The organism is Pseudomonas sp. BNK-15, assembly GCF_047456105.1.
GTDB lineage: Bacteria > Pseudomonadota > Gammaproteobacteria > Pseudomonadales > Pseudomonadaceae > Aquipseudomonas > Aquipseudomonas putida_E.
In genome coordinates, this window is the sequence record NZ_CP179898.1 from 5,480,732 (window position 1) to 5,532,306 (window position 51,575).

The 51,575-nt window shown below is 59.3% G+C and carries 71 protein-coding genes and 1 pseudogene (1 of these 72 cut by a window edge); 16 read left to right on the plus strand and 56 right to left on the minus strand.

Annotation, left to right across the window (positions count from 1 at the left end; all coding sequences use genetic code 11):
* A protein-coding gene (locus ACMGF5_RS25145) for a hypothetical protein (RefSeq protein WP_237858842.1) crosses the window boundary here: on the minus strand, nt 1-252 show its 5' portion. 210 nt of this gene lie to the left of the window's left edge; the window shows 252 of its 462 coding nt (coding positions 1-252); the start codon lies at nt 250-252; the stop codon falls past the left edge of the window.
* A gap of 79 nt (nt 253-331) precedes the next feature.
* Here ACMGF5_RS25145 and ACMGF5_RS25150 point away from each other — a divergent pair.
* Nucleotides 332-2,265: pseudogene (locus ACMGF5_RS25150) on the plus strand (DNA cytosine methyltransferase).
* On the opposite strand, the gene ACMGF5_RS25155 reads toward ACMGF5_RS25150, so the two are convergent.
* Nucleotides 2,262-2,444, minus strand: coding sequence for a hypothetical protein (locus ACMGF5_RS25155; RefSeq protein ID WP_237858844.1), 183 nt, complete (start codon nt 2,442-2,444; stop codon nt 2,262-2,264). The pseudogene ACMGF5_RS25150 and the gene ACMGF5_RS25155 sit on opposite strands and share 4 nt — an antisense overlap.
* A 67-nt stretch (nt 2,445-2,511) precedes the next feature.
* On the opposite strand from ACMGF5_RS25155, the gene ACMGF5_RS25160 reads away from it, so the two are divergent.
* From ACMGF5_RS25160 to ACMGF5_RS25170, 3 genes are all read left to right on the plus strand, one after another.
* On the plus strand, nt 2,512-2,949 hold the full coding sequence (locus ACMGF5_RS25160; RefSeq protein WP_237858846.1) for a hypothetical protein: 438 nt from the start codon (nt 2,512-2,514) through the stop codon (nt 2,947-2,949).
* Between the two features lie 99 nt (nt 2,950-3,048).
* Nucleotides 3,049-3,471: a hypothetical protein gene (locus ACMGF5_RS25165; RefSeq protein WP_237858848.1), complete on the plus strand. Its 423-nt coding sequence runs from the start codon at nt 3,049-3,051 to the stop codon at nt 3,469-3,471.
* 777 nt (nt 3,472-4,248) lie between these two features.
* A complete protein-coding gene (locus ACMGF5_RS25170; RefSeq protein ID WP_119687349.1) occupies nt 4,249-4,800 on the plus strand; it encodes a hypothetical protein in 552 nt (183 codons plus the stop codon).
* A gap of 676 nt (nt 4,801-5,476) precedes the next feature.
* Here ACMGF5_RS25170 and ACMGF5_RS25175 read toward each other — a convergent pair.
* The 7 genes from ACMGF5_RS25175 to ACMGF5_RS25205 all read right to left on the minus strand — a co-directional run bounded on the left by ACMGF5_RS25175 (nt 5,477) and on the right by ACMGF5_RS25205 (nt 9,431).
* A complete protein-coding gene (locus ACMGF5_RS25175) occupies nt 5,477-5,989 on the minus strand; it encodes a DUF2199 domain-containing protein (RefSeq protein ID WP_174142504.1) in 513 nt (170 codons plus the stop codon).
* Nucleotides 5,990-7,051: 1,062 nt separating this feature from the next.
* A complete protein-coding gene (locus ACMGF5_RS25180; RefSeq protein WP_414157395.1) occupies nt 7,052-7,357 on the minus strand; it encodes a hypothetical protein in 306 nt (101 codons plus the stop codon).
* On the minus strand, nt 7,354-7,647 hold the full coding sequence (locus ACMGF5_RS25185) for a hypothetical protein (RefSeq protein ID WP_119687352.1): 294 nt from the start codon (nt 7,645-7,647) through the stop codon (nt 7,354-7,356). Before ACMGF5_RS25185 ends, ACMGF5_RS25180 begins: the two co-directional genes overlap by 4 nt.
* 84 nt (nt 7,648-7,731) lie before the next feature.
* Nucleotides 7,732-8,073, minus strand: a complete 342-nt coding sequence (locus ACMGF5_RS25190) for a superinfection immunity protein (RefSeq protein ID WP_119687353.1) — start codon at nt 8,071-8,073, stop codon at nt 7,732-7,734.
* 82 nt (nt 8,074-8,155) lie between these two features.
* Nucleotides 8,156-8,689 (minus strand): DUF2514 domain-containing protein, encoded by a 534-nt coding sequence (locus ACMGF5_RS25195; RefSeq protein WP_414157396.1) that lies wholly within the window; start codon nt 8,687-8,689, stop codon nt 8,156-8,158.
* A complete protein-coding gene (locus tag ACMGF5_RS25200; protein WP_414157397.1) occupies nt 8,674-8,991 on the minus strand; it encodes a DUF6527 family protein in 318 nt (105 codons plus the stop codon). Before ACMGF5_RS25200 ends, ACMGF5_RS25195 begins: the two co-directional genes overlap by 16 nt.
* Nucleotides 8,988-9,431, minus strand: a complete 444-nt coding sequence (locus ACMGF5_RS25205) for a structural protein P5 (RefSeq protein WP_414157398.1) — start codon at nt 9,429-9,431, stop codon at nt 8,988-8,990. The genes ACMGF5_RS25200 and ACMGF5_RS25205 overlap by 4 nt, the downstream gene beginning before the upstream one ends.
* A 175-nt stretch (nt 9,432-9,606) precedes the next feature.
* Between ACMGF5_RS25205 and ACMGF5_RS25210 the strand changes: the two genes are divergently transcribed.
* Nucleotides 9,607-9,918, plus strand: a complete 312-nt coding sequence (locus ACMGF5_RS25210) for a hypothetical protein (protein WP_414157399.1) — start codon at nt 9,607-9,609, stop codon at nt 9,916-9,918.
* Between the two features lie 32 nt (nt 9,919-9,950).
* Here ACMGF5_RS25210 and ACMGF5_RS25215 read toward each other — a convergent pair whose 3' ends face one another.
* The 12 genes from ACMGF5_RS25215 to ACMGF5_RS25270 all read right to left on the minus strand — a co-directional run bounded on the left by ACMGF5_RS25215 (nt 9,951) and on the right by ACMGF5_RS25270 (nt 20,081).
* Nucleotides 9,951-10,232 carry a tail fiber assembly protein gene (locus ACMGF5_RS25215; RefSeq protein WP_196914386.1) on the minus strand — a complete coding sequence of 94 codons (282 nt, stop codon included), beginning with the start codon at nt 10,230-10,232 and terminating at the stop codon, nt 9,951-9,953.
* Entirely contained in the window at nt 10,225-10,596 is a 372-nt protein-coding gene (locus ACMGF5_RS25220; protein WP_231386176.1) for a hypothetical protein, read from the minus strand. The genes ACMGF5_RS25215 and ACMGF5_RS25220 overlap by 8 nt, the downstream gene beginning before the upstream one ends.
* Nucleotides 10,597-10,607: 11 nt before the next feature.
* Nucleotides 10,608-11,969: a pyocin knob domain-containing protein gene (locus ACMGF5_RS25225; RefSeq protein WP_414157400.1), complete on the minus strand. Its 1,362-nt coding sequence runs from the start codon at nt 11,967-11,969 to the stop codon at nt 10,608-10,610.
* Nucleotides 11,970-11,981: 12 nt separating this feature from the next.
* A complete protein-coding gene (locus ACMGF5_RS25230; RefSeq protein ID WP_414157401.1) occupies nt 11,982-12,689 on the minus strand; it encodes a hypothetical protein in 708 nt (235 codons plus the stop codon).
* Nucleotides 12,689-12,940: a hypothetical protein gene (locus tag ACMGF5_RS25235; RefSeq protein WP_196914384.1), complete on the minus strand. Its 252-nt coding sequence runs from the start codon at nt 12,938-12,940 to the stop codon at nt 12,689-12,691. The genes ACMGF5_RS25230 and ACMGF5_RS25235 overlap by 1 nt, the downstream gene beginning before the upstream one ends.
* Before the next feature lie 47 nt (nt 12,941-12,987).
* Nucleotides 12,988-16,905, minus strand: a complete 3,918-nt coding sequence (locus tag ACMGF5_RS25240; RefSeq protein WP_414157402.1) for a DUF1983 domain-containing protein — start codon at nt 16,903-16,905, stop codon at nt 12,988-12,990.
* A 54-nt stretch (nt 16,906-16,959) separates the two neighbouring features.
* Complete coding sequence (locus tag ACMGF5_RS25245) at nt 16,960-17,310, minus strand: hypothetical protein (protein WP_174142161.1); 351 nt, start codon at nt 17,308-17,310, stop codon at nt 16,960-16,962.
* A 64-nt stretch (nt 17,311-17,374) separates the two neighbouring features.
* Complete coding sequence (locus tag ACMGF5_RS25250; protein ID WP_174142162.1) at nt 17,375-17,977, minus strand: tail assembly protein; 603 nt, start codon at nt 17,975-17,977, stop codon at nt 17,375-17,377.
* Between the two features lie 57 nt (nt 17,978-18,034).
* Nucleotides 18,035-18,391 carry a hypothetical protein gene (locus ACMGF5_RS25255; protein ID WP_174142163.1) on the minus strand — a complete coding sequence of 119 codons (357 nt, stop codon included), beginning with the start codon at nt 18,389-18,391 and terminating at the stop codon, nt 18,035-18,037.
* Between the two features lie 91 nt (nt 18,392-18,482).
* Nucleotides 18,483-18,839 carry a VOC family protein gene (locus ACMGF5_RS25260; protein WP_414157403.1) on the minus strand — a complete coding sequence of 119 codons (357 nt, stop codon included), beginning with the start codon at nt 18,837-18,839 and terminating at the stop codon, nt 18,483-18,485.
* A gap of 93 nt (nt 18,840-18,932) precedes the next feature.
* On the minus strand, nt 18,933-19,361 hold the full coding sequence (locus tag ACMGF5_RS25265) for a hypothetical protein (RefSeq protein ID WP_414157404.1): 429 nt from the start codon (nt 19,359-19,361) through the stop codon (nt 18,933-18,935).
* A 435-nt stretch (nt 19,362-19,796) separates the two neighbouring features.
* Complete coding sequence (locus tag ACMGF5_RS25270; RefSeq protein ID WP_414157405.1) at nt 19,797-20,081, minus strand: hypothetical protein; 285 nt, start codon at nt 20,079-20,081, stop codon at nt 19,797-19,799.
* Between the two features lie 24 nt (nt 20,082-20,105).
* On the opposite strand from ACMGF5_RS25270, the gene ACMGF5_RS25275 reads away from it, so the two are divergent.
* The gene (locus ACMGF5_RS25275) at nt 20,106-20,987 is read left to right on the plus strand and encodes a S1 family peptidase (RefSeq protein ID WP_414157406.1); all 882 of its coding nucleotides are present in this window, start codon (nt 20,106-20,108) and stop codon (nt 20,985-20,987) included.
* A 27-nt stretch (nt 20,988-21,014) separates the two neighbouring features.
* On the opposite strand, the gene ACMGF5_RS25280 is transcribed toward ACMGF5_RS25275, so the two are convergent.
* The 33 genes from ACMGF5_RS25280 to ACMGF5_RS25440 all read right to left on the minus strand — a co-directional run bounded on the left by ACMGF5_RS25280 (nt 21,015) and on the right by ACMGF5_RS25440 (nt 43,542).
* Nucleotides 21,015-21,770 carry a C40 family peptidase gene (locus ACMGF5_RS25280; protein ID WP_414157407.1) on the minus strand — a complete coding sequence of 252 codons (756 nt, stop codon included), beginning with the start codon at nt 21,768-21,770 and terminating at the stop codon, nt 21,015-21,017.
* Nucleotides 21,771-21,772: 2 nt separating this feature from the next.
* On the minus strand, nt 21,773-22,522 hold the full coding sequence (locus tag ACMGF5_RS25285; RefSeq protein WP_414157408.1) for a phage minor tail protein L: 750 nt from the start codon (nt 22,520-22,522) through the stop codon (nt 21,773-21,775).
* Nucleotides 22,519-22,857 carry a phage tail protein gene (locus ACMGF5_RS25290; RefSeq protein ID WP_012315754.1) on the minus strand — a complete coding sequence of 113 codons (339 nt, stop codon included), beginning with the start codon at nt 22,855-22,857 and terminating at the stop codon, nt 22,519-22,521. The genes ACMGF5_RS25285 and ACMGF5_RS25290 overlap by 4 nt, the downstream gene beginning before the upstream one ends.
* Entirely contained in the window at nt 22,857-26,123 is a 3,267-nt protein-coding gene (locus ACMGF5_RS25295) for a phage tail tape measure protein (protein ID WP_414157409.1), read from the minus strand. Before ACMGF5_RS25295 ends, ACMGF5_RS25290 begins: the two co-directional genes overlap by 1 nt.
* 44 nt (nt 26,124-26,167) lie before the next feature.
* On the minus strand, nt 26,168-26,401 hold the full coding sequence (locus ACMGF5_RS25300; protein WP_012315756.1) for a hypothetical protein: 234 nt from the start codon (nt 26,399-26,401) through the stop codon (nt 26,168-26,170).
* Nucleotides 26,398-26,742: a hypothetical protein gene (locus tag ACMGF5_RS25305; RefSeq protein ID WP_012315757.1), complete on the minus strand. Its 345-nt coding sequence runs from the start codon at nt 26,740-26,742 to the stop codon at nt 26,398-26,400. Before ACMGF5_RS25305 ends, ACMGF5_RS25300 begins: the two co-directional genes overlap by 4 nt.
* Before the next feature lie 40 nt (nt 26,743-26,782).
* Nucleotides 26,783-27,283: a hypothetical protein gene (locus ACMGF5_RS25310; RefSeq protein WP_174142173.1), complete on the minus strand. Its 501-nt coding sequence runs from the start codon at nt 27,281-27,283 to the stop codon at nt 26,783-26,785.
* 55 nt (nt 27,284-27,338) lie between these two features.
* On the minus strand, nt 27,339-27,725 hold the full coding sequence (locus tag ACMGF5_RS25315) for a DUF3168 domain-containing protein (protein WP_414157410.1): 387 nt from the start codon (nt 27,723-27,725) through the stop codon (nt 27,339-27,341).
* Nucleotides 27,718-28,218: an HK97-gp10 family putative phage morphogenesis protein gene (locus tag ACMGF5_RS25320; RefSeq protein ID WP_414157411.1), complete on the minus strand. Its 501-nt coding sequence runs from the start codon at nt 28,216-28,218 to the stop codon at nt 27,718-27,720. The genes ACMGF5_RS25315 and ACMGF5_RS25320 overlap by 8 nt, the downstream gene beginning before the upstream one ends.
* 3 nt (nt 28,219-28,221) lie before the next feature.
* A complete protein-coding gene (locus ACMGF5_RS25325) occupies nt 28,222-28,404 on the minus strand; it encodes a hypothetical protein (RefSeq protein ID WP_196914369.1) in 183 nt (60 codons plus the stop codon).
* 8 nt (nt 28,405-28,412) lie between these two features.
* On the minus strand, nt 28,413-28,739 hold the full coding sequence (locus tag ACMGF5_RS25330) for a head-tail adaptor protein (protein WP_174142177.1): 327 nt from the start codon (nt 28,737-28,739) through the stop codon (nt 28,413-28,415).
* Nucleotides 28,736-29,077, minus strand: coding sequence for a head-tail connector protein (locus tag ACMGF5_RS25335; RefSeq protein ID WP_196914368.1), 342 nt, complete (start codon nt 29,075-29,077; stop codon nt 28,736-28,738). Before ACMGF5_RS25335 ends, ACMGF5_RS25330 begins: the two co-directional genes overlap by 4 nt.
* A 4-nt stretch (nt 29,078-29,081) precedes the next feature.
* Nucleotides 29,082-29,618 (minus strand): hypothetical protein, encoded by a 537-nt coding sequence (locus ACMGF5_RS25340; RefSeq protein WP_414157412.1) that lies wholly within the window; start codon nt 29,616-29,618, stop codon nt 29,082-29,084.
* 48 nt (nt 29,619-29,666) lie between these two features.
* Nucleotides 29,667-30,848, minus strand: coding sequence for a phage major capsid protein (locus tag ACMGF5_RS25345; protein WP_414157413.1), 1,182 nt, complete (start codon nt 30,846-30,848; stop codon nt 29,667-29,669).
* 2 nt (nt 30,849-30,850) lie between these two features.
* Nucleotides 30,851-31,708 (minus strand): head maturation protease, ClpP-related, encoded by an 858-nt coding sequence (locus tag ACMGF5_RS25350; protein ID WP_414157414.1) that lies wholly within the window; start codon nt 31,706-31,708, stop codon nt 30,851-30,853.
* Nucleotides 31,709-31,711: 3 nt separating this feature from the next.
* On the minus strand, nt 31,712-33,025 hold the full coding sequence (locus ACMGF5_RS25355) for a phage portal protein (RefSeq protein WP_174142182.1): 1,314 nt from the start codon (nt 33,023-33,025) through the stop codon (nt 31,712-31,714).
* Nucleotides 33,026-33,175: 150 nt separating this feature from the next.
* Nucleotides 33,176-34,855: a terminase large subunit gene (locus ACMGF5_RS25360; protein WP_174142183.1), complete on the minus strand. Its 1,680-nt coding sequence runs from the start codon at nt 34,853-34,855 to the stop codon at nt 33,176-33,178.
* Nucleotides 34,856-34,858: 3 nt separating this feature from the next.
* Nucleotides 34,859-35,359: a terminase small subunit gene (locus ACMGF5_RS25365; RefSeq protein ID WP_414157415.1), complete on the minus strand. Its 501-nt coding sequence runs from the start codon at nt 35,357-35,359 to the stop codon at nt 34,859-34,861.
* 158 nt (nt 35,360-35,517) lie between these two features.
* Complete coding sequence (locus tag ACMGF5_RS25370) at nt 35,518-35,856, minus strand: HNH endonuclease (RefSeq protein ID WP_414157416.1); 339 nt, start codon at nt 35,854-35,856, stop codon at nt 35,518-35,520.
* Nucleotides 35,856-36,173, minus strand: a complete 318-nt coding sequence (locus ACMGF5_RS25375; RefSeq protein WP_414157417.1) for a hypothetical protein — start codon at nt 36,171-36,173, stop codon at nt 35,856-35,858. The genes ACMGF5_RS25370 and ACMGF5_RS25375 overlap by 1 nt, the downstream gene beginning before the upstream one ends.
* On the minus strand, nt 36,173-36,544 hold the full coding sequence (locus ACMGF5_RS25380; protein WP_225777328.1) for a chemotaxis protein: 372 nt from the start codon (nt 36,542-36,544) through the stop codon (nt 36,173-36,175). Before ACMGF5_RS25380 ends, ACMGF5_RS25375 begins: the two co-directional genes overlap by 1 nt.
* A 59-nt stretch (nt 36,545-36,603) precedes the next feature.
* Nucleotides 36,604-36,933 carry a hypothetical protein gene (locus tag ACMGF5_RS25385; protein ID WP_414157418.1) on the minus strand — a complete coding sequence of 110 codons (330 nt, stop codon included), beginning with the start codon at nt 36,931-36,933 and terminating at the stop codon, nt 36,604-36,606.
* Nucleotides 36,934-37,089: 156 nt separating this feature from the next.
* Nucleotides 37,090-37,776, minus strand: a complete 687-nt coding sequence (locus ACMGF5_RS25390) for a hypothetical protein (RefSeq protein WP_414157419.1) — start codon at nt 37,774-37,776, stop codon at nt 37,090-37,092.
* 12 nt (nt 37,777-37,788) lie between these two features.
* Nucleotides 37,789-38,106 carry a hypothetical protein gene (locus ACMGF5_RS25395; RefSeq protein ID WP_414157420.1) on the minus strand — a complete coding sequence of 106 codons (318 nt, stop codon included), beginning with the start codon at nt 38,104-38,106 and terminating at the stop codon, nt 37,789-37,791.
* Nucleotides 38,103-38,351: a hypothetical protein gene (locus tag ACMGF5_RS25400; protein WP_414157421.1), complete on the minus strand. Its 249-nt coding sequence runs from the start codon at nt 38,349-38,351 to the stop codon at nt 38,103-38,105. Before ACMGF5_RS25400 ends, ACMGF5_RS25395 begins: the two co-directional genes overlap by 4 nt.
* Complete coding sequence (locus ACMGF5_RS25405) at nt 38,348-39,637, minus strand: tyrosine-type recombinase/integrase (protein ID WP_414157422.1); 1,290 nt, start codon at nt 39,635-39,637, stop codon at nt 38,348-38,350. Before ACMGF5_RS25405 ends, ACMGF5_RS25400 begins: the two co-directional genes overlap by 4 nt.
* The gene (locus ACMGF5_RS25410) at nt 39,634-40,062 is read right to left on the minus strand and encodes a VRR-NUC domain-containing protein (protein WP_414157423.1); all 429 of its coding nucleotides are present in this window, start codon (nt 40,060-40,062) and stop codon (nt 39,634-39,636) included. Before ACMGF5_RS25410 ends, ACMGF5_RS25405 begins: the two co-directional genes overlap by 4 nt.
* The gene (locus tag ACMGF5_RS25415) at nt 40,059-40,307 is read right to left on the minus strand and encodes a hypothetical protein (protein WP_198756192.1); all 249 of its coding nucleotides are present in this window, start codon (nt 40,305-40,307) and stop codon (nt 40,059-40,061) included. Before ACMGF5_RS25415 ends, ACMGF5_RS25410 begins: the two co-directional genes overlap by 4 nt.
* The gene (locus ACMGF5_RS25420) at nt 40,304-40,603 is read right to left on the minus strand and encodes a DUF1364 domain-containing protein (RefSeq protein ID WP_151325774.1); all 300 of its coding nucleotides are present in this window, start codon (nt 40,601-40,603) and stop codon (nt 40,304-40,306) included. Before ACMGF5_RS25420 ends, ACMGF5_RS25415 begins: the two co-directional genes overlap by 4 nt.
* Nucleotides 40,585-40,803, minus strand: a complete 219-nt coding sequence (locus ACMGF5_RS25425) for a hypothetical protein (protein ID WP_414157424.1) — start codon at nt 40,801-40,803, stop codon at nt 40,585-40,587. The genes ACMGF5_RS25420 and ACMGF5_RS25425 overlap by 19 nt, the downstream gene beginning before the upstream one ends.
* Nucleotides 40,800-42,182 carry a replicative DNA helicase gene (gene dnaB / locus ACMGF5_RS25430; protein WP_414157425.1) on the minus strand — a complete coding sequence of 461 codons (1,383 nt, stop codon included), beginning with the start codon at nt 42,180-42,182 and terminating at the stop codon, nt 40,800-40,802. Before dnaB ends, ACMGF5_RS25425 begins: the two co-directional genes overlap by 4 nt.
* Complete coding sequence (locus tag ACMGF5_RS25435; RefSeq protein ID WP_414157426.1) at nt 42,175-42,921, minus strand: replication protein; 747 nt, start codon at nt 42,919-42,921, stop codon at nt 42,175-42,177. The genes dnaB and ACMGF5_RS25435 overlap by 8 nt, the downstream gene beginning before the upstream one ends.
* A gap of 348 nt (nt 42,922-43,269) precedes the next feature.
* Nucleotides 43,270-43,542 carry a hypothetical protein gene (locus tag ACMGF5_RS25440; RefSeq protein ID WP_369991282.1) on the minus strand — a complete coding sequence of 91 codons (273 nt, stop codon included), beginning with the start codon at nt 43,540-43,542 and terminating at the stop codon, nt 43,270-43,272.
* Between the two features lie 113 nt (nt 43,543-43,655).
* Between ACMGF5_RS25440 and ACMGF5_RS25445 the strand changes: the two genes are divergently transcribed.
* The 3 genes from ACMGF5_RS25445 (at nt 43,656) to ACMGF5_RS25455 (ending at nt 45,800) form a co-directional block, all read left to right on the plus strand.
* Nucleotides 43,656-44,498: a helix-turn-helix transcriptional regulator gene (locus tag ACMGF5_RS25445; RefSeq protein WP_414157427.1), complete on the plus strand. Its 843-nt coding sequence runs from the start codon at nt 43,656-43,658 to the stop codon at nt 44,496-44,498.
* A 118-nt stretch (nt 44,499-44,616) separates the two neighbouring features.
* Nucleotides 44,617-45,276, plus strand: coding sequence for a hypothetical protein (locus ACMGF5_RS25450; RefSeq protein ID WP_414157428.1), 660 nt, complete (start codon nt 44,617-44,619; stop codon nt 45,274-45,276).
* 2 nt (nt 45,277-45,278) lie between these two features.
* Nucleotides 45,279-45,800 carry a type II toxin-antitoxin system VapC family toxin gene (locus tag ACMGF5_RS25455; protein WP_414157429.1) on the plus strand — a complete coding sequence of 174 codons (522 nt, stop codon included), beginning with the start codon at nt 45,279-45,281 and terminating at the stop codon, nt 45,798-45,800.
* Nucleotides 45,801-45,836: 36 nt separating this feature from the next.
* Here the strand turns inward: ACMGF5_RS25455 and ACMGF5_RS25460 are convergent, their stop codons facing one another.
* The gene (locus tag ACMGF5_RS25460; RefSeq protein WP_414157430.1) at nt 45,837-46,160 is read right to left on the minus strand and encodes a DUF1654 domain-containing protein; all 324 of its coding nucleotides are present in this window, start codon (nt 46,158-46,160) and stop codon (nt 45,837-45,839) included.
* 569 nt (nt 46,161-46,729) lie between these two features.
* Here ACMGF5_RS25460 and ACMGF5_RS25465 point away from each other — a divergent pair.
* From ACMGF5_RS25465 to yejK, 6 genes are all read left to right on the plus strand, one after another.
* Nucleotides 46,730-47,404, plus strand: a complete 675-nt coding sequence (locus ACMGF5_RS25465; protein WP_414157431.1) for a polysaccharide lyase family 7 protein — start codon at nt 46,730-46,732, stop codon at nt 47,402-47,404.
* Between the two features lie 44 nt (nt 47,405-47,448).
* Nucleotides 47,449-47,832 (plus strand): response regulator transcription factor, encoded by a 384-nt coding sequence (locus ACMGF5_RS25470; protein WP_414157432.1) that lies wholly within the window; start codon nt 47,449-47,451, stop codon nt 47,830-47,832.
* 18 nt (nt 47,833-47,850) lie between these two features.
* Complete coding sequence (locus tag ACMGF5_RS25475) at nt 47,851-48,120, plus strand: hypothetical protein (RefSeq protein WP_237858061.1); 270 nt, start codon at nt 47,851-47,853, stop codon at nt 48,118-48,120.
* Nucleotides 48,117-48,665 carry a hypothetical protein gene (locus ACMGF5_RS25480; RefSeq protein WP_414157433.1) on the plus strand — a complete coding sequence of 183 codons (549 nt, stop codon included), beginning with the start codon at nt 48,117-48,119 and terminating at the stop codon, nt 48,663-48,665. The genes ACMGF5_RS25475 and ACMGF5_RS25480 overlap by 4 nt, the downstream gene beginning before the upstream one ends.
* An 81-nt stretch (nt 48,666-48,746) precedes the next feature.
* Nucleotides 48,747-49,214, plus strand: coding sequence for a hypothetical protein (locus tag ACMGF5_RS25485; RefSeq protein ID WP_414157434.1), 468 nt, complete (start codon nt 48,747-48,749; stop codon nt 49,212-49,214).
* A gap of 185 nt (nt 49,215-49,399) precedes the next feature.
* Complete coding sequence (gene yejK / locus ACMGF5_RS25490; protein ID WP_414157435.1) at nt 49,400-50,410, plus strand: nucleoid-associated protein YejK; 1,011 nt, start codon at nt 49,400-49,402, stop codon at nt 50,408-50,410.
* Between the two features lie 113 nt (nt 50,411-50,523).
* Here yejK and ACMGF5_RS25495 read toward each other — a convergent pair whose 3' ends face one another.
* Complete coding sequence (locus ACMGF5_RS25495; RefSeq protein WP_414157436.1) at nt 50,524-50,754, minus strand: hypothetical protein; 231 nt, start codon at nt 50,752-50,754, stop codon at nt 50,524-50,526.
* A 312-nt stretch (nt 50,755-51,066) separates the two neighbouring features.
* On the opposite strand from ACMGF5_RS25495, the gene ACMGF5_RS25500 reads away from it, so the two are divergent.
* Complete coding sequence (locus ACMGF5_RS25500; RefSeq protein ID WP_414157437.1) at nt 51,067-51,459, plus strand: hypothetical protein; 393 nt, start codon at nt 51,067-51,069, stop codon at nt 51,457-51,459.
* Nucleotides 51,460-51,575: the final 116 nt, after the last annotated feature.

A 51,575-nucleotide genomic window follows, 5' to 3' on the forward strand; every position in this document is an offset into this window, starting at 1 on the left:
GGCAAAAAATAAGCAGGTGGTCATGGCATTGACGAAGAAATTTAGCCTGTACCAATGACCTGGAATTAGTTCTAGTGGTCCCATGGCAAATAGTGCAATTCCGAGCGGCATGGAAAGCGTGACCAATGACGTAGATGGCTCTCCGTACCGCAGGAAAACTATCCAAATCGCGAGCCCTGCGAATGATGCAGTTCGTGTTTTCGTCGCCGCTAATCGTGAGCCAAACGCTCTGACTGGTTCCCACAGCCCCATCACAGCTCTCCCTGCCTAGTAAGCGTCAAAGCATAACACTCCTATTCAACGAATCACGCCACCCCGGCGAGGACCGCCCATGTCTTCATTCCAGAAAAAGAACCATCTCGACTTCAAAACCCAGTACGGCCTTGGCTTCGATCCGCAAGACGACGAGATCGTGGTGGACTTCGTCTGCGGTGGCGGCGGTGCCGGTACCGGGTTGGAAATGGGCCTGGGCCGCCCGGTGACGGTTGCCAAGAACCACAGCTCTGCGGCCATCAGCATGCACACCGCCAACCACCCGGCTGCGCGCCACTTCACCACCGACGTCTTCGACGGCGACCCGGATGAGGAATGCCAGGGCCGCCCGGTTGGCTGGTTCCACATAAGTCCGGACTGCACGCACTACAACCAGGCTGCCGGCGGGCAGCCGCGCAAGCGTGAGATCCGCAACCTGTCGTGGATCGGCCTGAAGTGGGCAGGCAAGAAGAAGCCCCGGGTCATCAGCCTCGAGAATGTGAAGCAGATTTTGCAGTGGGGCCCGCTGATGGCGAAGCGCGACAAGGCCACTGGCCGGGTGATGAAGCTGGACGGCACCGTGGCTGCCGTTGGCGAGCGTGTACCGGTGCAGCAGCAGTTCCTGGTGCCAGACCCGAAACGCTGCGGCATCACCTGGCGCCGTTTCGTGCATCTGCTCGAAGGCATGGGCTACCAGGTGGAGTGGCGCATCATCAAGGCCTGCGACTTCGGCGCGCCGACCAGCCGCGAGCGCCTCTTCATGATCGCCCGCTGCGATGGCCAGCCTATCGTGTGGCCAGAGCCGACCCACGCCAAGAACCCCGCCAAGGGTCAGCAGAAGTGGCGCACCGCCGCCGACTGCATTGACTGGAACGTACCGAGCAAGAGCATCTTCGGCCGCAAGAAGGAATTGGCTGCAGCAACTCTGCGTCGGGTGGCCAAGAGCATGAAGAAGTTCGTGTTGGACAACCCGCAGCCCTTCATCGTCCCGATCTCGAACTGGTCGGGCGAGCTGGCCCAGTCGGCGCACGAGCCACTTCGCACGATGACCTCCTGGCCGCGCGGCGGATCCTTCGCCATGGCGAGCCCGGTGATTCTTCCAGCAACACATCAGGGCACAGACCGAGTGAATAACCCGGGCGATCCCCTGCCAACAGTAACTGCTGCCAACCGTGGCGAGCTGATGATAGCCAGCCCTGTGATGGTCGGGGCCGGCGGCCCGATGTATGCCGGTAAGCCAGTAGCAGCTGACCAGCTAATGGGTACCCTGATGACCCAGAGCCACCGTGCGCTGGCATCGGGGCATCTGGTCAAGTTCAGGTTCAATAGCGAGGGAGCAGCTATCACCGGTCCGGTACCGACCATCACGAGCGGCGGCAACTACAAGAGGCCTGCGGGTGCAGCCCATGCCATTGGCGTGCGCACAGCCTTCATTGAACAAGCCACGGCGGATTCAACACCACACCAGCCAAGGGCGCAGACGAGCCGTCTGACCACGGTCACCAACACAGGCAGCCAGCAGCGACTGGTAACTGCCAGCCTCGCCACACTGCGTCGAAATTGCGTGGGCAGGGCCGTGGATGAACCAGTACCGATGATGACCGCCGCCACGCCCTACTCGAGTACAAGCTATCGCCGGAGCACGAGGAAGGCGCCCTGCGCGTCGCCGCGTTCCTGATCAGCTACTACGGCACGGAGAACATCAGCGCCTGCGACTCACCAGCGCCGACAGTCACCACCAAGGATCGCCTGGGCCTGGTCACCGTGTTCGTGAAGGGCACCCCCTATGTGATCGTCGACATCTGCCTGCGCATGCTGCAGCCGCACGAGCTCTATCGCGCGCAGGGCTTCCCGTCCAGCTACATCATCGACAAGGGCGCCGACGGCAAGTCGTTCACCAAGACCGAGCAGGTGCACATGTGCGGCAACAGCGTCAGCCCGCCGCCGATGGCCGCCCTGGCCCGCGCGAATGACCTCTGGCGTGCCACTGAGCGACGAGCGGTAGCAGCCTAATCTTCGATCAGCCGGAACTGCATTTCCACTGGGCCGCCGGGTGCACGGGCCTCATTCACCGAAACATGCTTAGCCCCACAGTGCTGGCAGTAGAAAGCCTGACTGTCTAACTCCCCATCGTAATCCAGCTCGGCGTCCGTTTCTTTCTCACATTTCTGGCAGATGAAATTTGTAGTCATCTCCAACCCTCCTCAACCCGCGACAATTTTAGCGTAGCCCGGCTTTGCCAGGCTCCGAGGTATCCCCATGCCCGCAGAAAACCGATCCAGCAACACAGAGATGGTCAGCGTGCCGCGTAGCCTTATCCAGTCAGCATCCCGCGAGCCGAGCGGTGAAGTCATTAACGTATCCCGCCGTCACGCGCTCGAAACGCTGCGCGAACTTCTGTCCAAGCCAGCCCCGCAGCCCCCCGAGCCAATAGCCTGGATGGTTGGTACTGCCATCTGGTGGACCAAAGAAGAGGCAGAGAGGGATCCGGCGGCGACCGGGTTGCCAATGATTCCGTTCGGACCACTCACGGGCGCAGTCGAACAGTACCCGGGCGAGCCCGTGGTGCTGCCGGCCTGCAAGGCCAAGCTGAGCATGGGCCATGACTGGGATCAGGGCTACGCAGATGGATGGCGCGCAGGCCTCGACGAAATCGCCAAGCTCGGTCCGCTCTACACTCACGCCGCTCTTGGCTAGGTTGAGCGGCTGCGGAAAGAGGTTAAGCGACTGCGAGCTGAGCTGATCGGTCGTAATGCTCAGCGGCCGTCGGATGTGCTGTCCATGCGGAAGGACGATATGGAAGGAATCTACCTACTGGTCAGCCAAGACAAGACTGGCAAGCGACTGAGGATCGTCCTGGAAGCGAATGGCGTGAGGAACAGCCTGGGCCTGCTGCTGGACCGAATAATCCGATACACGAGCCAGCGCCTCTCACCGTTCTTCATCGTCAACGAGCACGGCAAGCGCATGAGCTGGCCCATGCTGCGCAACCGGTGGGCGGAAGCTCGCGAGGCTGCCAGGGTGAAAGCTGAAATGGAAAAGAAGCCGGACTTGGCTAATCGAATTTCCCAGTTCCAGTTCCGCGATATCCGACCGAAAGCGGCATCGGAAATCAACGATCTGAGCGATGCAAGCGTGCTGCTGGGCCACTCGAAAGAAGGGATCACCGAGCGCGTTTACCGCCGCGTCGGCGCCATTGCCAAGCCCTCGAAAGGCTGAAGTTTCGGAACTCCATGCCTTTTGTTTCGGAACTCTTGGCTTTTTTGACCCATAAAGAAAAACCCCGCAGACGTTAATCTGCGGGGCTTTCGAATGTGGAGGCCGAGGTCGGAATCGAACCGGCGTAGACGGATTTGCAATCCGATCTAAGAATTGCCGTTTCATGCGGACTGTATCGAAAAATCAGTTCCAAAACGAAACTGGATTTGCTCGCCTACAACCCGCATTCTAAAAGGGTCGTCGTTTCAGTTTTGGAACCGTTTTTTGGCCATCTTCCCGCCACCCTACAGTAATGGAGTAGCGCAAAAAGCAGACAACAAGCCGCGCTTGATCCGGTATAGGGTCGGCACTGATTGGAAGCCTCCTCGGTCTCTACTGCCAACATCACCATGCAGTTTTTAAGGGGTGTTGGGTGGTGGTAAAGGATTGATTTCATTGGGCTAAACACCCCTCCGCCCCCCTCAATCTCCATCATTGGTATCCCCTGGTCCCCATGGCTAAATATCCGCTATCGACCCAGGCTGTGTGAAAACCCAAACGGGTCTCTGAAGATCGCGAGCGTACGTGAAATCTGAAATGGCTTGGTTATTCAGCTAACCCAGATTTCGCGCAGGAGCGCGAAATTCTGGTCATTTTCTAACCAGCCGGATCGCGCCAAGCGTTTTCACACAGCCTGGACCCAAAGCAGACACTTGGATCTTGCGGCTGTTTAGCGGCCCATCGCCGGGAAGCGCGGCTCTAGGTGTACAATCCAATGCCCTAGTTCAGGAGAAACCGATGCTGTTTACCATCGCCCCAGAGGAGTGCCAACGCATCGGACAGAAGCTGGCATTGAAACTCGACATCACGAATGACCTTCCCGCGCGCGTCTTCCTTCAGCCAAACCTAGATTATTGGTTCTTTGAACGGTCGCTTCTTTCTGACTTGGGCCTGCTCGAAAGTCTGTTGATCGAGAGCCATCGGCAATTCTCAAGTGGAATGGGAGTTCTGTTTTCATGGGGTACCCCTGATTGCACAGGCAGGCTGTTCGATGGTAGCTCCACAGAGGAGAGTGTGTTTGAGCTTCAGCGCCAATCATTCCGCCCACCAAACACGCCGCTGGAACTGCCGCACTTGGTATTCAGCCCGACCCATGAATGGCTTGCCTATGAAAGTGCTTTCGAAGAGTGGGGCGTGTTGGCAATGGACCGCTCCCTGATAAACACTGAATTTGCAGGGTATCTTAATCGTGAATTCATCAGCATCGGGGAAGCGTGGAGGCTCAGCAAGCTGGAGGACTTCAATGGTATATTGGCTAGGGCTTTCCTCCGCAATTACGCCTGCGTTTGAGGATTGATCAGTAATCTACCGGCATTATTCGCTGGGAAACCAACGCCGTGAGTTGCCCACTTCAAAGGGCTGCTATGGGTCCAGGCTGTGTGAAAACGCTTGGCGCGATCCGGCTGGTTAGAAAATGACCAGAATTTCGCGCTCCTGCGCGAAATCTGGGTTAGCTGAATAACCAAGCCATTTCAGATTTCACGTACGCTCGCGATCTTCAGAGACCCGTTTGGGTTTTCACACAGCCTGGGTCGAAAGTAGCCGGTCGCGACTGACCGCAATCGACCCGAAGCAGTCCTTCAAAGAGGATAACTGACAGCCGCAAACCGCCGCTACAGAGCACTCAGCAGAGGTCATTACCAAATCATGATTAGATTCTCTGGCCCGTGGAGTGCCATTGCTTCAGGCCCTGTCCAGGCGTCAGGGTGCACATTGACATGGAGAATACCTCTATCTAAGACCAATACAATAACGTCGGCCTCTTCGTCTGCACGTATTTCTTTAAGCGCACAGCCAATGAGATCGGAAAAGATTAGACCTTCAAACCGACAAGGGTTATATATAGACAACACGGCGCCGCCCACAAAAAACTAGCTGGAGGTAGTCATCGACTTTTAGAGCATCACTGACTAATAGATACGACAATGCGGGCAACCATTCCTTGATGGGGGAACCGGGCGTCTGCTTAACCATGAAGCGCCGCCTCGACAATGCTCTGGACTCGGGCCATCGTTATACCGGTGTATTGCTCTACAGAAAGGGGGTGAACTGTATGATCAAATAAGATAAGTGGACGCTCACCCAAAGGCATAGTTTGAACTTGAATTTCAAGACCCAACGTTGACGGCTCGTAGGGCAAATCGCTCTGCAGCCACCCGCAGTACGGCGGTTCGGCTTCCCTGCCATCACGTTCCCAAAGCTCACACATTCGAAGAAAATTGCTTTCGCTCAATGAGATCCATGCCAACCAGGCAAATGGACCGACACCGTCGGTTACAGGGATGAGAATACGTCCTAGGACGAAGAAATGCTCGCCATCAATCACGCATTGATCAGATGACAATTCGCCTCGTTCATCTCGCTCCGTCTCTGGAATTGAGTACCAAAGGTCTGGCGCGCTCGGGCCAAAGCACATCGGCAACTCATCGTGCGGCTTGCCGCAGGTGTTACATATAAAACCGCTCACAGTGACTTCCATGTTTGTAGAGAGCCTAACGGGTGAATACCGCACAAGAGCGTTATTCAGCATGCTCGCAAGCCTACACGGCTAAACCCGGTACGTGAACGGATTTAAGTTCGGCTTTCAGCGAATAACTGTTGGTTCAAGGGCAGACGTGACCCGATGCCCCCCTTTCGCTACCAGGCGATGACTATCGGCAATCGGTGGCGGGCACTGCTCAGTCATGACTTCTCTTGGTCGACAGGTGTCCGCGATGACCGTCCGCTTGGGTCGTATGCGGACGGTCGCCAAGGGCGCTATGAGTTGAAAGCCGGTCGCAGCGAGCCATCATATAGCCACCTGTCATTCTGCGCCATCTACTGCTTCACCAGAGGCTGTGCGTTGCCAAGTCTGCCTACGGTTTTCAAGACCGTCGCATAACCGCCCGATCCCTACGGCGCCAGCGACGAAATCGATTCCAAAACAAAGACGAAACGGCACGGCTACAGGCCGCATACTGCAAGGGTCGCCATTTCAGTTTTGGAATCGATTTCGGCTCAGCCTAACGCCGATTGACTGTGACTCTCAAACAAATAGCAAAGCGCCACATTTCCTATACCATCGTAGGAATTGTGGAGCAGACGCTATGAAATCCTTCTTACGAAAGCCGGTTGTATGGAGATTGCTTTTGGCAATGGTAATGGCTGCCATTGCGATCAGGGTATCGATTTGGATCGCGGTCGTGTTGTGGCTCGTAGCCGCAATCCGTGAGCCAAAGACCTTCCTCTATCCGTTTCTGCTACCTCTAGCTGTAGGTGCTTTCTATGCGAACAAGATTGGAGCGCTGGCAGTCGGAGGCTCGTTGATAGTTTTTGCGATATACAGAATCTGGAGGATTCGCAGGCAACCCAACTCGGCTGCGCTAATTCCTCATGCTGATAAATCTGAGGGAAAAGGAGCTGCACCCCAGTAATGCAGCAGTAGTGTAAGAAACGCACCTCAGGCCGCGCACTTCGCGGCCTATGCATCGGGTGTGTCTAATATGCATTGGTGATTTTGGTCGACTTTGACCCAGTAAAACCACATAGCTTTACCGCAGTTTTAGACATCCGAAGCACCCTTCCCTGGCGTTCTGCCAACTACGATCCGTTCTGGCTCGTGCTCAACCCAACCCTCATATCCAAAAAGGCCAATGTGCCAAGCCTCCTCGTGCTCTAGCAGGGCCCAAACCCTTGCCGCCTCGGCAAGCTCGAGCATGTCGCACAGGCATCCATCATCAACTTCCCGGCGCCGGCGCGCGGCGAATGCCATCTCGCTGAGCACGGCCGCGCGCCCGTCAGGGTCCGTGACGAGGGCAAACCGGTCATCAAGCTCAGCCAGCCAGGCTCGTGGTAGTCCGCTCATCATTCAGTCCTGCACCACCACGACTGCGCATAGATCACGCCGTCGATCTCCTCCACCCCATTGATGTTCATGCCGAGCTGGGCCATGCCGTTGACCTTGGCGTCGAGCAAGCGCGGGATGATGTCCGGCCCAGGTGTCGGGTTGAACACCCACGCCTGGGTCGCGACTCGGCCCAGTACTTCGCTGTGATGATCACCAATGTGGATGTCAGCCCGCAGGGGCTTGATCTTCCTGAGGCGATCAGAGGGGATGGCCACGCCATTCTCGCGGCGTCGAACGAGGAGGAAGTACATGCCGCACCAAATACTGTATATAGATACAGCATACTAATCCGCAACTGGCCGCTGAAGCAATCGGAGGCGATGACCTGCCCCTGTTTAGCTTCCGAGGATTTTGCTTTTCTCAGACTCGTATTCTGCTGCGGTGATAAGGCCCTTCTCTTTTAGCCCGCCAAGCCTCTCAAGCTTCTGATATTTGTCTTCTCCTGGACTACTGCCATTCGAGCCAGGCACCGTTGTTATGTGCGTCGACGTGGCTGTAGCTGACCAAATTAGAGCGGCCAGCCATCCGATTACTGTCCACCCCAAGAAAAGATTAAGAAGAAAAACTGCTCCAGTGCTGGGATGCCTCCGGCTCTTGGCGTTGATCGCCGGCAGGAGGTACAAGATGGCGCAAACGCCTATAGAAATAAAGGATGTGACGGTGGCAGTGGTGTTCATGCGGACCTCCTTGTGATTGCCGGAAATCTACCACTAACCCGTCAAGGCTCAAAATTGCGCCTGAAAGCCGTAGCAACCTTGGTCAACGAATGATCCGGGCTTGGCGCGTCAACGCGTCATACTCGCGCTCGCATTGCTGCCCGGCGATGCGGGCAAGGTCATAAGATTCCGCCAGCTCTCCCGCTCGCGCATCAGCCCGTATGAGCAGGTCGGAGAGCACCATTGCGGCGCGGGTGGCTGCCTGGCCTCGGGCGATAGCGGCGGTATCCGTGGCGGGGCAACTGATGGTGGCGGCGAGCTTTCCTGCTTCGTCGCGCAGCCGCTGGCCAGCAGCATCGGCGCCAGCAGCGCCAGCATCAGCAATCGTTCGTTGTTCTTGAGCATGGGCTCTAGCCTCCTCCTGCGCCTGGGCGCGTCGTTGTTCTTCGTGCCGGGCTCCGCGCTCGCCGATAACCTCAGCCAGGCGGTCGCCGCTGTCGCGTTCGGCTGTGGCCTGGGCGGCCTCGGCCCGCTCCACCGATCTGCCATGCTGGTAGACGCACCAATAGGATGCCAACAACAGCAACAGGACAATGCAGCGCAGGGGCGCGCTGTATCTGGCTACCAGTTGTTCCATGCTGCCTCCCAGTCGGGAAGGTCGACCGTCTGGCCGGCCAGTTGATGGGTGCTGTCCGCCAGGTACTGGATGCGCCCTTCGGTTACGAAGGAGTGGCAGATAGTCTCCTTGCTGCCCATCCGATACCGAGACAGAACGGACGGCGTAAAGGTCGGGGCCTCGGCGTTGCCGTTATAGCCCCAGCGCGGCCCATTGCCTGCACCCACGTTCAGGCTATGGGGGAGATTGCAGCCATTGCAGAAAAACCAGAGCGAGCCATCGTCGGCCTGACCCAGGCACCGGCCAATCGTCTTGAGCGTCATGCCAGCGCTCTCCGTACCCCTTCGTCAATGATCGCCGGCGGATATGGATTGCTGCCGTTCTCGTGGACGATGATGCTTACCACCATCCCCTTCAGCGTGGCGGGGTCCTTGATGTTGATCGGGTCGGTGGTGCGCACGCCCAGGCGCTTGGCCACGGCTGCAGCGTAGGCCTGGGTGTCGTTCTCGTTGCTCGGCGCCCAGCGGTTGATAGTCTCAAGAACGGTATCGATACCCTTCCCGCCCACGCCTGGCATACCGTCTTTGCCCCGGTAGTTGATGAGCAGCTTGCCCAAAGCGCGGATGCCGTTCTCCGGGGTGTCGAAGATGGCGAAGCGGCCACCAGGTTCCTTGCCGATCTGGCCCTGCCAGTTGTTGCGAGGGTTGAAATCGATATTGCCGGGGTTGCGGTTGCGCACGCCCCGGGGCTGGGATTGGGTCATGAGTTTTCTCCAGGCAAAAAAAAACGCCTTGCGGCGGTCTTTGGGTAGGATCTGCCACAGGGGCGGATCAGGAACCAGTCAACAAGTGACCTTCGTCAGATCTCTGGTATGAGATTGCACTCTCGATTTGGCCCCTTATCAAATACCAAACTTAATGCAACGCTGTGGAGAGTAAATGGAACAATCAACGATCCAAAAGGCAGAGCTTATGGACGCACTCAGCATGGCGATCGCGTTTTACCAAAGCGGGTTCCCGCAAGAGGGGGAGGCGTCATTCAAGAAATTTGTCGCCAAGAAGCTCCCTGACCTTAAGGAGTCAATCTGCTACAAAAGCTTAGCCCTCTTCGCCCAAGAAGAGCATGTTGGTACTTGGTCTAGCATGAAATGGAAGGAGACCGATAAGCGATGGGACAAACTGAACGAGTATGTAGAGAATTACTATCCATTTAGCGGATTCTTCACCCTTGCTGCAGCCTGCGTAATTTAATGCTGAGGGAATTTACTCCTTATCAACAATGGTCAGTCCGTTGGTGGGGCGGGCCAATCAATGATTTCGGGGTAGCCGCCCTGCTCAGGAACTCGGCTCAGCGCAACGCGGTATTTCTTCCAGAGCTTGAGACGGGCCTCTTCGTCCGTCGTCGCTTCGTCTATGTCGACCGCATCCTGCAGCGGGGCAATAGCGTCGTCTGCCACTTTGCGTAATCCGGCGATCTCTGCCTGAACTTGCTCCAGCAAAGCAGCAGCGGCAGCGGCCTCTTTCATTTCGGCCGTGACCATCATGGACCAATCAATGTCACTCATCGTCAACCACCTCGGCTTCGATTGGGTTAGGTTCGTCCTCAGCCAAAGGGGGCTCCTCGGGGGCACGGAGGCTGGGCTGCGGTAGGTCCACCGTGCCGTCATCAGTCAGGACAATCGGCTGCGGGAATCTTGTTTCCTCCGGGGCGTCAGCTCCGTGAGGAAGAATGAGGGTCAAGTGAAGCTCCCCGTTAATGCGGTCGACTTGTCCAGAGAACCATTTCGACGATATAGCCTCAGCCGGCAGGGTCGCGCCCTCCAATAGCGGACCGAAGTCGAACACGTCGCCGTTCACGTAAAGTAGATCGCCTTCGCGATCTACCATCAATTCCTCGTCCATGCGGACGGGCGACAACTTGATGATCATATGAAACACCCTCAATACCAGCGGCCGATTGCATGCCAAGTGTAAACAACATCAACACCGGATGGCACGGATGAATAAAGTTCGAACGTAAAGGTGCCATTCAAGGTGTTTGATCTATAAGGCAAGATGGTTACCCTGTAGGAGCCTGACCACACGCCTCCGCTCAAATTTACTAAGTTCGAATAAAATGGAACAGGCCACGTGACCAGGTCGCCGGCAGGGCTAATATAGACACCCCCCGCCACGGAAGTGATGCCCGAAGAGTATGTTTTCAAGCCCCAACAAATTTGAGTTCCGTCCGCAAAGCGAACATACTCGCCATTCGCATTACTACCGCGTTCAACGATTGCACCTGTCGGAACGCCACCGTTTTGCGACACTGTGCCGACGATATCGACAGTCTTTAACATGTACTGCCAAGGTTGCCAGACACCACCTACCTGTACCCGCTCATAAGTTCGGTGCGGTGTTTGAACGCTCGTGAATACCTGCTTCGCATAACCCGAGGTAGGGTGGCGGTAGTGGTGAATGTATCCTTGCGACGCCCCGGTCCCAGAGCCGAGCGGTCCGTCGTCGACCGTGGCGCCGCAGTAGTAGAAGCCCGATGCTGTGATGCTTGCAAGACTGGTTGGTGTGGGGGGCAATACACAGGTATTACCTATGCCGAAGTCGCCTACACGCAACACGCGCCCTAGGGTATTATCTAGCGTAGAAGTGGTTAGAGTTCCGCCAGCGGAAGTGCCGATAGAGGAGCTCTTGACGGTCTCTTCCCAATCGGACCACGTGCCGTTGTTGCGTCGACGGAACCAGAGACGGCTGGCGGCGTAGCCGAATACTAGTTGATGCGCAGAAGACGCCCCGTTGAAACACTGAGTGAAGCAAACAGAGCCGGACGACGCACCTACCGGCACATTCACGGTGTTACTGGCGATGTTGTAAAAGCCGGTCAACCCGCAGTCGTTCAGATCGCTGTTGGGCACTGCGACGCCCTGAGAACCGCCCAACCCAAAAGCGCCGACCAACAGCGCACGACCGGCAGTCGCATCGTTGGCGGCAGTTTGAGCGTCGACCGTAGCTAATGTGCCCAACCCCAACGTGACGCGCTGGGCAGCGGCGTTGGCGTCATCGAGTAGTGCGCGGCCCGCCGCCGTCAACGGGGCCATGGCCAGCGTGTTGGTGCCAGTGGTGTACATCATTTGATTCGCCGACCACACCAAAGCGGCAATCGCACTTAACTTGACATTGGTCGGCTGGCTAATAGTGCCGCCATAGAGTTCGTCAAAGTTGGCATTGGTTTTCTGGAACGCCGTACGGGCATCATCCCCGTCCAGGCCACTGGGGGCTGAACCAAGGGCGATAACTTGCTTGGCCATGTGGCCTCCTATTTATAATCCTGTCACATCGGCAATCAGCGAACTGCCGCCGGTGTAGTAACGGTCGTAAGACGGTGGCGCAGGCGGCACGGGGGCATACCACGGTGCCTCCATGGCCATGTACGGATATAGACTTGTCACAGTCACCCCATCCGATCTGCAATAGAGGAGATAGGTGTACCAAGCATGTAAATAGTACGGAACCTCTCCGGAGGAAGATGGGATGAAGTCAGATGTCCATCTACCCATGAACTGCGGAAAATTAACCGCATATTTTTTCCCGGCGGGATGGTTGTAGCTCGCACTGCCGGTGAACGACGGGATAACCCCCTTTACTTTGCAAAACTTGGATGCAGCATCAAAGACAAGCTCGCCAGCCGGGTTCCATATTTGCAGACCGTATAGAGATGCTGCCGGCGGCTGCTTGCGGAAAACAAAGATCTCAACCGTAACCCCCAGGGCCCTCGTCACGACAATACAACGGTTGTTGCCATTGGTTTCGATCCGCCGGACCATAAAGCCGAACTCGCTCGTGCAATGAACAAACACAAGGTCTTGCGGTGATGCCACATAGAACTGGACACCGCGCACAAACAAGCCATCGAACGGGATGTTGTCGGCGGAGGTTATTAACTGCTTACTGACCATCGCGAAGTTGACCCAGGTGTCATCAATCTGAACCAGTCCATCGGGCGTGAAGACTTGAAGACCTGCAGGCATCAGAACACTCCGACCGTTATGTATGAGGGCGACTGGTTCTTGTTAGCCTCAAAGGTCCAAGTGATCGTTTCCGCCGCCTGATTGATCGAAATGGCCGGCACAAACAAAGCCAGTGAGCCTTGAGTAGAGGACACTGGCGTCGCAGCAAAAAACGGTGTTCCCGAACTCAAACCAGGCACAGAAGCAGAGCCCGATGATGCTCCCGTGTAGACCGTTCCGAGCATCTTGGCCAGCCGGTCGGTGATATCCACGACTATGTTCCCGGCCTCATCCCAAACCTGTAAACCTGCGGTCATCGTTACCCCCACAGCCCGAGCCGAACCCGCATACGTGCGGTGTCGTAGACGGTAAGTGCTTGATTGGTGATGTTCATCCGGCCCATTCCAGGCCGAACCCCGTTTATCTCAAACTCATTCGTCACGAAGTTGATGCGGATGCCCTGAGAGCCAGCAACGTAGTTGGAACTGCGCAGCTCCCCGGTGATGATCAGGTTGATGATGTCGGCTTGGTTGATGATCGCGCTGTTCATAAACACTTGGCCGTTCTGGATGGCAAACACCGACTTCGGCGTGCCGCCGGGCTGGTGCATGACGGAGAACAGGTTGGCCAGGAAAATCACCATCGACTGCATGCCGTCTGGCGTGTTCTCCACCCCGATGCCCATCCCAGCACCGTAGTAGCGGCCGTTCACGTCGACGCCCACCTTGATGTTGCGGGTGGCCGACACGTTGCCCTCCAGATCGACCAGCGCCTCGGACGTGTCCTGCACCAAGGCCTCGGTGCTCCCTACCCGGCTGCTCAGTTGCGTTACCGAACTGCTGATCGCCTGATCGGCGTTCGCCCGGGTCTGCGCCTCGTTGACGATCGCCGACTCGCTGTCGCCAACCCGGCTGGTCAGCTGGGTGACCGAGGTGCTGATTGCCTGGTCGGCCGAAGCGCGCGTCTGCGCTTCCGTGGCGAGCCCTGCCTCAGCCTGGCCGATCCTCGATGTCGCTGAGGTCATCTGCGCCGTGAGTGCTTCGTCTGCGCTGGTCCGCGCCGTGATCTCCTGCTGGAGCTTCGACTCGTTGTCCCCGACCTTGGCCGAAACCTTGGTCACCTCAGTGGCCAGGGCCTCGTCAGCGGTCACTCGCGCATAGGCTTCCTGCTCGAACCTGGCGTTGAGGTCGTCGCCAATCTGCGCCTCGACCAAGTCGATACGCCGCGCCAGCGCCATATCGCCGCTGCTGAACGCGCTGTAGATCGAGGTGGACGTTGCCCGTACAGCCGAATCGCCAGCCTTCCAGTCGGTAGCACCGGCCATCCGCGGGTAGACCTGGGTCTCCACACCGATGATCCGGGTCGCCATAGCCGCCAGCTGGCCGTCGATCTCCTCGACGCTCGTCTCCACGGCATCCACCCGCAACGCCAGCGCCGTGACCATCTCGCCAAGGGATGCGTAGTCGCCGATGTATTCCCAATAGCCGGCATCCGTGACCGGCGTTCCGGCCGGCACGTCCTGCTTGGCCCGGTACAGCTTGCCGCCCTGCTTCACCAGGGAGCCCGCCAAGTAGGCCTGGGCCGCATCCCAGTCCGGGGCGCCGACCACGTCCGCCAGCTGAGCCTGCAGCGAGTCGATCTGATTCTGCAGGGCGATGTCGCCTGCCGTCAGCCGCTCGTTGACCGACCCAGGCCCCTCCCCGCTGATCTTCTCGATCTCACTCAGCAGGCTCTGGCCAAGGTGGGTCTCGGTGATCTTGCCGGTGATGTAGTCGAGGATCTCGTCGGCGTCGGCGCTGGACTGGCCGTAGACCCAGTCTGACCACGGTCCGATGTTGCCCGACCTATCGACCAGGCGGCCGCGGAAGTACCGCACCACAGCCGCAGCCATCCCGCTATGCAGGTAGGTCGGTGTCGGGTATGCGAACTGGCCGAGTGGGAGAGGATTCTGTCCGGTTGACTCGGACGCCATTTGGACTTCGGTATAAGCAGTATCTTCTGCACCTGCCGGAAAGCCCCAGTTGAGCCGGATGGCCATGATTTCCGGAATAGCATTCAGATAGGCCAACGCCGGAGGTGCACCCTCCTTCCCCTTCAGCTCGGTCAGTACCGAATCCCGCCACATCGACGTGATGTCGAACGAGCTGACGGCGCGCACGCGAGCCAGATAAGCGCCTGCGTAGATGCCCACCACGTCGACCGAGGTGGTGCCGGTACGCTGCAGCCGTATCCAGTTGCCGTTGTCCTTGCGCCACTCCACGTCATAGGCAACCGCGCCCTGCACAGCTGGCCAGGCGATCGTCATGGTGCTGACCGCGATTCCCTGGGAAATGGCGTAGGCAGAAGTCAGCGTTACGCTCGCTGGTGGCGGTACGACAGTGATCGGAATGACGCTGATCGGGCGCTCGTCCAGCTTGGCGCCGGTGTCGATCGCAGCGAACTTGCTCGGGTTGAACTCCAGTGCGGTGATTTCGTACTCACCTTCCTGGGTGCGGGTCGTTTTCAACACGCGGAACAGTTGAACCGCCAGGTCGTCGTAATCAATCGCCCACTGCAGCTCTGGCTCTGGCTGCACGCCGTAATCGGTGGTCACCGTCACCGCGCGCCCAGCGACCGACTGCACGGTGCGTGCCTGGGCGGTGCCGTTTGGCAGGTTCAGGATCAGACGGTCGCCGGCCTTGATCGGCGTGTCGCGATCGAGGGTGACCACCCGGCCGGCAGCGGCCGCAATCCGACCACCGTTCGGGCGGCCCGCCACCAGCTCGTCAGCCACGGGAATGACGTAGCCAGGCAGCGGGATGCGCCCCTCCATTCCAGTCTTGAAGGTGACGGTACGGTCCTGGCTATTGCTCAGCAGCGCCCACTTGCCTCGGCGCTGGGCCTCGGAGGCACGAGTGCAGCCGATGGCCGAGATTTCTACCGGACGGTCCCGGTACCGGCGCTGGAGCGCGTTGTCGGTTACCGGAATCACATCGGTGTCATAGTTGTTCGCCGGGTTGTCATAGCTGACCAAGGCCCGGCTGTAATGGGTGTTGCGCTCAGCGCCGCCATAGACGAAGTCGCCGTCGATGACGTTGGCCCGGGTGAACACGCAGTCGATGTCCTGGGCGCGCGGCATGTCCGCCTGCATGAACAGCGAGCCATGGGCCCAGTACACCATGCCCCGGTAGATGGCCGACAGGTCGCGCAGTAGGGTCCAAGCCTCAGCGCGGCCCTGCAGGTTCATGTCGCACAGATAGCGCGGCTCTTGCCCGCCAATCCCATCCGGCACCAACTGGTCGCAGTACTGGGCGATGCGGTACATCTCCCACTTGTCGACCATCCACGACTTGATGCGCTTGCCCAGGCCAAAGCGGTCCTCGACGCACAGGCCGTAGGTCACGAACGCAGGGTTGTTGGTCCAGGCCTGCTTGAAGGTGCCGTCCCACACACCAGTGTAGGTGCGAGTCGCGGGGTCGTAGTTGGTCGGCACAGGCCACAGTTTGGCCTTGCAATCCACGGTCACCGCAGGGATGTTCTGGAACTGCTGGGCGTCGAACTCGATGTAGAGGAGCGCCGTGTTCGGATAGCTGAGTTTCTGATCGATGATCTCCGTGTAGCCGGCAATGGTCATCGTGTCACCCACGGTGCCGCTGTTGGCGTTCGGGGTGATCCGGCGGACGCGCATCATCCAGCCGGTGGTTGCCTTAGGCAGATTGACCCGTACGGAGCGCTGGTAGCCGTTCGTGGTTTTACCGTCTACTGCACCCAAGTGCGCTTCAACGTACGCACCACCATCGGTGGCGATATCGATGGCGTACTCAATGCGGTAGCCGTTGGTGTTGCCACTGCTGTCCTGGCTGACCAAGCGCGGCCAGGACATGCGCACTCGCACCGCAGACAGCTGCGTGTTGCTCAGCGAGCGCGTGAACGGGCTGTCACTGCGCAGCTCAACGTTGACGGTGTTCTCGCTCTCGATCGATGGGATGCCCTGGATATATTCCTGCTCGACGCTCCCGCGGCGCCACTCCCATTTCACGCCAGGGAAATTCACGTTGCCGCTGGCGTCCATGATCGGCGTGTTGTCGAGGTAGATATCACGGTCGGTCGGTGTGCCGTCAAACTCACCTTCGCCCACCGCCAGCAGGATCTTGGCGATGTTCGTCGACTGCAGACTGTCCGGGGCCTCGACGGGGGTCTTAGGCTTGCTCTCGCCGCCTTTGGCGCCGGTGATTTCCAGGTGATCTACGGGGCCCATGCTTTCCTCCGGGCAATAAAAAACCCGCCGAAGCGGGTTGCGTGCTAACTCATTCTATGTGGGCCAAGAGTAAGTCTTAAAATATTTGGAGAACTCAAAGTCGAAAGCCGGTACCTCGAGCGGAGGTTGATTCGGAAGTGCCAATCCAAAATCGTCAAAAAAAACTTGATCGAGAATCAATGTCCTTTTGATGACTTCACAGCTGAAACGACGGTCCGCTTGTACTTCGAGGTTTTCAATTTCCAGAAGGCTGACGATTTTAAACGTGTCAGCCTCTTCATTGAGGAGGATCACGAAGCGACACTCTAGAGCTCTGTCACGCTCCAAAACGTGCCCTCTCAGAGTCCAATCGTTGAGCGCCGCGTCTACTTCAACTGAACGCCGGACGTAGAAAGCGCTTTCCAAGGCCCTATCCTGCATCACAAATTACCCCGCAAAATGCCCTTTTAGCTGCTTCAGGGCATAAATTTCAAGTCTTATCACTGGCGAGAATTGAAGCGGAGATGATCGCGCCACCCCAGCGGCGCTTACCGATGCAGATCGGAACAGGGTTGCCGCTGGCGGTCGTGTTCTTGGCGCTGCCGAAGGCATAGCTCGGGAGGTTCTCCGGTGAACCACTCATGGTAAGTCCTTGAGCCTGCGGGCTTAGCATTTGGATCACACCGCCCACGGCCATCGAGCCACCGCCCATGCCAATAGCGAGAGCTGTGGCAGCAGACCAGCCCAGTGGGTTCCACCAGGCCAAGGCCACAATCGCAATACCGATGATGGTCTGAAGTAGGCCTGCTCGCTTGCTGCCGATGATCACCGGGGCTATCCGAATATCACCACTTCCTCCGAAGCCAAGCTCCTTTTCTTCAAGGTTCCTTTCTCCACGGAAGATGGCAAATTCAAGCCCCTCCGCTTTGGAATTGGCAATGAACCGCTCGAAGCCAGGGATCTGAATACAGAGAGCTTTGATCGCTTCCGCTGGAGATCGAACGGATAGCCTGAATGACCGCCCGAATTGGCGAAGCTTTCCGTAAAGCAACACGTTGGTCATTGGTTGAAGGTCGATTGCATGGTCGGTCATTGCTTTCCTCCAGGAACAAAAAAGCCACCCGAAGGTGGCTTGAGATAAGTGCATCCTCTACTTGACACACGCCTTCACCGCGTCAGTGACCCGTTCAAGCGGCGACTGCCATGTGCGGTAGAAATGATATCGAACCGTGGATCCGCTCTTGCTTGGCTCCACATCGACCAAGTGCAGAGGCGCCTGCGCGTCTGGAGCAAGAACCGAGTAGCGATTACCGGATGACTGCAGGATTCCGCCGACGCTTGCGCCGAGAACGGTAGTGCTCTGCCAGCTATCACGAATGCATTCAGCGACGTCCTTGGCAGGCTTTTGTGATTTCAGATCCAAAAGAGCCGGATTGCTCCGAGTTTCGGAAACACTCGCACACCCCGCCAGCAACGCCAGCCCCAGAGCACCGATCAGAATTCGCATGAGTCCCTGCCTTGAAATGGGTGACTGTAGCGCGGACCTGGCCCGGCAGCCAAATGCAAAAAGCCCAGCGCGGGGCTGGGCTATATCTTCCTCAGACCGCCGCTGTCCAGACAGCAAGTTCATAACCGTCTGGGTCGACGAAATGGAATCGCTTCCCGCCTGGGAAAGAAAAAACCTCCCGGCTGATCCTGCCGCCAGCAGCCACAACCCTGCTCTCGGCGTCAGCAAGGTCGTCTGAGTACAAAATGACCAATGGCCCGCCTGGCCTGACTGGCTCACCAGTGGTGAAGCCACCGGTCAACCGACCGTCACTGAACTCGGTGTATGTTGGGCCATAGTCAACGAAGCTCCAACCGAACACCGCGCCATAGAAGTCCTTGCTGAGCTTGATGTCGCTGACGTTGAACTCAATATTGTCAATCTGGCGATCCTTCCCTCTGTTGCTCATTGCCACCTCCATGTTGGAGCTTGGAATCTAGCACAGCCAGACGGAAGGTTTGCACCAGCAGCAACAAGCCCAGCGCGGAATAGGGCTTACAAGTCACTGCTCCTGAGGAGACCAGTTGTACTTGTAGTTCAGCGGAGGTAACTCGTAATGCTCTGCCAGATACAGGCCCAGCATCTCGCCCTCCTTCGCGTAGGCTGCTGCCTTGTCAACGGTGGGGCACCAGCTCACCCAAAGGCTCTCTAGTGGGAACATCTTTTCAAATGACGCGAAGCTGAACCGCCAGCCCGCCATGTGGCCGGTAGCCTCTTTCGAACGCGCACATCGAACGAATGCTGCCAGACGACGCTTCAGGTTGTCGGACTCACCGACAGTGAGAATTCCGTTCTCATCAATCCCGACTGCACGTGTGATCGCGCGGTCAGCGCAGATGATGTAAACACCCGGCACTGCCGGTGCGCTTTGAAAATGATCCACAAGCTTCAGCCACTCAGGCTCCCAGCCATCCCAATTCTTGACCTTCATCGAACGCCTCCACTGCCATGAAGGCAAAACAATATCACAAGCGCCAGATAGCAGGATCCCGGATGCAAAAAGCCCAGCGCGGGGCTGGGCTTATAATTTCAAAGCTTCGGCTCTCGTCGTCCCCGAATGACCATCATCGCATCTGCGGTTGCCGCCGCATGCTCAAGAGCCTCAGTCAGCGCACTGGATGAGGTGTTTTTCAGTGCGCCCGGGGCAACTGAGGTGCTCAGTGCGGCTGCGAAATAACGGTCCCAAGCGTCAAGCTCACTATTAGATTTGAATCGTGTAGCCATAAAAACCTCATCGATGCATGGAGGCAACACGCTATCACCGTTTGAACGCCTTAGACAATGCACCTTCACTCCGCCCTGAGCAAGCATCCAGCGTGGATGAAATGCCAGTAACCGGCGATGGCGTCGTCGTAGTAGCGTTGCGCTAGCTGCCTGCTTGCTGAGCAGGTAGCAGAACAGCTTTTCCGCCCCAGTCATCATAGGTCTGGACTGAGGGCTCGTAAGGAGTCATGTCGACAGCGAATACAGGATGACAAACCCCGCGCGAAGTGACTTCTTTTAGAGCGCCTTTCAGATACTTTTTTGCTAGTGCACGAAAAGTATCCACCTCCGTTTCATAGTCAATAAAGTGGGCATCAACGAACACTCTACCGCGCCGATCGTAGCTCGCTTGTCTAGTAAAACCATCGACTATCAGTACGTCACTCACGCAAACCTCCAGAGGAATTTAACAATGAACGGAATCAGTAAAACAAAAAACATTCTAGACAGTACAACGGCCCTCATAGAAACGGCAAGTGAAAGCGGAAAATCTCGCGGCACAGGCTTCATGTTAGCACTACAAATGAAACATGATGAAATAGCACCACTACTGATTACAAATAAACATGTCATGGAAGGCGCCAAAGAGTTGACCGTGAAACTTTCGCTTTCCTCGCCATCAGATAGCACTCAAAAAATTGGAATAGCTAAATACACGCTTAAAAAAGGCGTGGACAGTATAATCTTCAAGCATCCTGATAGAGATATTGACCTCGCCGCCATCAACATCGCCGCCGTCCTACAGAACTTAACAGACGCGGGCTATGCAGGGCATGGGACCATGTTCTCAGAACATGACCTAGTTAGAAGCGAGGATCTGGACTCTCTTGAACAATCCGAAACCGTTGTCATGATCGGATATCCAACGGGCCTTTCTGACGAAAAACATAACCTGCCAATTGTTCGACAAGGAACCATTGCTAGCGACCCAAGAATAGACTTCGATGGACGCCGCCATTTCGTCATAGATTGTGCGTGCTTCCCCGGCTCGAGCGGTAGCCCTGTAGTTCTTAAGGAAAAACAATCCTTCAGTATCGAAAAAGGCATTGCGACCATCAGTCGTCGCCCGAACAAGCTAATAGGGGTTCTTTATGCGGGACCTACTCATACCAGCAAGGGCAAAATAGTAATCAAGGATATCCCTAGCTCGCTGGAAGACTTTGCCGAGGTAAGGCATATGATAAATCTCGGCTACGTGATTCCGGCAAAGCATATCCTAGCTTTTAAAGACATGATGAGCGCGCGGCTTGCAGGTCAAGAAGTAAGCTTCCACCGAGAGATCACAATGTTCTGACCCTAGCCAGTCTTTGGGTAAGCCGCTTCATTTCGCCTCCCAATGACGCAACACAAGCCGCGCCCGATCGAGCCAGGGCCCGCCGAACACCACGATTTCTGACGGCCGCCCCAGCAGGTGATGCAGCATGAATGGGCCTGGGCCGAAGACCTGGCCGCCCTCGTCGGGCAGTTTGGCGTCGGCGCCCAAGTAGATGCCGGCGTGGTTCGGGTGAGCCGTGCGGCCTACGGCCATGACAATCATGTCCCCGCGTTGCGGCTGGATGACCTGGTAGAAACCCGCTGCCTCATAGGCCTGCTCGTAGAGACTCGGGCCATCCGCCTGCTCCCACCATCCCTCTTCCCTGGCGTAAGCCGGGAACTCCAGGCCCCACTCGCGCTTGTACCAGTCCGCGCAGACCTGCCAGCAGTCCCAGGCACCGTGCACGAAGGGCCGGCCCAGCAGTGGGGTATGACCGGTCGGAGTGATTGTGCGCAGGTCTCCCTCGGGCCACGACAGGATGTACCAGGGCAATCCTGTTGCTTCGCACATCGCCATGTCACGCGGCGACGGCCTGCTGGTAGCGTCCGGGTGCGAGTGAACGATGCCGATGACCTGGCCCTGGTCCTCGGCTGCCGCATACTGTTCCGGCGAGATGCGGAACTCCTCGGCCGGATCGGTCGCAGTGTTGTCGCACGGTAGGTACCGCTGGGAGCGGCCCACGGCGATGATCAACCCGCAGCACTCGCGCGGATACTCTGCCGCGGCGTGCGCTTGCACGGCGGCAAGGATGTGTTTGCGCATGGTCAGCTCCGTGCGATCAGGGAAACGGCCGGAAAGCCCCCGAAGGGCAACTGGTTGCCCTGGCCAAAGCGAACTGTGCAGCCCGAGTCCAGGCAGCCATTGCACTGGTCATTGGCCGGATCGTCCGTTGGATTGCCGTCGAGATCAAAGTACGGACCGGTGTAGCCACAGTTCGGGCCACGGTAACCGGCGGTCATTGCCCAGTGGCATAGTTGGGTCATTTGCCGGCCAATGGTCTCGCCGCCAACATCGCCGGGGCTGGCAAGCTCCCAAGCGACCGTGGTGCCGTTCTCGGACACCTTCTGATCGATGTACCAGACCTCGATGGCCTCCTCACTCGGGTCAGCTTCCGGGTTACCGGCGGGGAAGTTTGCCGCGTCCAAGTAGCGCGCCATGGTGTGGCGCATGGTCAGCTTGAACTCGAGCAGGTTGTCGAAGGCCAGGCACAGCGCCGTAATCCTGCCGTTGACGTTGCCTACGGTCAGCGTGGGTCGCACTGCCGTACCGTCCGAGTTCGCTTCAATGCCATCTATCTGCATAGGCCAGGCACCGTACTCGTTGCCCTGCCACCAGATCGACTTGGCCGGAAGCTGGTCGGCGTTCGCGCCAGCGGCGGCCAACTCCTCGGACGAATGCGGGATTGCATGTCCGTGGAACCGGAGCGTGTCCGCCCCGAAGTCCGAACCGTCCAGTTCAAACAGCAGGATCTCCGCGCCCGGCTCCAGTTTCTGCAGCTGCGTGATCAAACTCATGGGTGAAACGCCCTCTCAAAGGTTGCCGTCAGCATCACCACACCTCCCGGCTTGCGCTGCTGCCGGAAGGTCTCGCAGCGGTACATGCCAAGCACGCCTTCTGGATTGGTCCAGAGGAAGGACTTGGCGCCTCGATGGCGACGTATGAACGCGATAGCCGGCGCAATCTCATCGGCCAGCCCGCCGAATGAAAGCGCCCAGCTGTCCGACTCGCCGTTCAATCCATCGCTGGATACCTGGACGTAGCCGTCGCCGAATTGCGATTTTCTGGTGCGTAGGGTGCTGTCGCCGCTGGCCTCATCGTCTGGTGTCCAGGTGAAAGTTTCGATCGCCATCAGCGTCTCCCGTTGCTGTTTCGATAGCTCATGCCGCCGGCGCGCCAAGACGCGGCAATAGCCCGCTCAGCCACACCTTGCATCTGTTGCTGGATGTTCTGCTGCAGGGCTGTGCTATCCAGCTCCATTCCATCAGAGCTCCGATCTTCCAACGTCACGGCCACCGGCACGCTGACCTGAACAACGGTAGAGCCACCACTCGTTCCGCCGACCATCTGCACGCCGAGCGAGCCATCCGCCCCGCGCGCCAGCGGCATGATTGCCTCCGGGCCGGCCTCACCCATGATTCCGGTACCGCCGCCGGCAAGTCCGAACGCGGTTGGTTTGCTGAGAATGCTGTTGGTGAAAGCGCCACCCTTAGCGAACATCTGCACACCACCACTCCATGCGCCACCTTTGGCTTGGGCTGGGCCTGACCAGTTGTCCATGTATTGCGAGCTGTAACCCGCTTGGGTCGAACCCAGCGAAGACGAGCCGCCGCCAAAGTATTTCGATGCTGCAGACACCCCTAGCCCCACCAAACCACTCAACAGCGAACTCGCGGCCTGCTGGCTTGCAATCCTGGCCATGTCCGAGATCACACTGGTGGCGAAGTCCTTGAAGTTGGCCTTGCCTGTAATGGCGAACTCGGCCACAGCATCGCGAGCAGAGTTGAAACCGGTGGTGAGCATGTCGTCGGTTGCGCCGGCCACGTTCGCCGCATCAGCCTGGATGTTGGCCCATGCGCGTTTGGCGCCGTTGCGGTAGTCGCGTTGCGCCTGCAGTCTGGCCTCGAAGCCGTCGACCTCCATCTGCAGCTCACGCACCTGGTAGTCGGCCAAGTCGGCCAGCCGCTGCTGGTAGGCGTCCTGGCTGAGGCGGCGTGACACGTCTTCCTGCTGTTCCTCCAGCTGACGGCGCGCCTCGGCATACTTCTGCCGCACCGCATTCAGCCGGTCAGCCTCTTCGCGCTGGTCGTCGCCCATGCCGACACCGGCCACGTCTGCGCTGATCGCCTCCTGGCGTGTCTGCAGCACCACTTCCATCGCCTTGCGATAGGCCTCGGCGCTGTTGCGGCGCACTTCTGCAAGCTTCCTCTCCTCCTCAGCACGCTTCTGCAAGACAGGGTCGGCGTAGGCCGTGTTGAGGTTCTTGATGCCGAGTTCCATCTCGGCCGCGGTGATCTTGCCGGCAGCCTGGGCCTTGCGCAGCCCCTGCACGCCCTCCGCCAGATCCTCGAGTCGTTTCTTCTCCGGTAGCGCGCGGTCGATGATCGCATCGAGAGCCTTGATCTCGTCATTCAGCGCCTTTGTGCGATCCTTGCTGCCTTCGGTCGCATCCTTGTTGGCCTTCTTCTGCGCCTCAATTGCACTGGCTGCCGACAGGATTGCCTGGCGGTCCGTCTCGGTGAGGTCAGCGTTCTCGGCCAGGTAACGGTTGGCGATCTTGGTCGCATCGCCATTGTCCTGCAGACCTGCGAGTTGCTTTTGCAGCGTCTCCAGGTAGGTCTGGCCCGCCGAGCTCATGCCGGCCTTCGCTGCGTTGTTCGCCTGGGTGGCCGACGTGTTTTGTTCAGTAACCCCGGTGAGCACCCGCAGCGTCTCGGCAATCAGGCCAGATCGCTGATCGGCATCGCTCACGGCGCCGGCCTGCGTGATCCACTGCTGTACGGTGGAGGCGGGCAATTGCAGACGGTTACCGACTTCCTGCAGGACAGGCGACAGTCCCTGCCCTGCCGAACGCGCTTCGTTGAGACGGTCGATCAGACCTTGGTATTCGGCCAGCTGCCGATTGTATTGGCCGCCCGAGTCACGCGCCGGCGCCGTGACCACGCTCGAACGAATGGACTGAGCGAGGTCACCGTAAGCGTCCTTGACCTTGTCGGCTGCGGTGACCTGCTCCTGCTGCCACTTGACCAACGATGCTTCCCGCTGGTCCTTGTTGAGCTTTGCGAACTCCTCCCGCAGCTGGGCCACGGGCTTGCGCAGATCCTCCAGGCTGACCCCTGCCTGATCGGCGTTGTTGCTCAGCAGGAGGAAGCTGGCCGCCGCCGTGCCGGCCAGTAACGCCAGCCCCATCGGCCCGCCCAAGATGCCGAGCAGGCCGGCACTCACGGTGCGAAGACCAGCCTGGGCGGTTACTACTGCGGCGGTGGCCGCCGCTTCGCGCTGGCGGGCTTGGGCCAGTTGAATCGACATCTGCGTCTGCACCGCCGTGCCGCGCGCGGCAGCTGCCTCGCGGGCCGCCAGGATGGTCGCGGTTTCGGCCTTACGTTGGTCGGCGAGTGCAGCCTGCAGCACGGCCTCGGCCTGGGCGATACGCGCCGCGCGGTCCGCCAGCGCGGCTTTCGCAGCCAGCCCAGACTTCGCGACATAGTTGGTCAGCGCCGCAACGCCCGCGCCAGCCATGGCCACGGCCACCAGATCGACGTTGTCGGCCAGAGTGATCAGCACACTCGACAGGCCAGCAACGGCGCCGGTCTGCTCTTCCATGCCACCCAGGAAGGTTTGGACGGCGTTGCTGATGTTCACCATCGCATCCTGCACGCTGGTGGACATATCGGCCGCTGCCTTGCGGTTCACCTCGACGGTGCTTAGCAGGCCGGTATTGATGTCATCGAGCGACAGCTTGCCCTCTACGCCCAGTTTGCGGATTTCCTCGGCGCTCTTGCCGGTGGCGGTCGCGATCGCTGTGACGATGGTGGGCATGGCGTCCTGAATGGACACCCAGCCATCGGCCTCGACTTTGCCGGTCTGCAGAGCCTTGGAATAGGCATCAAGAGCGGAACCGGCCTTGTCGGCAGCAGCCGCGTTGGTCACCAGCAGGAAGCTGAAGCTGTCGGTGATGTCGAGGGTCTGCTGGGTATTGAAACCCAGGCTGCGCATGACGTCCGCAGTGCGGATGTACAGCTCTTGCGCTTCAGCCAGCGGCCGGTAAGTTTCCTGCGCGGTGCGCAGCAGGTGCTCCTGCACCGTCTGGTACTCACCAGCGCTGCCGGCGGCGGCCCTCATGCGGTCGGACATCTGTCCGTAAGCGTCGACCTGCTTGATGATGCCGCCGATCAATCCTGCACCAGCCACGGCAGCGAAGGCGCCACGCATTAGCACACCAGCTTTCTCGGCAGCCCCTCCTGCGCTGTCGAACGCCGAGTCGACCTGAGCGAGGTTTTGATCGATCGACTGGGTAGTTCGTGCGACTACCTGGTCTGCGCTGGCCAGTTCCCGACGCAGCTGCGCCGTTGTGGCCTCGATCTGGACCAGCATCCCCTGGACTTGTTGGTCGGCCATGCAAATCTCCAAGCACATAAAACCGCCCGGAGGCGGCACGCTATCTACTGTTTGGGCCGCCCTCGCAGGAAGCTCTTCAACTTGTCCGCGACGCTTTCACGCTTCTGCGGCAAGGCCTGAGCCTGGCCATGCGCCTGCCCGCGACCCGTCCAGTCGAGCCGAGCATCGAGCGCGAGCATGATCTGCGGGATGGGGGTGTGCCACGCAGTGTCGGGCGGCCAGCCGAGCCAGCCGGTGGCCACGCCGAACAAATAGTCGACGTAGCTGCCGTTTTTCACTGCGCTGTGCTGGCCGCCTCGTCCTTTCCCCTGGCGGCCACGCTCGGCGGTACCGGGTTGAGCAGGACGGTGATGTACTCGGTCAGCAGGCCCGACACCTTGGCCACGCCGGTGTGGAAGACTTCGCCAGCGATCACTGGATGTTGTTCAGGCTTCAGATCGGCGCCGGCGATCACAATGTCAGCACAGGCAGCGATGCTCATGATCCGCATGGACTCCAACGCGGCGCGCAGACCGCCGAAGCGGGCCTCGATTCGTAGCGCCGCATCGAGCGTGGGTTTCAGGGTGTAGCTGCGGGCGCCGATCACCAGCGTGACGGTGCCGTGCAAGGCTTCGCTCATTGGATTTCTCGCAGAAAAGAACGGGCCTCAGCCCCGTTGATCACGGGACGGCCGGGCCGGCGGGGATCTCGATGATGTCGGTGTTGATTGCAAACGTCATGTTGCGGCGCACGACGTTGTCGGCCGCACCAGGGGCCACCGTGTTGTTCATCACCTTCACACCGAAATAGAAAGTGGTTGGCAGAATCGGAGTGGCCGCGTCCGGGTCGCCGTCGTTGAGCGTGACCTTAACGTTGTAGTTACCCTTGGAGCGGTCCTTGTGCGCTACCGACACGGCCTTCTGACCGGCATCGCCGCTGTCCAGGCCCACGGTCAGGGTCATGTTGCCGGCGTCAGCTGTGCCCTTGTACTTGCGCACACGGCCATCGCTCAGCGCAGTGAAGTTAACGGCGCTGAAGGTATCGCCAAACTCGCCCAAGTCTTCGATCTCACCCACCTGGACATAGGTGTCGGCTTCGTACTCGGTGAGGGTGCCTGCACCGGTCTTGCCGCCAATGGCAAGGCGGCAGCCGGCGGCTGTGTTGAGGTTGTCTTCGGCCATGGGGGATCCTCCAAAGGCACATTGGATAAAAGCCGCGGCGCGGCCGGTAAGTGATTCAGTGGGTGGTGATCACGCGGACAGTGATCGAACCCTGATAGGTGATGCCGTCGGCATCGCGCTGGGCGTCGGCTTGCTCGACCCGGACGGAAACAGCCCGACCAACTTCCAGCGGCAGGCGACGCTCGTCCAGGGCCGTGATGACCTCGCCGTTGATGCGTTTGACCTCTGCCTGGCCCACAGCATCGGACCAGACCGACAGATACAGCAGGCGCGTTTGGCGTTTGCGGCCCGAGATTGGGCTGCTGTTGACCGAAACCTCCCGGTCGATGGACACATACGGCATCTCCGCATTAAGCGGCGCGCCGTCGTAGATGGGGCAACTGACCTCCTCTTGAAGCCTGGCGAAGATGGCCTCCTGCAGGGCCAAGGATGGATCAGTCATTGCCTACCCCCTGGCTCGCTTTGCGGAGCGTGCGACGCACGGCGGCTTCGATATCAGCCATGACGTACTCCCGGTTTACCTGCATGGACGGTCGAAGCCACGGGTGCGCAGGCCTCGCCGGGATATCAGGGTGCTTGCCGAAGAAGTTTTCACCGTCGCTCTTGTTGGTTTCACGACGGTTGCGACTGCCCGCTCCCTTGCCGCCGGTGTAACCCTTGGTCCCGTACTCGATGAAGCGCAGGTAGAAGAACCGCCGATTGTCGCGCTTACCACGTATGCCGATCTGCGCGTCCAGGCCACTAGGCGAGACATATACCTTGAGCGCAGCGGCGGCAGCACCGGTGTCCTTCGGAATCAGCTGAAGCTGCGTTTCCAAGATGCGGTTGGCAGCCTTGAGCATCGCCGGCTGTAGCTCGTTGTCCATCGTTTTGTGGATGTTGCGTAACGTCCGGCGCAGCCGGATATCGCCGCGAATGCTGGACCGGCGGGCCATGGCCTACTCCTTGGCCGGGGTCGGCGACTTCACTAGCTTTTCAGTGGAAGCGGTTTCGTCTTTGATCTTCACGGCGTAGCCACGAGCGATCAGCCCTTCGCCGTACTCCTTCTTTACCTCGAAGATCTCGCCCTTCTCGCGCTCGCCAGAAGCGCCGGTCAACGGGCCCAGTGCTTGAACTTTCATGGCACACCTCATGGATTCGGTACCGATGAGCAAAGCAGCCTCATCAGGGTGTTCTCGTTATCCGGCAAAACTGCCTCGACCTGGTACGTGATCCCGCGGCGTGTCAGGCGCGATCCGGCAACGATGTCAGAGCGCGGCCTGCCGATGATCTCGGCTGCGACAACGGCATTCAGCTTTTCAGCAACTGCCGTTACTCGGCCGCTAGGAGTCCGGACTTCGCCCCACATTTGAGGACGAGCTGCAGGTAGCCACGTCACGGTGGCTCCCCCGGACTTATTGCGTTGCTCATGTCGATGGGTCACCTGGAGCAGATGACGTAACGGGCCGGCTCTCATATGCCCCACCCGACACGATGTGGGGTCAGAAGCGCCTTCGAACCTTGCGGCAATTCGGTGGCGATGGTCCCGATCACAACGTCCTCACGGTTGGCGTATATGTGGCCGAGGATCAGTAAGCATGCGGCCTTGATCTGTTTGTTGCTGACCATGGGCGAGTCGCCCGCATCTCCGGCGGCGACAGCCTCATCCAGCGCCTGCTGGTCGACATAGAAGCGACGGTTCAGATAGTCCATCGCCTGCCCTTCGGCCGCCTCGATCAGGAGCTCCAGGTATGCGTCATCGTCGTCGGGATCCCGCAGATGATGACGGGCAATGGTCAAACTGATGACCGACATACCCTCACTCCTTCAGCGGTTCGAGGGATGCCAGATTCCGCTGCACCAGCTCTTCAGCGTGCCTGCGTGGCACTGTATACGCCGGGCCGCCGCGACGGCGAAGCTCGCCTTCATCCATGTATGACCGCAACGGATAGATCTGAAGAGTCGCTGGATTAAGCTTCGCCTGATCCTCTGGTGCCAACTGATCAGCGCCGGTGCTTCTGTCGGACAAGGATGATGTGGCCTGGCTGGCGTCTTCGGATGCCGCAGCGTCAGTCGCAGCGACGCCTGGGCTGGCCCCTTGATCGCCCGTGGCGACATCCGGCACCGTACCAGCGACTGCTTGTCCTTCTGGCGGTACCAGGCCCGAGCCTTCCGCTTGGCCTGGAGCAACTGCGGAGACACCCGAATTGCCGGGGTCACCGCTAGCTGGAACGATCGCACCGCCAGGTGAGGGGGGCGAACCGGCAGCCTCAGACGGGCCGGTGCTGGTATCAACGTTCGAGACCGGATCCTTCGCATCAGTCGTGAGTGCTGGTGTTTCCTGTTTACGTGCCATTGGATTACTCCATTGGGGCGCCATTTCTGGCGCCGCGTTGCGGAAGGGTTAAGGCGTGACCAGCGGGCCAGTGACGAACGCTTCGTCGCGGTAGATCGCGAACGCCAGGCGCTCCTCGGCGCGGATCGTCGCCATGTTGTTCTCGAAGTCCTTGTCGTTCTCGGTCGAGATCAGCACTTCGATTTCCATGCGGTCGAAGATCTGTGCGCCGAGCTTGAACGCGCCGACGAGGAAGTCGTTCTGCGTCATGGCTTGAGTGGACACCACCGGGCGGTTCCAGAGTTTGGCATTGGTGCCTTCCTGCGGCTGGCCGATGATGTAGCGGCCCTCGCCGTCTTTGGTGAGCTCGATCGCTGCCCAGTCGATGGGGTTCAGCACGATGCCATCCGAGGGGAAGTCGGCCAGTTCAGCTTGCAGAAGCGCCAGGCGCAGACGGTCGATCCGTTGCTCACCCACCACAGTCAGACCGGCCTGCGGCGCATACAACTGAGCGACCGTGACGAGGCCCTGCAGGTTGGCGCCCGTGCCGTTGCCGTAGAGCAGCTGAGCCTCTTCCGCCATGTTCAGGCCGTAGCGAGCGCGACCGTCGATGTAGCTCTGCAGTGCCTTGGCATCGTCGAGCATCTGCCGACTCGCCTTGAACAGGTGGGCAATGGTGCGGACGTTCGCGGTGGTCAGGGCGAAGGTGATGTCGGAGTACGGCTTGGCGGTGTTCTCCGCGACGGTACTGGCGTTGTTGGTGAAACCAGTCTCACGGATGTACTCGATGGAGTTCGACTCCGTCTCGCCCGGCGCCACCAGGTCGCGAATAGTCAGCCGACGCTGAGGTGGTGCGACGACGCCGGCCAGGCGCTGCGCAGGAACCAGATCGCCGCCGGTTGCGGTGGTAATGGCCGCGCGCGGCACGGACACGCGGCGAGACCCGCGGAAGGACGAGTTCATGTCCTGCATTTCATCGCTGCCGATCACTAGGGCGCCAACCGACTTCTGCGGCTCATCCTGATTGCCTCGGTCACGGCTTGCGTTCACCAGCTTCTGCTCGGCCTCTCCCAGGCGGGCGTTGAGTTCGCCCTGCTTGGTCAACAGTTCGTCGACCTTGGCACGGGTTTCGGCAGTCATCTCGCCGGAGGCCTTGATCTGTTTGTCGGTCGCCTCAGCTTGGGCTTTGATCTGATCACCAATGCCCTTCAGGCTGGCATTGAGTTCTTTGACTTGGGCTTCAAAGTCCATGGTCACTTTCCTTTCAGAGAATTGAGAAGATTGGTTGCCGCGCTCAGTGAGGCGGAGAGGTCTGGCGCGACAGCGCTAGGCTTATCGGTCGGGGCAGCGTTATGCGTGCCCCCGCCGGCAGCGCGAGGCATGCCGGACTTGAAATTGGCGAAAAGTTCGCGACGCTCGGATCGAGTCATTCCCGCTTTAGCCAGGGCTACATCCATGGCCTTGAGCGCATTGGCCTGAGTGGCGTCTTCAGTCTCGCGCTCGGTGACCTCAGTGGACGACAACAGACCAGTAGCCAGACCAAGCTCCACGGCACGCTTGCCACGGATGTAGGTTTCGTCGTCCATCAGTTCGGCCATGTCCTCTGCCGGCTGGCCGCTGGTCTCGGCATAGAGGTCGGCCATAGCGGCATCGAACTCCTCCATGTCAGCGGCAATATCCCGGAGGTAATGGCGATTACCGGCGAGCCAGGTCCAGCAGTTGTGGATCATGAGGAAGGCACTGCTGGCCACCTCTCGCTTACTGCCCGCGAGGAAAACAATCGACGCAGCGCTGGCCGCCATGCCGAGCACCTTGGTGGTGACGGTATGACTGTGCTCGCGGAGACGGTGATAAATGGCGATGCCTTCAAACATGTCACCGCCTGGCGAGTTGATGTAGACGGTGACGTCACGCTCGCCGATAGCACGCAACGCGGCATCAATCCGCTTCAGGGTGACACCTTCGCCATACCAGTCTTCGCCGATCACGCCGTATACCGTGATGGTGTCCGAGGTGTTCTCAACGGCCGCCTGGATCGCGGGGTTCCATTTATCGAGCGCGCGGGGGCTCATCTCGCTGCGCAGGCCGCGAGACTGGATCTTGTGTTTCATGGATTACTCCCGTGATTTGCTGTCCGGCTCTTGCAGCCAGTTCATCAGTGCGGCCCGAGCGGCCTGACCATCGTTGTTTTGCTTGCCCAGCTGGTCCAGTGGCACCAGGTTCGACTGAACCGTGAGAACGTCGCCGCCAGGCATGTGAGGCATGTTGTCCTTGCGCCGGCCTTCGTTGCGGGTGATGAACCCGTTCTGGGCCATGGTACTCAGGTACGCTGCGCGCCCGGAGCTGTCGGCCCGCAGGAACGCCTCAAGCGAGAACTCCGAATAGAAGTTGATCCGGTCCACCGCCGTCATGCACCACTTGTTCACGCACTGCTCGATCGGCGCCGTGAAAGACATGATGCAGTAGGTGAGAAACGCGATCTGCTGCTGCTCCAGGCCGGTTCCCCAGTTGCTGCCCTTATCGGTCTTCATCACCATCCAGGGAGGGACGCCGAACCAGCGGCAGATCTCTTCGATGCTGTGACCTCTCGACTCCAGCAACTGCGCGTCGGCAGGATTGATGCCGATCATCTCCGGCTTAACGCCTTGCTCGAGCACAGGGCTCTTGCCGGCATTCAACGCCCCGGAGATCGTCTTCACGTACTCCCGAAATTCCACGCGCTGGGCCGGGTTCAGCGTCTTGTCCACCGAAAAAGCGACCGTGGGCATCATGCCGTTGCGGAATGTACTGTTGGCGGCGTCGTCTGCGGACATCGCAGAACCGAACACATCCGCGCCATATCGAATGGCGGAAAGGCCCACCCTGCCATCCAGGGTAAAAGCCGGGATGTGCAGCATGTTCTGCCGCACTATCTCTCGGCGCGCGCCCTTTCGCGGCCTGAAGAAGTACCTCAACCGACCATCATCATCGAACTCGAGGTCGACCCGGGACGGCATCAGGAAGTCCAGCGCAATGACGCGTCCTGCAGAGCGGTGGATCTCGCAGTAAGCGTTCCCCCACAGCAACATTGAGGCAACTACTGCCTGCCAGAAATGAAAGGCGGCCATGTCCTCGTTTGGACTGGTGTGCACCACGTCGTACAGCGGGAAGTCCCGGGCACTCTCGCGGCTTCCATCTGGCATTCGCTTGTAAATACTCAGCGGCAAGCCAGCCACCGAGGTCGAGATGATACGGACACAAGCCCACACGGTAGAAAGGCGCATGGCCTTATCTACGCTGACCGACTTGCCACTACTGGACTGCGCGCCGAGAAAAGCCCCCCAGAAGCCGCCATCAGACAGCTTGATGCTCTTGCCCAGCCATTCACTCATGCTGGCTGACGGCTTGGTGGCCGCCGCCCCTAACGCCTGAGAAAGGGTTTTAATCACTGGTCAGTCCTCGGCGAAGGAATCCGGCGATGCAGAAGAAACTCACCGATCCTGCCAGCAAGGCCCAGCCAGTGCCGACCAGAACCCATACCCCGGCACATGCCAGGCAGAAAGCCACCAGAGCGCAGGCGATGAAAATGTAAAGTGCGTTCATGCGATCAGTGGGTCCCGAATGCCAGCCATAAAGTTGTCCATCCCTCCGCGGCCTTCAGGATTGAGGCTGATCAGAGACACGGCGTTGAAAGTTGCCATCAGCGGGTCGATTTTTGCGGTACCCGATGCCTGCTTGGTGATCAAGAAGGCGTTAGCCGAGGGCACCCCTTTTGCGTTGCCGCAGGACCACGCCATAAGCGGCTGCCCGCAGTGCAGCAGCGTGCCCTCGGCAAGCTTGCGCTCTGTCGTCTTGATCGCACCGGTGAGCTTCCATCCCTGAGAGATACCAACGATCTTGTCTTCCTCGACACCGGCATCAGCCAAGGCATCGAGAACGGAGCCAATACCCGCTGGGTCGAGCCCGACCTTGTCCAGCAGGCCGGTCTCGTTGATGCGTTTGACGATGGCCGCGAATTGCTCAACGTCGTCGCCGATCCGCTTGACGAGAGTAAGATCGCCAATCGCCTCAAGATCCTTTAGCCGTGGGGCTTCGGACTTACGCCGCTCAAGCACTGAAGGGTGTGCCCAGGCATGGGCCCAGTGGAGCCAGCGACGGGTTCCTGCCTCTCGGCCAATAACTGCGAGACCGAGCAAGTCATCCAACCCACCGCCATCACCACCCACATCGATGACTTCGCATCGATCAAGGATTTCATCCAGGCTGAGCCAAGTGGCCGCCTGTGACTCCCAGAATTCGGCACCGACCCAGGCGTCTGACATCAGCGCCAAGCCGATTTCAATATTGAGATGCTTCGCAAGGAAGCCGCGCAACTCCGCCTCACCGTCGATCTCCGCTTGCATGAACAAACGCTCAAGCGTCGGGCGGTCGACCGAGAACCCCATGTTGGGATTCACCAGGTGGAAGTTCTCGGGCTTGCGGGCCGCGCCGCTGTCGATCATCTCCTTCGAAAATTCGTAGATGATCGGCAGGAAGCGGTTGTCGTTGATGCGACCATCACGCACGCCGCGCGCATAGTTCAGTTTCGACCGGAACACACCAGCGGGCGGCTCGTTCGATTGCGTGGTCAGCCAGATGACAAAGCCTTCGGGCCTGGACAGCAATCCACCAGTGGCCTCTCGGATCATGTCAGCCGCTTTCGGATTCTTGCCGAATAGCCAGGCCTCGTCGATCAGCACCCCGACCGCCTTCTTGCCGCCCACAACATCGCTGTCAGCGGCTACGACCTTCAGCGTGGCGCCCGTTTCCCGATGAGTAATCAGCCGAAGGTGCGGCTGCACGTGAAGTAGATCCTTCAACTCTTCGTCGTTGTTGACCATGTCCTTGGCCGGTACGAAGGCGTTGTCGGCAATCTCTTTGGTCGGTGCGAGGATGATGAACTCAGCTGACATACGCCAGTTACGGACCAGAGCCGTCAACATGATCGCGGCAGCGATGGTCGACTTACTGTTCTTTTTCGGGATGCAAAGCATGAATTCCCGAATCAGGCGCTCACCGGTCTCGCTGTTGTAGCTGCCGAACACAGCCCCTGCGAAAGCTAGCACCCACGGAGCGCAAGCACTCTCAATGGTTGGGCTACCAGGGGCATCGACAATACGAAGCCCCTTGAAAACCTCCAGGCTCTCCTGGGCCTCTTGGGGGAACAGCGGTTCGGGAATGATGGATTCGCTGGCAGCTAGGCGCCGCCACCAGTCAGGGCAGGCCGTAGTCCAGAGCATGGTTTACCCCTTGACGACGGTGAGGGGCGGCTTGCTTTGGGAGTACTTGCCCTTGCCGGCCTCTTTAGCGGCCTCCGCCTTCTGCTCTTTCTTGCCTGCCTCGGCCTTCTTCCCGTGGATGTAAGGGACGGCCGTCTGCGCAGCGTTGCGCCGATCGAAAACCTTCGCCCGGGGCTCGTTCATCAACGCGAGCAACCACACGAGCGGATCGTCAGTGGACGGCAGGCAACTCAGGAACTCCCCGTCGCCCTCGTTGATCTCGACAGGGTCTTCGGTAGCCTCATCAACCTTCGCTTTGGTTCTACGCTTTTTCGGCTCAGGGTTAACACTGAGCTCGGCTCGGCGAGCCAAAATTGCGGATGCGATCTTCGGATCATTGGCCCAACGTGAACCCGCGGCAGCAGCAGTCGAAGGCTTGCTGCCTGCGGCTTCCGCCGCTTCTTTGTTGGACGCACCCCGGGCCTTAGCGTCAACAAACTGTCGCTGTTTGTCTGTTAACACCATTAACAAAAACCTTTAGGGGGGAGAAAAATGTATACGTGGGGTCGGAGGCGGTCTAGCTAGATGAGAATCCCTAGCTTTTGCCCCCCCTACCCCTTTCGCAGCACGTCTCTGGCGTGCTTCTATGGAGCCGCGCGAGGCTTGGACGACCCGTTGACACCTCAGCCACCCAGCCCCGCCGCCTCCTCGGCCTGCTTGACGGAGTCGTGGCAAGCCTTGCAGAGGCCCTGCCAGTTGGTCTGATCCCAGAAGAGAACCATGTCTCCACGGTGAGCAACGATGTGGTCGACCACCCGGGCCGCAGTCGTACGGCCGTTTCGTTCGCAGTAGACGCAGAGCGGATGCTCTCTGAGGTACTGCTCTCGCGCCTTCTGCCATCGGTAGTCGTAGCCACGCTGGGAGCTGGTCATGCCGCTCCGCCAGCTACCGGGCGTGACGACCTTGACACGCGAACCTGCGCTCTCCTTGATGCGAGAGCCGAGCGTCTTGAGCCTGGCCATTACTGCGTCACTCGGTTCAGCGCTTCGTCAGCTTTGTCTGCGGCTTGAGTCGCGGTGGTTGCTGCCCTCGACGCCTTGGTAGCGGCGCTCTCGGCTTTGCTGGTCAGCTCATCCAGGCGCTTGTCGCGCTCGGTCATGGCTGCGTCATAGGCCTTCCGGATCTCGTCAATCTGGTTGGCCTGGGTGCTGGCCATCGCCCAATAGGCGGACTGCCAACCCAGTACTGCCCCGCCTGCCATGAGCAAAGCGGCGATCACCCAGACTTCAGCTCGACGCCACCAGCGACGAGCAATGAACTCCAATGCGCACTTGTCCATCAATTGGCACCTCCAAGCTGAGCGCGGAGACGAGAGATTTCCTCGCTCTGGGTGGTGACCTTGTCGGTTAACTGCTCGACCTGCCTGGTCAAGGCCAGAATGTTGCCCTCCAGCCGGCCGACGGAGATCGCTAGATCGTTGCGCTCCTTGGCAAACTGATCAGCGCGGGCTTCTGCCAACTTGCGAGCTTCTCGCTCGGAATCGAGCAGCTCGTTCAGACGACGGACAGTGCCAATATCAGCGTTGTCCATAGCGCGGTCCGCAGCATCCTTCGAAAGGAACTTCCGCAACCACAGAAAGCCGCCCAGCAAAACTGTGCCCGTACCGCCCAGCCAGGTGGCTGTGCCTGGGCCGAGGTCGGTCGGGTCCATCAAAGTCTCCACAAATGAAAAAGCCCCGCACATTTGCGAGGCTTCGAATTGGTTGATCGCTAATTTAGGCTTGGTGACTCTTCGACCTTGGCTGAAGGTGCGCGCGGAGCAGGTAGCTTTCCAGTCTCAATCTGCTGGTCAAGTTCATCAAGACGAGCTTGAAGGGCCTTCAGCGACTTTTCGTAGTCCCGCTGGGATTCTGCCTTTCGCTTATCCAGATACTTGATGAGATCTTCTCGCTCCAGATAGCCCGCACGCGTAATTGCGGCTTCACGACTCTCGCACGGTGGCTCAACGAACTTCCCATCTCTGAAAACTTTCCACTCCGGCTTTGTATCACTTACAGCTTCAAGATCTTGAACTGGATCTTCGATAAAATACTTCGGCATGAAAGCTCCTTGTGGTTCTTATGAACAAGGATACCACCGAATGAAAAACAAAAAGCCCAGCGCAATGGCTGGGCTTTTGTTATCACTCCTCAACACGCGCAGGAATGACAGTATGGGCATAATTTCGCTCAGTCGCTCACTAATGTCAACATACAATTACGCAGCCTCTTCCACCAACAGGCCCTCAGCTTCCAGAAGCAACCGAACTTCGGCCATCGCGTCGTCAATCAGGCCGTCAAGTTTTTCGTTGATACACTGCCTCCAACGCCGGCGAGTCGGCTCTGGCGTAGCGTCAAGGTCCCAGGTGTTCATGTCGTAGAAACTGTCCGGCAGGATGATCACGTCCTGCTCCAAAGCCTCGATGCGCTTCTTCGCGGCTTGGCCGGCGGCCACCGCAGCGTTCACTGTGGCTTCGCGACGCCACTGCGACGCATCCAACGGGATGTCCACCGATACAGTGTGGGGAGCTTTGCGGCGCGCGCCCTTCAGCTTCGGGACTGCCCAGGCGGTCACTGCCTTGTAGATGAACAGCGCCGGCGCTGGACTCGCGATGAGCGGCCTTATCAGTGTGATGGCCTGCACTTTCTTCGCCTTGTTGGTGCTGTACTTGGCTACCAGGGCATCCCAGTGCCTACCCTTGAGCATGTGGTGCAGGCGGGCCGACAGCCAGTAATCGACCTGGGTACGATCGATGCCGCCCGATCGTCCTCCCAATGACGCCAAGCAGCCGCCCTCCTCCTCTGCCGATTTGTACAGCTTCTGCCAAGCCTGGCCCTTCGCCGATCCCTTCTCGCCCGCCGCCAGAGCGGCAACTACTGCACCCGAAACGCTGCTGTAAACCATGGCCCTTTCCCCTCAATCCCCGGTGTAGTTGGTGCCTCCGGCGCCACGCCGGTTGCTTCCCTGATATGTCGCCTCAGGCCCGGATGCCTGAGGATTCTTCAACTGCTCGATCTGCCGGGTCGCGGCCTGCAGCCTCATGCTGAGCTGGGTCACCAGTTCATCCAGGGCCAGGGCCTCGCCAGTTGCAGCCGCTACCCAGCCGGAGGCATTGCAGTGGTCGCATGGCAGTTCGTGAAACAAGCGCTTGGTGACCGCTCTCCCACGGCACAAAGGGCATACATCCAATTCAATTACGGCCTTCTTGAAAGCCGGGCCGTGGCTTTTCCTCATTGGCGGGCACGCCCCTTTTTGGCCCGAAGCCAAGGTTGAGTCGCACGGCTGCGCGGTACGACAGCACTGCCAGCCACAGTCGGCTTGTCGAACTGTTCCAGGCCAAACAAGCCTCCCTCCCGCGGCGCCAAGTTCACTTCCTCGCCGAGGTCCATGCCATACCACTCATCGATGATCACCTGTCCGACGATTCGACCATTCACGCCGTAGAGGAAGGCGACGCCTCCGTGCTCGGAGATCTTCATTTCGAATCCTCGCTTATGGTGGATACCGGAAGTCCGTCGAACCCCGCGCGCTCTGCGGCCTTGGAGAGAATCCATGAATCCGTTGATCTATCACCGGTCAAGCCGTGAACCGACTCGAAACCCTTCTGGTCAAGATGCGCATGCCACTTCTCCAGCGCCTCACGCTTGCGGGCCATGACGTCGGACTGGATGTACACCTTCACGTTGTGGCCCATGGTGTGATTGATCAGCAGCTCGCCCACCAGGTGGTCAACACCCAGGTCAGCCCAACCGGTGCGGGCCAGCTTGCGCAGGTCGTGACTGGTCCATTCGCCCTGCCCCATGGTCGCGAACACCGCAGAGGCCTTCGACTCACTCATGGGCTTGCCCTGCCGCCCCGGGAACAAGAACTCACCCTCGTAACCCTGGTTGAGCTGGATCTCGCGGCAGGCCATCAGCAGTAAGCGCACCTGGTCGGTCAGGGGCAGGCGGTGCTGCACGCCGGTCTTGGTGTGTTCGGCGGGGATGAACCACTCCCGTTCGGCCAGGCTGATATGGCTCCAGCGGGCCATGCGGGTCTCGCCCAGGCGGGTACCGTGGCAGAGCATCATCAGGGCCAGCAGCCCATGCTGCGGGTTGTTGGCCAGCGTGCTCTTCATGCGGGCCATCAGCTCTTCAAGGTGCACACCCCGCAGCCGCGATGGCTTGACCGTGACCTTGGCCTTGGAGAAGTCACGAAAGCGGATGCCGGCCATGGGGTTGGTGCTGATCAGCCCGAGCTTGGCAGCCTGCCGGAAGGCCAGGGCCAGCAGCTGGAACACCAGGCGCACGTAGTCGATCGACAACGATTCTTGCAGCGGCCACATCAGCTCGCGGTCGAGCAGCGCCTTGTCGATCTGGGCCAGCGGGATCTGTCCTAGGCGCGGCACCAGATGCTGCTTGATCGCCGACGCGGCCGTGCTCTTGCGCTTGGCCGACAGGCTGCGGTCACGGGACATGCGCTCAGCGAACCAGGCCAGCAGCTCACCAGTCAGCACCCAGCTCGACAGACTCGACCCCTCGCCCGCTTCCAAGCGCAGGCGGATATCCGGCAGCGCCGCGGCCACCTTGGCAGCGCTCAGCTCAGGGTATGAGCCGATCAGGTTCCACTTGCCCTTGTGGATCAGGTACCAGGACCCGCGCTCGCGGGACCGGTGAAACCGGAAGTACAGGCCATGGTTGCCCAAGGCGCGCAGATCGCGCACTTGGCCGGCGGCCTGCCGGCGAATCTCAGCATCGCTGATTTTCACAGCGGCGGTGTTGGTCATGCTGCAACCTCCGTTTTTGGCAGGGCCATGTACGCCCTCAGGCACTCCATGGCGTCGAAATGCCCCCGGCACACAACGGCCAGGTAGCCTTGATCGTTCAGCCGGCCAATGCATACCTGCTGCTTGAGGGATACCGGCGCCGGCTTCACAGTGGCTTTGAACTCGATGAACAGGCCGAAGTACCCGCCTCGGGCCATGGTCAACTGGAGATCAGGAATTCCGGCCTTGGTGCCTTGGGCCTTGAGCCGACCTGCTTCGGCCTTGCCCCGATAGCCGCCGTTTGGCGTGTGATGCAGGTGCGCGAACACTTCTGGATAGCGAAGCTCGATTTCCTTCATCAGGGCAGCCTGCTCCTGCCCCTCGCGGTCGACGCGCTTGGCTCTCGGCTTCTTGGGTCGTACGGGTTTCATGATCACGGACTTCATTGCCCCGCCTGCCCAAGCTGGACCCGGATCTTCGCGATGCCTTCGGGCGACATGAAGGCCTGGCCGCCGAACATGATCATTTCGTGGCAAGGGATCTCCTTGGAGCACCAGCGATAGCGGCGGCCCGGAGCGTTCTTCCAGTGGCACCATTTGCGCTCAGTCTTCCAGCGGATGATTTTGGTGTTGGCTAGCAGGTCGCTGGCATAGATCGGGATCCCGCCGAACATCAGGGCTGGACTTCTCATGCAGCCACCTTCCCTTCGCTCACGAGGATATCGAGCGTTCGCACCACGCCTTCCAGATGCATGAACCGCAGCTCTTCGTGGCTGAAAGTGGTCTTGCTGCGCGAATCGACGGCGTCATGGCAGGCGCTGCACGCCCAGGCGCCCTGCAGGTCGTTCGGCTTGACGCCCACACCACAGGTACCGGCCATGCGGTAGTGCGCCAGGACGGTGGTCTCCGGGTTGCCGTTGCACACACCCGGGATGCGCACCTGGCACTCCCGGCCGCGTGCGGCCTTGGTCAGTTTCGATTGCCGCATGGGGTGTCTTCTCCGTGAAGATCGATGACGTAGTAGGTGCTTGGCCAAAGCCGCTGGCCGTGCGCCACGGCGAAAGCCATCTCGCGGTACAGGCAGATCGGCGGCTGCGCATCATGGGAAATGCCGAGGAGATCGCTGCGGCAGTACAGCGCGTAGCGGTAGTCGGCCAACTCGGGCGGCAGAAGCATTGGGCTGGTCATGCCGGAATCTCCTTTCTGGCGTAGCGGGACGCCAGGGGGCGATCATTTGCGGGCTTGGCCTTGATCGGCGGCTGCCAGTTGGCCGTCAGGTTCTCGAATCGGTTGTACTGGCCCAGGAAGGCGGCGCGAACGGTCCCGGTTTCGATGTCGCGGCCCTTGCCGACGATGATCTCGGCAACGCCCTTGAACTCGCTGTTTTCGTGGTAGGCCTCGTCGCGGTATACGAAGAGGATCACGTCGGCGTCTTGCTCAATGGCCCCCGACTCGCGAAGGTCCGAGTTCACTGGCCGCTTGTTGGGGCGCTCCTCGCACTTGCGGGAGAGCTGGCTCAGCAGTACGACGGGGATGCCAAGCTCGCGAGCCAGCAGCTTGCAGCCGCGGCTGATGCTGCTGACCGCTTCGGTGCGGTTACCGCCCTCGCCATCCATCAGTTGCAGGTAGTCGATCATCAGGATGTCCAGGCCGTACCGCATTTTGTGCCGGCGGGCCAGCGAGCGGATGCGCCCCACCGTGGCGGCGGCCCGATCGGCGATGAACAGGTTGGCGTGCTTCAGCTTGGCTGCCGCAGCGCAGAGCTCGGCGCCGTGCGATTCGCAGGCTGATCCGTTCTTGATGAGGTTGAGCGGGACGCGGCCCTCGGCGGCGGTGGCGCGGTCGATCAACTGGCCTTTGCTCATCTCCAGACTGATGACCAGGCCGCATTTCTTCTGGCGCACCACGGCATCCAGCACGAAGCCCATGGCCAAGGTTGTTTTGCCCATCGCCGGGCGACCGGCAACGATGATCAGCTGCTCTGGCTGCAGGCCACCCAACTTCTCGTCCAGGTCGGCCAGGCCGGTCGACAGGCCGATCAGCGTCTCACCGCGTGACAGCCGGTCGTGACGCTCTTGCCACACCTCCAGCTGCTCGGCCATCAGGTCGGCAGCCTTTACGACCTCTTCACCGTCGCTGCCGGCGTCGATACCCATGGCCGCCGCCTGCACGGCAGCGATCTTGTCTTGGATGTCGCCGCTGCCCTGAACGATCTCCAGGGTGCGGTCGCTCAGCTCGTACAAGGCGCGCTCAATGGCCCGCTCCCGAACGATGCCGGCGTAGGTGCCAGCGCTCGCCACGCTTGGGGTGTTGGCCACCAGTGACGCGCAATGGCCGAGCGCCCGGTCGCCGTTCTCCAGCACGCCAATCTGGTCGGCCACGGTCAGCAGGTCGACGTCCTTGCCGGCAGCGCGCAGAGCCAGGATCCCACGGAACACCTCAGCGTTCTCGGCGAAGTAGAACGACTCGGGCGTCAGGTCGTCGGACAGGATGTCGATCAGCTCAGGACGCTGCAGCATGGCGCCCAGCAAACCGTGCTCAGCCTCGGCGTTGTAGGGCTCATGCATGGTAATTGCCCTCCACCACCTTCACGAAGTTGGACGGGGCAATCAGCCAGTCGAACGTGGCGCGGAATGGCTTCGAGCCGTGACGGCCTTCGACCTTGCCCATCAGGAAGTCGGAGGTGCTCACCTGGAAGAAGTAATCGGCCCAGAAGCCCAGGTCGCGGTGCACATCGCTTTCCCGCCAGCGGGCCTGGAGAGCACGCTTGCGGTTTTCGTTCAGGATGGCGACTGCTGGCAACTCTGGAAGCGCCTTGTGGAACAGGTCGACAATGGCCTGATGCGGGCACGGCCCCATCGCTGATTTCTGGCGACGCGTTTTCGCTGGCTCTGGTTGACGCTTGGCGTCGACGACTACTCCGTCAGGAGTAGTATTTGTATTTCTGTCTTTATTGTGTGGTAGAAACGCCACATTGGACGTGTCGGAAACGCCACACTGTGGCACTTCTTTTGACTTGTTCGGATGGGTGTTTTTCTTGTCGATCTTCCACTCGCCGACCGGGGCGAAACCGATCGGGCTGCGGCTACCGCCTTCACGGTGAATCACCCCCTGGCGAAGCAGCTCGGAGATTGCACGGGACACGTCTTCGCGGCGGATTCCGGACATCTGGGCGATGTACGACGCCGCGATGCAGGCGCTCTCCAGGTTGTAGCCAGCGGTTTGGCGGTGGATTGCCAGGGCGACACGAAGCTCGCGGCCTGACAGTTCAGCCCCGATCAGGGCCTCGTACAGGTCGTTGTCCATTCGGGTGAATCCGCTTTTCGGTTGGATTGGGGTGACGGTGCTCACGCGTCACCCCCGCACAACGATGCCCGCAGGTGCTCGACGCACTCGCGGCGGAGCGCGGCTTTCGAGGTGGCTGCGTACTGGAGGGGGATCATTAGCGCGGCATGAAGTGCGGCGGACTGGTGATAGGCTTTCTGGTGCGAAACGGCCAAGGGTGCGGTGTTGCTTGCATCCATTGCAGAGTGCATAATCGACCTCGATGTTTGTTGTAGAGAAGCCGCCCTGCCAGGCGGTTTTTTTTCGCCCGCGATTCGACTACTGGATGGATTCGCAGGTGTTTCGGTCATCTACTTGAGCCGTTTCAGATCAAGCAGAATTCGCTTCATCGGTGCCAGTGATCGCCGGACGGGCTACCTGGAGTGCTTTGCGGGCAAATGGAATAAGGTCTGGGCGCAGCCCCGCGATGGTGATCTCGCCACCCGAAGCGTCTTGCAGTCGTTCCGCCAGTTCAGCAGAAGCTTTTCGATGACCACCTGCGAGCTGCCAAAGATGGCCGACAGTGGTCTTCGCTGCGGCTGCTACATCCCGCCGGCGATCATTGGTGGCGGTAGCCAGCCAATCACGGAGGTGATCATTCATGTGGGTTCTCCTTACATATACGGCGGAATTTAGCTTATGGCTAATACTCGAGCAAGGAAAATTTAGCTTTGCGCACATTTAGCACTGGGCTAAACACTGGCATTCTTCGCGCCATGGATATCTACGAAATTCGCAAGCACAACCTGGTCAAGCTCATCGGCAACCAGAGAAAAGGGTCCTGCGCGGAACGCTGGGGGATGGCTCCTGCGCACCTGAGTCAGATCCTCTCTGACAAGACGGCGAAGAACCTGGGCGACGACGTGGCACGCCGCATCGAGGAAGTTGAGGGGCTAACGAGAGGCTGGTTCGACTCGATCCCCTCGGGCGACGAAGCGCAGCCACTGGCTGAAGCCGTAGATAGCAAGCTGTCGGCTGCTGACCTGGTAAAGCAGATGCTCGCGAAGAGCGGGAGAGGCATTCCTGAAGAAACTCGCCAGAGGCTACTAGCTGCGGCCGAGGAGCCAGCTCCTGCGACCGCTCCAGCCGACAGCGGATTAGTCAAGGCAGATTTCAACCGCCCAGGCCTGGTCGGCGATGAGGTGTGGATCGCCCACTACGACGTGCGCGGCGCCATGGGCGGCGGCGAACAAACCCATGATTTCCCCGAGATGCTGCAGGACGTGCGTGTCAGTCCCCGGCACCTGCGTGAGCTGGGTGTTGAGTTCAAGGAGCATTACCACCTGAAGCTGGTTACCGGCTGGGGCCAGTCAATGGCGCCGACGATCAAGAACCGCGACCCGCTGATCGTGGATGTCAGCATCCGCGATTTCGCAGGCGATGGAATCTACTACTTCTCCTGGGGTGGGCACGAGTACATCAAGCGGCTGCAGATCGCTGACGAGGAGTACTTCGAGATGATCTCGGACAACCCGAAGCATAAGGATCGGATGATCCGTCGGGAGGAAACATACATCCAGGCTCGGGTCCTGCTGGTTTGGAACGCGCACCTCGTATGAGCTGAGTGGCTGGTATGTAGGGGTACCCCATAGAGAAAGGCAAGGAAGGCCGGCTATAATCTAAAGTATGAAAGAGCTAACGCTATACCTCGACGATCTGACCCCTGGGACGCTTTCAATGAAGCGCCTGGCGGAATACCTGCGCGAGCTTTCGACTCTTTACGGCCATGAAGCCGAGGTCCATTTCGATAGCGTTAAACCGGGCTCTGCCCAGCTGCAGTCGTTTGTAGAGGAGCATGCATACAGTGGCGTGCTCCAGCAGGTTCGAGAGATCTCGGGCGGGCTAGGCTCAAAACGAGCGCTCAACAGTTACGAAAAGCTCGCAGAGCTTATGGCCCACGACAGGACGCGTGGCTCGTTGCGATCTGGCGAAGCTAAGATTTTCCAGTTTCCGGTAGCTAAGAACGAGCCTCCTCCGCTTCGAGTGGTTAAGCCTTCGTCTGTCCAGGGCAAGCTTTACAGCGTCGGCGGCAAAGACGATACGGTTCCAGTGCGCATTGAGGGCGGTAATGGGGAATCCTTAATGTGCGAAGCTGGAATTGAGATAGCTGAGCGGCTGGCTCAAGCGCTGTTCAAGACAGTCCGAGTTCATGGGGATGGAGAGTGGGAAAGAAAATCCGACGGCTGCTGGAAGCTAATAAAATTAAAAGTTACATCTTTTGAAAAGCTCGAAGATATCGGCTTCAAGGAAGCTATAGCCAGGCTCAAAGCCGCAGGAGGGGTCAATTGGAATGACATTCCCAATGCCCATTCTGAGATTCTAGATACTAGGGGCTAGGATTGAAGATTGTTATTGATACCAACGTTCTCGTACAAGTCATGCAGAACGATGGCGCAAAGGACCTATACGATCCTGAGACTGGCGATGTCGTGAAAGATGCTTTCTCTCGAGCCGAAGCCTTGGTGGAGCGGATCGACAGCATTAAAGGCGTAGTCGTGCTACCTGCACCAGTTATAGCCGAATATCTGCTTGGGATTGACCGATCCGTTTACCAGCTGCATTTGGACATGCTGAACGGCTTTAAATGCATCGAAGTATCGCCATTCGACCAGGTGGCCGCGATCGAGTGCGCCATGCTCGTTAGCAACACCGAGCTCAAACAGATGGACCCAGACGCAAGGATGGCAAAACTCAAGTTCGACAGGCAAATTCTGGCAGTAGCTCTAGCCTCAGGCGCGCGAGAAATTTGGACGCACGACAAGCAGTTGTTCAAGAGATCGCAAATCGTGGGGCTTACCGCAAAGTCTCTTGCCTCCATCGATCCTAAGCCCATGCAATTCAAGCTCTCATCCGACATTTGAAATTAAGCCCGCCAGCGAGCGGGCTTTTTATGGGCGTCAGAAGGGTGCCTCCTCCTCCACCTCGACCTCGCTGTCCTCTTCGATGATGAAGTCGTCCCGCTCCTGAAGCGCGCTTCGCTCCCACCTCACGGTCACCGTGCCGTCGTCATTGAAGGTCATGTCCAGCTCGGGCACTTCTGCGATCAGACCGATCACCTCCTCCCACTCTGCTTCCCCGTCCGTGTCCAGGCGATGGATCGTCACCCAGCGCTGTGTCTGCGCGATCGGATGGTTGATCATCGACGACACCCTCAGGCTCAGCCTCTCTAGCCCGGTCATTTCCTGACGCTGCTTCGGCGCCGCTTTGTTTTGCTTGGACATAGTTCCATCTCCGAAAACTGTATATTCGTACAGTTATTTCAGAATCATAGCGCAGTGCTAAATCTCAGGTAAAGGCTCTGCTCAAGAACTCCTGTCCAGGAAGCATTTTGTCGCTCAGCGAAAATAATTTAGCTACGAGCTATTGACGATGCTTTAGCGCTTGGCTAAATTTCACCTCAAGCAGTCACCCCCAGGGACTGCCGAGGCCCTCACCGGCCAACGCTCTTTACACAACCAGACGTGACCACCTCGACGCACCCAGGCCATTACCTGGGTCGGGACAAGCTAAGTCGTCGACCACGCAGCCTCTGGATAGCTGCCGGACTCCCCCATGGGAGGACGCCAAACCATGCAGCCAGCCGGGAAGAACACCGAACACGAAATGTGTGACCCGGCCAGGTGGGGATAGCCGCGGCAACAAGCATGGGGCGGACAACAGATTTCACTGGCTGGCCTTGGCGACAGGGCCAGACGGGAAACCACCCGACATAGCTGAGCGGTTCGACGGCCACCAAGCCGAAGCTCCATCAGGCCGACACCACAACCCTCTCGCCATCAGGAGGCGTGCCATGACCGTAAACATCAACAACCTGACGATTACCACTCCAGTAGCTATTTCATCCACCAATCCTGTGGCCCTGGAGCTTAGAGGCGCACAGGCGATTGCACAGCTTCCCAGCGTCGTGACTGTTTTATCTGATGGATCCGTCCGGTTCTCGGCGCCGACCAAGGGCGCTTCGAGCAAGAGCACTCATCGCACGCGGTGCGAGTGGAAAGAGCCTGTTTACTGGACTCTGGCGAGCGCGGCCGAGCACATCAACATGCAGGAGATGACGCTCACCAGGGTCAACTCAGCGCAGAAGGTCGTGATCTCGCAGTTGCACGTTAAGGACGACGACAGCCCACCGGTGAAGGTCTTCTGGAGCAAAGGGAACATCACCCTAGGATTCCGGCAGACGTTCAATCAGGCCACCCCAATCAACACGACGCTGCTCAAAGGCGTTCCCCTCGGTGCAAAGTTCAAAATCACTATCCGCGTACTGGCCTCGGGCGCCTTGACCGTGACAGCCGAGTGCGATGGAGATGCGGAATCGTCTGGTCGGCTAGAGCTGGATGACTCATGGCGCTCATCGCTGTTGAACTTCCACGGTGGCGTTTACAACCAGGTGGATTACACCGACTCGACGCCTGCCGAGGATGGCTCGGCCTGCATTATCAGCAGCCTATCGTTGACCCATAGCTGACCGGTATCTGATCACACACCAATGCAGCCCACCGAGGACACTTCATGGAAACGATCACCTGCGGCTCATGGATTGGCCAGCTCGGCAAGGCGCTGGCTCCCCGCGAGCTTGAAGCATTGCTGTGGGTGGCCCAAGGCCTCACCACCAAAGAAATCGCCCGGGAGATGGCAGTCAGCCCCGGCACTGTGGCCAACCGAATCGAGGCTGCGCTGTTCAAGTTGGAGGCCGGGCGCCGCATCGAGGCGGTCACTAAGGCTATGCGCCAACAGATCATCAGCCCGCTCTGCATCGCCCTCGCCTGCCTCATCGCCATGCATGCGGTGATCAACGACAGCGACCCGATGCGCCGCGACCGACGTGTGCCCGAGCGGCGTACCGCCCAAGTTCGAATCGTTCGCAAGGCCGAGGCCTTCGAGCTTCACGCCTGACCCTACCGAGGATCGCTTATGCACCACGCAATGCAGCAGCGCGTTGCCGGCCTGGCCGACATGCGAGCACGTACCTACATGGCAACTGCCGAGTTCTACGAGAAGATCGGGCGCCCAGCTCCACCGCCCGGCCCGCGCTTCCAGGCCGTCAACAAGGGAAAGGCGTGGCACGTCATCGAGATAGCCACCGGCAAGACCAAGGGTTTCTGCTTCAGCCATCAGGCCGCGATGAAGTTCGTGGATGCGATGGAGGCAGGCGCAGCGACAAAGCGGGGTGGCCTGCAGTGAATGGCACGCTAATCCCCGACCATCGTGAAGCGGTGCTGGCCGAGCTCAATGCGAGCATCGATAGCTTCTTCCTGGAAGGTGGCAGCGTGCAGACCTTGCCAGGCAGCCAGTACGTGCCACACAGGCCGCGCCGTGAACTGGAACCAGTACGAGCTCCAGCGGAGCCGCCGGTGAGTAAGCGAGTGGCCAAGCGGCTCGAGCACCTTGCAGCGATCCGGGCTTTAGCCCAGACCATGACCTACGCCCAAGCAATGGCTCATACAGGGCTTTCGCAATCAGCACTGGTCCGCGCTGCTGCCGCCGGCAAGTTCAAGTTTCAGCCCGACCCGAACTGGGGCAAGGGCAACCAGGGCAAAAAGCTCAGCGATCCAGCAGAAGACAGGGCCAAGGCTGAACAGATCGTTGCATATCGCAACGTCGGGATGACCCGGGCTGACGTTGTTCGCGAGCTGCAGATTTCCTTCAAGCAACTCAGCCGTCTTCTCCGGGACTTCGACATCAGCTTCCCAACCACCGCCGAAAAGCGAGCAACACGACAAGCATGAAACGCATCACCGCACGCGTCCGGCACGGCCGGCGCCAGCAATACATCAACTTGCCGCCCAGCGGCTTGGGAGGTACCAGCGATGGCCGAGGAAAAGACCGGTGTCGCGAAGCACTCGGCGGACTACCGAGCCCGGCAGAAGGCCCGGGCAAAGAAACTGGGCATAGAGAAGGTGTTCTTCAACATGCCGGAAGGGATCAAAGCTGCCATGGCTGCCGAGATCGAGCGCCACGGCTACGAACAGGTGCAGGAGCTCTGGCAGGACCTAGCCCTTTCGTGGATCGCACAGGATCCTGAGGAGCGGGCGCGTCGGCTTGAACGACCCGACGCGCCAGCTTTTTACATATCGCCAAAACTGGCGCGTCAGTTCAATGAGGCCAGCATGGCTGAACTGAGGCGCAACCCGGGCGACGAAATACAAAGCCCTACGCCAGTTTCCTTACCTTCACAACGGCTGACTCAACCTCATTCCAAGCATTTGAAACGTGAGGATGCTCAGCTTGACGGTACTTCGAGTTATCGAGGATCAATGACTTGGCCCTCTGGCTGATTTCTACCAGGTTCAAGTCCAAATCTTGAGTAGCTCCAAGCACGGCGACGAGAGCCTGTTCCAAAGCAATTTCGCGATCAGTTGCCATTTTCACTCCTAGTGTCCGGCTCCATGCCGGTCACCTGTAATAGACCAAACCTAACCACATTACCACCAGGCCGCCCGACGCCCACGGAGGAACACCCATGCCCATTCGCAACGCAGTGATGCACTACATCGACAAGAAGCCTGACGGCAGCCCAGCGGCGCTGCACATGGCCAGCTCCAGTTTGCCGGAAAACGGCGCTATCGAGGACCTGGTAAACGACGTCAACGACGGTTACAACGCCAAGACCGGCAAGGCGTGGGGCTTCTTCCACGGCGAGTCCGGCGCCTACCCCTTCAGCGGCTGGCTGTCCAAGTTCGTGAGCGGCGACATGGAGTTCATCGACTTTACGCGCACCGCAGTGGGGCACCTCACCCGCCTCATGGAGGAATCCAACCTGTCAGTAGGTGGCCATGTCCTGTTCGCCCTCTACCGGCAGGGAATGACCGACTACCTGACCATCGCCGTCTTTAAGCAGGCCGAGACCATCTCGGTAGCCGACGACCTCACCGTGTCGGTGTCGCGCCATCTGGACACCAGGGCCCTGCATTTCGCTGCCAGGATCAACCTGAGCGAGTGGAAGAACAACCCGGCCTCGCGTCAGTACATCTCGTTCATCAAGAGCAAGAACGGAAAGCGGCTTTCGCACTACTTCCAAGACTTCATCGGCTGCCAAGAAGGGATCGACAGTCCAGGCGAAACACGAACGCTGCTCAAGGCCTTCACCGACTTCGTGAGCGCTGAAGATCTGCCGAGCGACACCGCGAGCGAGAAGAGCCAGAACCTGGTGGCCTACGCACAGGCGCAGGGCAAGATCGGTGAGCCGATCAGCCTGGACGAGCTCTCCGAGGTACTGGATGAAGACAGGCCGAAGACCTTCGCTGACTTCATCAGAGCCGGCGATTACGGAATCTCCGAGGCCTTCGCCGCCGACAAGCGCACCCTCAACCAGTATCGCCGCTACACCGGGCGCGCCGAAGGCATGTCGATCAGTTTCGAAGCGCACCTGCTTGGCAAGCGCGTCGAGTTCGACCAGGACAGCGCCAGCCTCACCATCAAGAACCTGCCGACGCAGCTGATCGACCAGTTGAAGCGTTCCGCTGCAGGCTGAGAACTCCGCGCCACGAAATCACGGTGTCACCGGCTGTGGAGCGGAAGCTTGAGATGCTCAGGGCACGTGCATCACTTCAAATCTGCAGCGACGTGCAGTGATACTAACTTGGGTTACTCAACATCCAAGTCAGCCTGTATGCGCGCGGCCACCGATGGAGCCCAGTTCTGCCCTGTAATCTGATACGTGGACCGAGTCTTACTCACGATATGAATAGTATAGCGGTCGGAAACCTTTGTTGTTGGCGTGATGAATAGCCCTACCACTTCTCCCCAAGTCGCCATTCCGGCAGGCACTTCAGACTTAATGACCCCTGCTGACTTGTTCATCTCGACGATCGCCATGTTGGTACTCATGGCATTAACCGATGACTTCCATACCTCTGCGTACGGCTTGTTCGCCACCTCTACAGTTATGCCTTTGTCAGTAGGCTCAAGCCCGTCGATAGTCGAGCAGGCAGTAGCGCCGCTGGCCAATAACGCTAAACCTACCAATCGCAGAGAGCGCTTTATCACGTTCAGATTCCTAGTTTGACTTCGTTATCCGGCCGAGCACGATCGCAGGCCTGTTCTAGCGACCCCTAATACCTCATCCCAAACCAAATTGCCACCATGCCGCATCCGGCCACGGAGGGCGGCGCATGCATGGAGAAAACCATGAGCAACTACAACTGTGACTACGTTCGCCGCCATTACGACGTACCGGCCGAGATCGGGCGTCGCGTCATCGCCAACGGCGAGCCGGGAGTGATCATGGCCGACCGTGGCCACTACATCGGTGTGATCCTCGACAGCGACCCGAAGAAGCGCATCCGCAACTACCACCCAACCTGGGAGATGCAGTACGGCGAGATGGCCGAGAAGCTTCCGCTGAAACGCTACCAAGTGCTCGTCGCCGGCTGGGACTGGTGGGACTGGTGGGACATCACCAATCGAACAATCGTCGATGTTCTCGCAAGCACGCCGGCGCAGGCCAAGTACAAGGCCTACGAGCGCTGCGAATACCACGACATCGAGTGCATGTTCGGCTTCAAGGTTCGCCGGGCCTGATCACCCGGCGCTAAACGACAGCCTCAATTGCTACCGATCAACCTTCGCGGCGTCGGGGATACCCATCACAGATTAGCCGCTGCCCCATCACCGCAGCGCAGGATGGATGGAAGTAC

Coding starts and splice junctions, on each gene's coding strand:
- ACMGF5_RS25155 (WP_237858844.1), bottom strand. CDS start 2,444: ATGACTACAAATTTCATCTGCCAGAAATGTGAGAAAGAAACGGACGCC.
- ACMGF5_RS25160 (WP_237858846.1), top strand. CDS start 2,512: ATGCCCGCAGAAAACCGATCCAGCAACACAGAGATGGTCAGCGTGCCG.
- ACMGF5_RS25165 (WP_237858848.1), top strand. CDS start 3,049: ATGGAAGGAATCTACCTACTGGTCAGCCAAGACAAGACTGGCAAGCGA.
- ACMGF5_RS25170 (WP_119687349.1), top strand. CDS start 4,249: ATGCTGTTTACCATCGCCCCAGAGGAGTGCCAACGCATCGGACAGAAG.
- ACMGF5_RS25175 (WP_174142504.1), bottom strand. CDS start 5,989: ATGGAAGTCACTGTGAGCGGTTTTATATGTAACACCTGCGGCAAGCCG.
- ACMGF5_RS25180 (WP_414157395.1), bottom strand. CDS start 7,357: ATGATGAGCGGACTACCACGAGCCTGGCTGGCTGAGCTTGATGACCGG.
- ACMGF5_RS25185 (WP_119687352.1), bottom strand. CDS start 7,647: ATGTACTTCCTCCTCGTTCGACGCCGCGAGAATGGCGTGGCCATCCCC.
- ACMGF5_RS25190 (WP_119687353.1), bottom strand. CDS start 8,073: ATGAACACCACTGCCACCGTCACATCCTTTATTTCTATAGGCGTTTGC.
- ACMGF5_RS25195 (WP_414157396.1), bottom strand. CDS start 8,689: ATGGAACAACTGGTAGCCAGATACAGCGCGCCCCTGCGCTGCATTGTC.
- ACMGF5_RS25200 (WP_414157397.1), bottom strand. CDS start 8,991: ATGACGCTCAAGACGATTGGCCGGTGCCTGGGTCAGGCCGACGATGGC.
- ACMGF5_RS25205 (WP_414157398.1), bottom strand. CDS start 9,431: ATGACCCAATCCCAGCCCCGGGGCGTGCGCAACCGCAACCCCGGCAAT.
- ACMGF5_RS25210 (WP_414157399.1), top strand. CDS start 9,607: ATGGAACAATCAACGATCCAAAAGGCAGAGCTTATGGACGCACTCAGC.
- ACMGF5_RS25215 (WP_196914386.1), bottom strand. CDS start 10,232: ATGAGTGACATTGATTGGTCCATGATGGTCACGGCCGAAATGAAAGAG.
- ACMGF5_RS25220 (WP_231386176.1), bottom strand. CDS start 10,596: ATGATCATCAAGTTGTCGCCCGTCCGCATGGACGAGGAATTGATGGTA.
- ACMGF5_RS25225 (WP_414157400.1), bottom strand. CDS start 11,969: ATGGCCAAGCAAGTTATCGCCCTTGGTTCAGCCCCCAGTGGCCTGGAC.
- ACMGF5_RS25230 (WP_414157401.1), bottom strand. CDS start 12,689: ATGCCTGCAGGTCTTCAAGTCTTCACGCCCGATGGACTGGTTCAGATT.
- ACMGF5_RS25240 (WP_414157402.1), bottom strand. CDS start 16,905: ATGGGCCCCGTAGATCACCTGGAAATCACCGGCGCCAAAGGCGGCGAG.
- ACMGF5_RS25250 (WP_174142162.1), bottom strand. CDS start 17,977: ATGACCGACCATGCAATCGACCTTCAACCAATGACCAACGTGTTGCTT.
- ACMGF5_RS25255 (WP_174142163.1), bottom strand. CDS start 18,391: ATGCGAATTCTGATCGGTGCTCTGGGGCTGGCGTTGCTGGCGGGGTGT.
- ACMGF5_RS25260 (WP_414157403.1), bottom strand. CDS start 18,839: ATGAGCAACAGAGGGAAGGATCGCCAGATTGACAATATTGAGTTCAAC.
- ACMGF5_RS25265 (WP_414157404.1), bottom strand. CDS start 19,361: ATGAAGGTCAAGAATTGGGATGGCTGGGAGCCTGAGTGGCTGAAGCTT.
- ACMGF5_RS25275 (WP_414157406.1), top strand. CDS start 20,106: ATGAACGGAATCAGTAAAACAAAAAACATTCTAGACAGTACAACGGCC.
- ACMGF5_RS25280 (WP_414157407.1), bottom strand. CDS start 21,770: ATGCGCAAACACATCCTTGCCGCCGTGCAAGCGCACGCCGCGGCAGAG.
- ACMGF5_RS25285 (WP_414157408.1), bottom strand. CDS start 22,522: ATGAGTTTGATCACGCAGCTGCAGAAACTGGAGCCGGGCGCGGAGATC.
- ACMGF5_RS25290 (WP_012315754.1), bottom strand. CDS start 22,857: ATGGCGATCGAAACTTTCACCTGGACACCAGACGATGAGGCCAGCGGC.
- ACMGF5_RS25295 (WP_414157409.1), bottom strand. CDS start 26,123: ATGGCCGACCAACAAGTCCAGGGGATGCTGGTCCAGATCGAGGCCACA.
- ACMGF5_RS25305 (WP_012315757.1), bottom strand. CDS start 26,742: ATGAGCGAAGCCTTGCACGGCACCGTCACGCTGGTGATCGGCGCCCGC.
- ACMGF5_RS25310 (WP_174142173.1), bottom strand. CDS start 27,283: ATGGCCGAAGACAACCTCAACACAGCCGCCGGCTGCCGCCTTGCCATT.
- ACMGF5_RS25315 (WP_414157410.1), bottom strand. CDS start 27,725: ATGACTGATCCATCCTTGGCCCTGCAGGAGGCCATCTTCGCCAGGCTT.
- ACMGF5_RS25320 (WP_414157411.1), bottom strand. CDS start 28,218: ATGGCCCGCCGGTCCAGCATTCGCGGCGATATCCGGCTGCGCCGGACG.
- ACMGF5_RS25325 (WP_196914369.1), bottom strand. CDS start 28,404: ATGAAAGTTCAAGCACTGGGCCCGTTGACCGGCGCTTCTGGCGAGCGC.
- ACMGF5_RS25330 (WP_174142177.1), bottom strand. CDS start 28,739: ATGAGAGCCGGCCCGTTACGTCATCTGCTCCAGGTGACCCATCGACAT.
- ACMGF5_RS25335 (WP_196914368.1), bottom strand. CDS start 29,077: ATGTCGGTCATCAGTTTGACCATTGCCCGTCATCATCTGCGGGATCCC.
- ACMGF5_RS25340 (WP_414157412.1), bottom strand. CDS start 29,618: ATGGCACGTAAACAGGAAACACCAGCACTCACGACTGATGCGAAGGAT.
- ACMGF5_RS25345 (WP_414157413.1), bottom strand. CDS start 30,848: ATGGACTTTGAAGCCCAAGTCAAAGAACTCAATGCCAGCCTGAAGGGC.
- ACMGF5_RS25350 (WP_414157414.1), bottom strand. CDS start 31,708: ATGAAACACAAGATCCAGTCTCGCGGCCTGCGCAGCGAGATGAGCCCC.
- ACMGF5_RS25360 (WP_174142183.1), bottom strand. CDS start 34,855: ATGCTCTGGACTACGGCCTGCCCTGACTGGTGGCGGCGCCTAGCTGCC.
- ACMGF5_RS25365 (WP_414157415.1), bottom strand. CDS start 35,359: ATGGTGTTAACAGACAAACAGCGACAGTTTGTTGACGCTAAGGCCCGG.
- ACMGF5_RS25370 (WP_414157416.1), bottom strand. CDS start 35,856: ATGGCCAGGCTCAAGACGCTCGGCTCTCGCATCAAGGAGAGCGCAGGT.
- ACMGF5_RS25375 (WP_414157417.1), bottom strand. CDS start 36,173: ATGGACAAGTGCGCATTGGAGTTCATTGCTCGTCGCTGGTGGCGTCGA.
- ACMGF5_RS25380 (WP_225777328.1), bottom strand. CDS start 36,544: ATGGACCCGACCGACCTCGGCCCAGGCACAGCCACCTGGCTGGGCGGT.
- ACMGF5_RS25385 (WP_414157418.1), bottom strand. CDS start 36,933: ATGCCGAAGTATTTTATCGAAGATCCAGTTCAAGATCTTGAAGCTGTA.
- ACMGF5_RS25390 (WP_414157419.1), bottom strand. CDS start 37,776: ATGGTTTACAGCAGCGTTTCGGGTGCAGTAGTTGCCGCTCTGGCGGCG.
- ACMGF5_RS25395 (WP_414157420.1), bottom strand. CDS start 38,106: ATGAGGAAAAGCCACGGCCCGGCTTTCAAGAAGGCCGTAATTGAATTG.
- ACMGF5_RS25400 (WP_414157421.1), bottom strand. CDS start 38,351: ATGAAGATCTCCGAGCACGGAGGCGTCGCCTTCCTCTACGGCGTGAAT.
- ACMGF5_RS25405 (WP_414157422.1), bottom strand. CDS start 39,637: ATGACCAACACCGCCGCTGTGAAAATCAGCGATGCTGAGATTCGCCGG.
- ACMGF5_RS25410 (WP_414157423.1), bottom strand. CDS start 40,062: ATGAAGTCCGTGATCATGAAACCCGTACGACCCAAGAAGCCGAGAGCC.
- ACMGF5_RS25415 (WP_198756192.1), bottom strand. CDS start 40,307: ATGAGAAGTCCAGCCCTGATGTTCGGCGGGATCCCGATCTATGCCAGC.
- ACMGF5_RS25420 (WP_151325774.1), bottom strand. CDS start 40,603: ATGCGGCAATCGAAACTGACCAAGGCCGCACGCGGCCGGGAGTGCCAG.
- ACMGF5_RS25425 (WP_414157424.1), bottom strand. CDS start 40,803: ATGACCAGCCCAATGCTTCTGCCGCCCGAGTTGGCCGACTACCGCTAC.
- dnaB (WP_414157425.1), bottom strand. CDS start 42,182: ATGCATGAGCCCTACAACGCCGAGGCTGAGCACGGTTTGCTGGGCGCC.
- ACMGF5_RS25435 (WP_414157426.1), bottom strand. CDS start 42,921: ATGGACAACGACCTGTACGAGGCCCTGATCGGGGCTGAACTGTCAGGC.
- ACMGF5_RS25440 (WP_369991282.1), bottom strand. CDS start 43,542: ATGAATGATCACCTCCGTGATTGGCTGGCTACCGCCACCAATGATCGC.
- ACMGF5_RS25445 (WP_414157427.1), top strand. CDS start 43,656: ATGGATATCTACGAAATTCGCAAGCACAACCTGGTCAAGCTCATCGGC.
- ACMGF5_RS25450 (WP_414157428.1), top strand. CDS start 44,617: ATGAAGCGCCTGGCGGAATACCTGCGCGAGCTTTCGACTCTTTACGGC.
- ACMGF5_RS25460 (WP_414157430.1), bottom strand. CDS start 46,160: ATGTCCAAGCAAAACAAAGCGGCGCCGAAGCAGCGTCAGGAAATGACC.
- ACMGF5_RS25465 (WP_414157431.1), top strand. CDS start 46,730: ATGACCGTAAACATCAACAACCTGACGATTACCACTCCAGTAGCTATT.
- ACMGF5_RS25470 (WP_414157432.1), top strand. CDS start 47,449: ATGGAAACGATCACCTGCGGCTCATGGATTGGCCAGCTCGGCAAGGCG.
- ACMGF5_RS25475 (WP_237858061.1), top strand. CDS start 47,851: ATGCACCACGCAATGCAGCAGCGCGTTGCCGGCCTGGCCGACATGCGA.
- ACMGF5_RS25485 (WP_414157434.1), top strand. CDS start 48,747: ATGGCCGAGGAAAAGACCGGTGTCGCGAAGCACTCGGCGGACTACCGA.
- yejK (WP_414157435.1), top strand. CDS start 49,400: ATGCCCATTCGCAACGCAGTGATGCACTACATCGACAAGAAGCCTGAC.
- ACMGF5_RS25495 (WP_414157436.1), bottom strand. CDS start 50,754: ATGGCGATCGTCGAGATGAACAAGTCAGCAGGGGTCATTAAGTCTGAA.
- ACMGF5_RS25500 (WP_414157437.1), top strand. CDS start 51,067: ATGAGCAACTACAACTGTGACTACGTTCGCCGCCATTACGACGTACCG.